The sequence below is a fragment of the Sporosarcina sp. SAFN-010 genome (assembly GCF_059415065.1).
In genome coordinates, this window is the sequence record NZ_JBPFDS010000003.1 from 57,672 (window position 1) to 115,342 (window position 57,671).

At 40.4% G+C, this 57,671-nt stretch carries 58 protein-coding genes and 1 riboswitch (2 of these 59 cut by a window edge); of the genes, 52 read left to right on the forward strand and 6 right to left on the reverse strand.

The features are described 5' to 3' along the window. On the reverse strand, window positions 1–336 hold the beginning of the coding sequence (locus tag ACR65F_RS04870) for a sugar diacid recognition domain-containing protein (protein ID WP_440503478.1). Its footprint begins 870 nt before the window's first position; only the first 336 of its 1,206 coding nucleotides appear in the window; the start codon lies at window positions 334–336; its stop codon lies beyond the left edge, outside the window. A 155-nt stretch (window positions 337–491) separates the two neighbouring features. On the opposite strand from ACR65F_RS04870, the gene ACR65F_RS04875 reads away from it, so the two are divergent. From ACR65F_RS04875 to ACR65F_RS04925, 11 genes are all read left to right on the forward strand, one after another. Continuing rightward, entirely contained in the window at window positions 492–1,469 is a 978-nt protein-coding gene (locus ACR65F_RS04875; protein ID WP_440503688.1) for an ornithine cyclodeaminase family protein, read from the forward strand. 40 nt (window positions 1,470–1,509) lie between these two features. Next, window positions 1,510–2,670, forward strand: a complete 1,161-nt coding sequence (locus tag ACR65F_RS04880) for an NAD(P)/FAD-dependent oxidoreductase (protein ID WP_440503479.1) — start codon at window positions 1,510–1,512, stop codon at window positions 2,668–2,670. Between the two features lie 47 nt (window positions 2,671–2,717). Next, window positions 2,718–4,196 (forward strand): sodium/proline symporter, encoded by a 1,479-nt coding sequence (locus ACR65F_RS04885; RefSeq protein ID WP_440503480.1) that lies wholly within the window; start codon window positions 2,718–2,720, stop codon window positions 4,194–4,196. 249 nt (window positions 4,197–4,445) lie between these two features. After that, the gene (locus tag ACR65F_RS04890; RefSeq protein ID WP_125102228.1) at window positions 4,446–5,132 is read left to right on the forward strand and encodes a CoA transferase subunit A; all 687 of its coding nucleotides are present in this window, start codon (window positions 4,446–4,448) and stop codon (window positions 5,130–5,132) included. Further along, window positions 5,116–5,769, forward strand: a complete 654-nt coding sequence (locus ACR65F_RS04895) for a 3-oxoacid CoA-transferase subunit B (RefSeq protein WP_440503481.1) — start codon at window positions 5,116–5,118, stop codon at window positions 5,767–5,769. Before ACR65F_RS04890 ends, ACR65F_RS04895 begins: the two co-directional genes overlap by 17 nt. A gap of 135 nt (window positions 5,770–5,904) precedes the next feature. Then, on the forward strand, window positions 5,905–6,750 hold the full coding sequence (locus tag ACR65F_RS04900; RefSeq protein WP_440503482.1) for a 3-hydroxyacyl-CoA dehydrogenase NAD-binding domain-containing protein: 846 nt from the start codon (window positions 5,905–5,907) through the stop codon (window positions 6,748–6,750). Window positions 6,751–6,769: 19 nt separating this feature from the next. Continuing rightward, entirely contained in the window at window positions 6,770–7,543 is a 774-nt protein-coding gene (locus ACR65F_RS04905) for an enoyl-CoA hydratase/isomerase family protein (protein WP_440503689.1), read from the forward strand. 14 nt (window positions 7,544–7,557) lie between these two features. Beyond that, window positions 7,558–8,718 carry an acyl-CoA dehydrogenase family protein gene (locus ACR65F_RS04910; RefSeq protein ID WP_440503483.1) on the forward strand — a complete coding sequence of 387 codons (1,161 nt, stop codon included), beginning with the start codon at window positions 7,558–7,560 and terminating at the stop codon, window positions 8,716–8,718. Between the two features lie 3 nt (window positions 8,719–8,721). Next, on the forward strand, window positions 8,722–9,909 hold the full coding sequence (locus ACR65F_RS04915; RefSeq protein WP_039043187.1) for a thiolase family protein: 1,188 nt from the start codon (window positions 8,722–8,724) through the stop codon (window positions 9,907–9,909). 46 nt (window positions 9,910–9,955) lie between these two features. Beyond that, window positions 9,956–10,954: an NAD(P)-dependent oxidoreductase gene (locus ACR65F_RS04920; RefSeq protein ID WP_052245889.1), complete on the forward strand. Its 999-nt coding sequence runs from the start codon at window positions 9,956–9,958 to the stop codon at window positions 10,952–10,954. Window positions 10,955–10,983: 29 nt separating this feature from the next. Then, window positions 10,984–12,078, forward strand: coding sequence for a tartrate dehydrogenase (locus ACR65F_RS04925; protein ID WP_440503484.1), 1,095 nt, complete (start codon window positions 10,984–10,986; stop codon window positions 12,076–12,078). Window positions 12,079–12,194: 116 nt separating this feature from the next. On the opposite strand, the gene dapA is transcribed toward ACR65F_RS04925, so the two are convergent. Next, window positions 12,195–13,079: a 4-hydroxy-tetrahydrodipicolinate synthase gene (dapA, locus tag ACR65F_RS04930; protein WP_440503690.1), complete on the reverse strand. Its 885-nt coding sequence runs from the start codon at window positions 13,077–13,079 to the stop codon at window positions 12,195–12,197. Between the two features lie 119 nt (window positions 13,080–13,198). Beyond that, window positions 13,199–13,376: riboswitch (Lysine riboswitch) on the reverse strand. A 370-nt stretch (window positions 13,377–13,746) separates the two neighbouring features. Here dapA and ACR65F_RS04935 point away from each other — a divergent pair. The 6 genes from ACR65F_RS04935 to ACR65F_RS04960 all read left to right on the forward strand — a co-directional run bounded on the left by ACR65F_RS04935 (window position 13,747) and on the right by ACR65F_RS04960 (window position 17,973). After that, window positions 13,747–14,205 (forward strand): LytTR family DNA-binding domain-containing protein, encoded by a 459-nt coding sequence (locus ACR65F_RS04935; protein WP_125102235.1) that lies wholly within the window; start codon window positions 13,747–13,749, stop codon window positions 14,203–14,205. Further along, complete coding sequence (locus ACR65F_RS04940; protein ID WP_125102236.1) at window positions 14,202–14,612, forward strand: DUF3021 domain-containing protein; 411 nt, start codon at window positions 14,202–14,204, stop codon at window positions 14,610–14,612. Before ACR65F_RS04935 ends, ACR65F_RS04940 begins: the two co-directional genes overlap by 4 nt. Window positions 14,613–15,136: 524 nt before the next feature. Continuing rightward, a complete protein-coding gene (locus tag ACR65F_RS04945; RefSeq protein ID WP_039043190.1) occupies window positions 15,137–15,343 on the forward strand; it encodes a helix-turn-helix transcriptional regulator in 207 nt (68 codons plus the stop codon). Beyond that, window positions 15,340–16,023 carry a DUF3169 family protein gene (locus tag ACR65F_RS04950; protein WP_440503485.1) on the forward strand — a complete coding sequence of 228 codons (684 nt, stop codon included), beginning with the start codon at window positions 15,340–15,342 and terminating at the stop codon, window positions 16,021–16,023. Before ACR65F_RS04945 ends, ACR65F_RS04950 begins: the two co-directional genes overlap by 4 nt. Before the next feature lie 140 nt (window positions 16,024–16,163). After that, complete coding sequence (locus ACR65F_RS04955; protein WP_440503486.1) at window positions 16,164–17,201, forward strand: LLM class flavin-dependent oxidoreductase; 1,038 nt, start codon at window positions 16,164–16,166, stop codon at window positions 17,199–17,201. Window positions 17,202–17,457: 256 nt separating this feature from the next. Next, a complete protein-coding gene (locus tag ACR65F_RS04960) occupies window positions 17,458–17,973 on the forward strand; it encodes a replication initiation and membrane attachment family protein (RefSeq protein WP_440503487.1) in 516 nt (171 codons plus the stop codon). Between the two features lie 251 nt (window positions 17,974–18,224). On the opposite strand, the gene ACR65F_RS04965 is transcribed toward ACR65F_RS04960, so the two are convergent. Next, window positions 18,225–19,109, reverse strand: coding sequence for a TetR/AcrR family transcriptional regulator (locus ACR65F_RS04965; protein WP_440503488.1), 885 nt, complete (start codon window positions 19,107–19,109; stop codon window positions 18,225–18,227). A gap of 276 nt (window positions 19,110–19,385) precedes the next feature. On the opposite strand from ACR65F_RS04965, the gene ACR65F_RS04970 reads away from it, so the two are divergent. From ACR65F_RS04970 to ACR65F_RS04980, 3 genes are all read left to right on the forward strand, one after another. Then, the gene (locus tag ACR65F_RS04970; protein WP_440503489.1) at window positions 19,386–22,535 is read left to right on the forward strand and encodes an efflux RND transporter permease subunit; all 3,150 of its coding nucleotides are present in this window, start codon (window positions 19,386–19,388) and stop codon (window positions 22,533–22,535) included. A 306-nt stretch (window positions 22,536–22,841) separates the two neighbouring features. After that, window positions 22,842–24,650, forward strand: coding sequence for a M3 family oligoendopeptidase (locus ACR65F_RS04975; protein WP_440503490.1), 1,809 nt, complete (start codon window positions 22,842–22,844; stop codon window positions 24,648–24,650). 197 nt (window positions 24,651–24,847) lie between these two features. Then, a complete protein-coding gene (locus tag ACR65F_RS04980; RefSeq protein ID WP_440503491.1) occupies window positions 24,848–25,324 on the forward strand; it encodes a peptide-methionine (S)-S-oxide reductase in 477 nt (158 codons plus the stop codon). Between the two features lie 237 nt (window positions 25,325–25,561). Here ACR65F_RS04980 and ACR65F_RS04985 read toward each other — a convergent pair whose 3' ends face one another. Beyond that, window positions 25,562–26,758 carry an iron-containing alcohol dehydrogenase gene (locus ACR65F_RS04985; RefSeq protein ID WP_440503492.1) on the reverse strand — a complete coding sequence of 399 codons (1,197 nt, stop codon included), beginning with the start codon at window positions 26,756–26,758 and terminating at the stop codon, window positions 25,562–25,564. A 424-nt stretch (window positions 26,759–27,182) separates the two neighbouring features. After that, a complete protein-coding gene (locus tag ACR65F_RS04990) occupies window positions 27,183–27,371 on the reverse strand; it encodes a hypothetical protein (protein ID WP_440503493.1) in 189 nt (62 codons plus the stop codon). Between the two features lie 145 nt (window positions 27,372–27,516). On the opposite strand from ACR65F_RS04990, the gene ACR65F_RS04995 reads away from it, so the two are divergent. Together ACR65F_RS04995 and ACR65F_RS05000 are read left to right on the forward strand one after the other, a co-directional pair. Continuing rightward, the gene (locus tag ACR65F_RS04995; RefSeq protein ID WP_440503494.1) at window positions 27,517–27,714 is read left to right on the forward strand and encodes a PspC domain-containing protein; all 198 of its coding nucleotides are present in this window, start codon (window positions 27,517–27,519) and stop codon (window positions 27,712–27,714) included. A 22-nt stretch (window positions 27,715–27,736) separates the two neighbouring features. Beyond that, window positions 27,737–28,264 (forward strand): DUF6241 domain-containing protein, encoded by a 528-nt coding sequence (locus tag ACR65F_RS05000; RefSeq protein ID WP_440503495.1) that lies wholly within the window; start codon window positions 27,737–27,739, stop codon window positions 28,262–28,264. 272 nt (window positions 28,265–28,536) lie between these two features. On the opposite strand, the gene ACR65F_RS05005 is transcribed toward ACR65F_RS05000, so the two are convergent. Then, window positions 28,537–30,558: a penicillin-binding transpeptidase domain-containing protein gene (locus ACR65F_RS05005; RefSeq protein WP_039043201.1), complete on the reverse strand. Its 2,022-nt coding sequence runs from the start codon at window positions 30,556–30,558 to the stop codon at window positions 28,537–28,539. A 216-nt stretch (window positions 30,559–30,774) separates the two neighbouring features. On the opposite strand from ACR65F_RS05005, the gene ACR65F_RS05010 reads away from it, so the two are divergent. The 30 genes from ACR65F_RS05010 to hemC all read left to right on the forward strand — a co-directional run. Continuing rightward, on the forward strand, window positions 30,775–31,953 hold the full coding sequence (locus ACR65F_RS05010) for a MalY/PatB family protein (RefSeq protein WP_440503496.1): 1,179 nt from the start codon (window positions 30,775–30,777) through the stop codon (window positions 31,951–31,953). Between the two features lie 92 nt (window positions 31,954–32,045). After that, a complete protein-coding gene (locus tag ACR65F_RS05015) occupies window positions 32,046–32,357 on the forward strand; it encodes a hypothetical protein (protein WP_039043203.1) in 312 nt (103 codons plus the stop codon). Between the two features lie 36 nt (window positions 32,358–32,393). After that, window positions 32,394–32,909: a hypothetical protein gene (locus tag ACR65F_RS05020; protein WP_039043204.1), complete on the forward strand. Its 516-nt coding sequence runs from the start codon at window positions 32,394–32,396 to the stop codon at window positions 32,907–32,909. Between the two features lie 20 nt (window positions 32,910–32,929). After that, on the forward strand, window positions 32,930–33,268 hold the full coding sequence (locus ACR65F_RS05025; RefSeq protein WP_039043205.1) for a hypothetical protein: 339 nt from the start codon (window positions 32,930–32,932) through the stop codon (window positions 33,266–33,268). A 99-nt stretch (window positions 33,269–33,367) separates the two neighbouring features. Then, window positions 33,368–33,649 (forward strand): hypothetical protein, encoded by a 282-nt coding sequence (locus tag ACR65F_RS05030; protein ID WP_440503497.1) that lies wholly within the window; start codon window positions 33,368–33,370, stop codon window positions 33,647–33,649. 57 nt (window positions 33,650–33,706) lie between these two features. Continuing rightward, a complete protein-coding gene (locus tag ACR65F_RS05035; protein ID WP_440503498.1) occupies window positions 33,707–33,943 on the forward strand; it encodes a hypothetical protein in 237 nt (78 codons plus the stop codon). A gap of 63 nt (window positions 33,944–34,006) precedes the next feature. After that, window positions 34,007–34,492 (forward strand): GNAT family N-acetyltransferase, encoded by a 486-nt coding sequence (locus ACR65F_RS05040; RefSeq protein ID WP_440503499.1) that lies wholly within the window; start codon window positions 34,007–34,009, stop codon window positions 34,490–34,492. 46 nt (window positions 34,493–34,538) lie between these two features. Beyond that, window positions 34,539–34,703 carry a hypothetical protein gene (locus ACR65F_RS05045; RefSeq protein WP_185736932.1) on the forward strand — a complete coding sequence of 55 codons (165 nt, stop codon included), beginning with the start codon at window positions 34,539–34,541 and terminating at the stop codon, window positions 34,701–34,703. 31 nt (window positions 34,704–34,734) lie between these two features. Next, entirely contained in the window at window positions 34,735–35,265 is a 531-nt protein-coding gene (locus ACR65F_RS05050) for a tubby C-terminal domain-like protein (RefSeq protein ID WP_440503500.1), read from the forward strand. An 850-nt stretch (window positions 35,266–36,115) separates the two neighbouring features. Next, entirely contained in the window at window positions 36,116–36,565 is a 450-nt protein-coding gene (locus ACR65F_RS05055; protein WP_440503501.1) for an SgcJ/EcaC family oxidoreductase, read from the forward strand. A gap of 100 nt (window positions 36,566–36,665) precedes the next feature. Next, window positions 36,666–37,046 carry a hypothetical protein gene (locus tag ACR65F_RS05060; RefSeq protein ID WP_440503502.1) on the forward strand — a complete coding sequence of 127 codons (381 nt, stop codon included), beginning with the start codon at window positions 36,666–36,668 and terminating at the stop codon, window positions 37,044–37,046. A gap of 133 nt (window positions 37,047–37,179) precedes the next feature. Continuing rightward, window positions 37,180–37,866: a copper homeostasis protein CutC gene (locus ACR65F_RS05065; protein ID WP_039043212.1), complete on the forward strand. Its 687-nt coding sequence runs from the start codon at window positions 37,180–37,182 to the stop codon at window positions 37,864–37,866. A 190-nt stretch (window positions 37,867–38,056) separates the two neighbouring features. Next, entirely contained in the window at window positions 38,057–38,779 is a 723-nt protein-coding gene (locus tag ACR65F_RS05070; protein WP_440503503.1) for a cytochrome c biogenesis CcdA family protein, read from the forward strand. A gap of 13 nt (window positions 38,780–38,792) precedes the next feature. Then, complete coding sequence (locus ACR65F_RS05075; protein ID WP_440503504.1) at window positions 38,793–39,290, forward strand: redoxin family protein; 498 nt, start codon at window positions 38,793–38,795, stop codon at window positions 39,288–39,290. A gap of 19 nt (window positions 39,291–39,309) precedes the next feature. After that, complete coding sequence (gene msrB, locus ACR65F_RS05080) at window positions 39,310–40,437, forward strand: peptide-methionine (R)-S-oxide reductase MsrB (RefSeq protein ID WP_440503505.1); 1,128 nt, start codon at window positions 39,310–39,312, stop codon at window positions 40,435–40,437. Window positions 40,438–40,516: 79 nt separating this feature from the next. Further along, a complete protein-coding gene (locus ACR65F_RS05085) occupies window positions 40,517–41,287 on the forward strand; it encodes a response regulator transcription factor (RefSeq protein WP_440503506.1) in 771 nt (256 codons plus the stop codon). Continuing rightward, window positions 41,284–43,017, forward strand: coding sequence for a sensor histidine kinase (locus tag ACR65F_RS05090; RefSeq protein WP_440503507.1), 1,734 nt, complete (start codon window positions 41,284–41,286; stop codon window positions 43,015–43,017). The genes ACR65F_RS05085 and ACR65F_RS05090 overlap by 4 nt, the downstream gene beginning before the upstream one ends. A 66-nt stretch (window positions 43,018–43,083) precedes the next feature. Next, window positions 43,084–43,800, forward strand: coding sequence for a DUF421 domain-containing protein (locus ACR65F_RS05095; protein ID WP_440503508.1), 717 nt, complete (start codon window positions 43,084–43,086; stop codon window positions 43,798–43,800). Between the two features lie 309 nt (window positions 43,801–44,109). Beyond that, entirely contained in the window at window positions 44,110–45,411 is a 1,302-nt protein-coding gene (locus ACR65F_RS05100; RefSeq protein ID WP_440503509.1) for a protoglobin domain-containing protein, read from the forward strand. A gap of 134 nt (window positions 45,412–45,545) precedes the next feature. Next, the gene (locus ACR65F_RS05105) at window positions 45,546–45,998 is read left to right on the forward strand and encodes a GNAT family N-acetyltransferase (RefSeq protein ID WP_039043067.1); all 453 of its coding nucleotides are present in this window, start codon (window positions 45,546–45,548) and stop codon (window positions 45,996–45,998) included. A 21-nt stretch (window positions 45,999–46,019) separates the two neighbouring features. After that, window positions 46,020–46,565, forward strand: coding sequence for a hypothetical protein (locus ACR65F_RS05110; RefSeq protein ID WP_440503510.1), 546 nt, complete (start codon window positions 46,020–46,022; stop codon window positions 46,563–46,565). 49 nt (window positions 46,566–46,614) lie between these two features. Next, window positions 46,615–47,151 carry a hypothetical protein gene (locus tag ACR65F_RS05115; protein ID WP_039043065.1) on the forward strand — a complete coding sequence of 179 codons (537 nt, stop codon included), beginning with the start codon at window positions 46,615–46,617 and terminating at the stop codon, window positions 47,149–47,151. A 75-nt stretch (window positions 47,152–47,226) separates the two neighbouring features. Continuing rightward, a complete protein-coding gene (locus ACR65F_RS05120; RefSeq protein ID WP_440503511.1) occupies window positions 47,227–48,204 on the forward strand; it encodes a tetratricopeptide repeat protein in 978 nt (325 codons plus the stop codon). Window positions 48,205–48,307: 103 nt separating this feature from the next. Further along, window positions 48,308–49,606 carry a trigger factor gene (gene tig / locus ACR65F_RS05125; RefSeq protein WP_440503512.1) on the forward strand — a complete coding sequence of 433 codons (1,299 nt, stop codon included), beginning with the start codon at window positions 48,308–48,310 and terminating at the stop codon, window positions 49,604–49,606. Between the two features lie 374 nt (window positions 49,607–49,980). Continuing rightward, window positions 49,981–51,246 (forward strand): ATP-dependent protease ATP-binding subunit ClpX, encoded by a 1,266-nt coding sequence (gene clpX, locus ACR65F_RS05130; protein WP_039043062.1) that lies wholly within the window; start codon window positions 49,981–49,983, stop codon window positions 51,244–51,246. Window positions 51,247–51,371: 125 nt separating this feature from the next. After that, window positions 51,372–53,684, forward strand: a complete 2,313-nt coding sequence (lon, locus tag ACR65F_RS05135; RefSeq protein ID WP_440503513.1) for an endopeptidase La — start codon at window positions 51,372–51,374, stop codon at window positions 53,682–53,684. 2 nt (window positions 53,685–53,686) lie between these two features. Next, on the forward strand, window positions 53,687–54,268 hold the full coding sequence (gene yihA / locus ACR65F_RS05140) for a ribosome biogenesis GTP-binding protein YihA/YsxC (protein WP_039043060.1): 582 nt from the start codon (window positions 53,687–53,689) through the stop codon (window positions 54,266–54,268). 264 nt (window positions 54,269–54,532) lie between these two features. Further along, window positions 54,533–55,897, forward strand: coding sequence for a glutamyl-tRNA reductase (hemA, locus tag ACR65F_RS05145; RefSeq protein WP_440503514.1), 1,365 nt, complete (start codon window positions 54,533–54,535; stop codon window positions 55,895–55,897). An 88-nt stretch (window positions 55,898–55,985) separates the two neighbouring features. Then, a complete protein-coding gene (locus ACR65F_RS05150) occupies window positions 55,986–56,816 on the forward strand; it encodes a cytochrome C assembly family protein (RefSeq protein ID WP_440503515.1) in 831 nt (276 codons plus the stop codon). Window positions 56,817–56,875: 59 nt separating this feature from the next. Then, on the forward strand, window positions 56,876–57,671 hold the 5' portion of the coding sequence (hemC, locus tag ACR65F_RS05155) for a hydroxymethylbilane synthase (protein ID WP_440503516.1). The gene runs 137 nt beyond the window's last position; 796 of the gene's 933 nt are visible here — the first part of the coding sequence; it begins with the start codon at window positions 56,876–56,878; its stop codon lies off the right edge, out of view.

Here is a 57,671-nt window from a genome sequence, read left to right on the forward strand (position 1 = left end):
TATATGGGATTGGACAAATTGTAGGTACCGTTCAACGATTGCTGGGTCACCAATAAGACCGAGTACACCGACTGTTTCTTGTTGGAATCTTAGAGGAGTAGCAATACCAGGTAAGACGTTGACGAGATTGGCAGTTTGTTCCTTGGTGAAAAACATCATCTTTCCTGACTGTGTCACTTCTGTAGTGACAATGTGATGTGAGCCAAGTCGGTTATTGTCTGTGCTCCCAATTACCAACCCTTCCTTATCCGTAATACTAATCGGGATATTTAATATAGAAGAAAACTGTTCGACGATTGATTGTGCATAGTGCCCAATGTTCTGCAATTCATTCATCCCTTTCCACTAGTTGATTTTCAACTCTTTTACGGTGAACTGGCCAGAATTTGTTTTTGTTCGTACTAAATTGTTGTGCAGTTTGGATGTATTACTTTCAAGATATGAAAGTATATTGGAAGACAGAATAGATTAAGTGATGGGAGGGATTTCAAATATTAGTTTTGAGTGCTAAAAGCCAAATGGAACTAGTGGATATGAAAGAAATTTTACAATGTATCGAGGTTGCTCTAGAAGAATTTTCAGGGTCAGCTACCGATACTCCCATTCGAACGATTTTACCGTTTGGCACTGACAACTCTGGTGTCGTGATGCCGTCAGTAGCAGAAGGTTTACAATCGATGGGACTCAAATATGTGAACGTTGTACCTTCTAATATTAATATTGGAAAAAAGGTCATTAACGGTGTTGTTTTACTTTCTGACATTACAACGGGAGAACCACTCGCATTATTAGAAGGCTCTTACTTAACGCGATTACGGACAGGAGCTTTGTCAGGAGTTGCGACAAAGTACTTATCTCGGAAAGATTCCAAAACACTAGGCATTATCGGTACAGGTGAACAAGCAATGGGACTATGTGAAGCAATCCTAGCAGTGAGGGACATCGATACAATCTATCTTTACAATAGAAGTGAAGCGAAGGCACTATCATTTTCAAAGTTTGTGAGTAGTAGGTTCAATAAGCAAGTTGTCATTTGCCAAAATTCTAATGAAGTTGTTAGAAATTCAGATATTCTTGTTACCGCAACAACTTCTATGGAACCCGTATTTACGGAAGCCTTAAAACCTGGTGTCCATGTAAATGGAGTAGGTTCTTTCAAGCCAACTATGCAAGAGTTACCGACATCAGCCATTTGCGGTGCTGCTAAAGTAGTTGTGGAATCCAAAGAATCGGCTTTAGAAGAAGCGGGAGACTTAGTAATTCCGATCCAGGCTGGAATGTATTCTAAGGATGCGGTCCACGGAGAACTTGGACAAATTATAAGTGGGAAACTAACAGGAAGAGATAATGAACACGAGGTAACTGTATTTAAATCGGTGGGATTGGCCATTGCTGACATCGTCATTGCAAAATACTTTTACGACAAAGCCTGCAAAAATAAAGTTGGAGTAACAGTGGACCTTACATGATATAACGCAAGTTGAACTACTATTTTAGGGGGTACAGGCTATGAAAAAAGCGGATATTATCATTGTCGGTGGTGGAGTCATGGGTTCGAGTACAGCCTTTTCATTGCGCAAGAATGGGTTCGAGGGGAGTATTCTAGTATTTGAAAAAGATCCAACATATGAGTATTCATCTACATCCCGAAGTGCAGGTGGTTTCCGGCAATTATATTCAACTTCTATTAATATCCAACTAAGCCGATTTAGTTTGGAAGTCTATAGAAATTTTGCGGAAGACATGGCCGTAGACGGGGACAAGGCTGAAATTGACTTCAAACAGCGGGGGTATTTATTTTTAGCGACTGATCGGATGTTGCCTGCTTATGAAAAGCAACTCAAATTGCAAAATTCTCTCGGAGTTCCATCTGAAATCCTATCGACCAGCGATTTACTGAACATCATCCCAGAGCTTGAAACAGGTGATTTAGCCGGGGGATTATTCTGTAAAGAAGATGGTTATCTGGATCCGTATTCGGTCATGCAAGCATATCGGAAAAATGCCCAACACTTGGAGGTGGATTATGTAACAGCAGAAGTCTCCTCATTACTTACAGAAGGCGGACGAATGAAGGGGGTTCAATTAGTTGACGGAACCATTTACACTTCACCGGTTGTCATTAATTGTGCAGGTGCTTGGGGTGCAACATTAAGCGAAGAAATCGGATTACCATTGCCCGTTGTCCCGTTGAAACGCCAGATGTATGTCTTTGACTCTACTAAGAGATTGGAGAAAATGTTACCGCTTACAATCGATCCGACTGGCGTCTACTTCCGTCATGAGATGGATCGGGTAGTCGCGGGATTTTCGGATGATGTAAAACCTGGTATCGATTTTAAATGGAAGCGGTCCTCGTTTGATCATTTGTGGCCGATTTTAGCGCACCGAATTCCAAACTTTGAAAGTCTCAAATTGGAATCGGGTTGGGCTGGAATGTACGACCATAATACAGTCGATCAAAATGCCATTATCGGTGAGCATCCACAGATGAAAGGGTATTACGTTGCACTTGGATTCAGTGGACATGGCATGCAACAAGCACCTGGTGTCGGTCTCGGATTGGCTGAACTGATTTGTAAAGGGAAATATGAAACGCTCGATTTGACACCACTTCGTGTAGAACGATTTGCAGAAAACGATTTAGTATTGGAAGATGCAATTGTGTAAATAGAGTTATATGAAATGTACTGAGAAAACCAAAGGAGCTGAGTGAATTGCATACGATTATAATGGTCGAATTCGTCATGTATCTCTTGATAATGCTGATTGTTGGATATCTCGTTAGTCGCAGATCGAAAAGTCATGCAGATTTCCTTTTAGGTGGGAAGCAGTTGCCAGGTTGGGCGTTAGCATTTTCAGAACGTGCTACTGGGGAGTCGGCATGGCTTCTGCTAGGATACACCGGTTTTGTTTTTGCAACAGGATTATCAGGTGTTTGGGTAGCAGTTGGAATCGCTTCAGGCATTATCTTCTCTTGGCTGTTCTTAGCGAAACGATTTATGAAGGAAGTAGAGAAAACCGGTGCGTTGACACTTCCTAGCTTCCTAGCAGCTCGTTTCGGCAAACAAGGTAAGCTCATCCTTTGGCTTTCTACTATTCTTATTTTCAGTTTTATGATGTTTTACTTTGGAGCACAAATTGCAGGTGCTGGAAAAACATTGTTTGCCGTTTTTAATATTCCTACTACAGTAGGCGCCATTTTAAGTATTATCGTTGTCGTTATCCTTGCTTATGTGGGTGGGTTTGTAACAGTCGTTTGGACAGACATGATTCAATCGGTCATGATGCTCATTACTTTAGTTGCCTTACCGATTGTAGCACTCGTTCAAATTTCAGCTGCTGATTTGTCGATCAGTGAGGCTCTCGTTGCTGCAGGACCATCGATGGATTCTTGGACGGGTGGAGCAATTGGGTTCTCATTAGGTTTGTTACTCTTTAACAACTTTGCTTGGTTTTTTGGTTTCCTTGGCGGGCAACCACAATTAAGTGCTCGATTTATGGCCCTTAGAAGTGAAAAAGAAGCAAAACAGGGTAGTATCGTCGCAATCACGTGGACGATCTTAGCTTACAGCGGAGCGTTCATGATCGGGATTACGGCGCTCACATTATACCAAGGTCAAGTATTTGCAGACGTCGAGATGATTTTGCCTTTTATGATTCTTGACTTGATGCCACCATGGATCGCAGGCATTTTACTTGCAGGGATTCTTGCAGCAATCATTTCAACTGCTGATTCACAGTTACTAGTCATTACAAGTTCCGTAAGTGAAGACATCATACACCGTGCTATGAATTTAAAGCTTTCTGAAAAGAAATTAGTAGCCATCTCTCGTCTAACAATAGTCGGAGCAGGAATCGTAGGGTTAGTGATTGCCTTAACGTCGAAATCCCTTGTGTTTCTCGTAGTCAGTTGGGCGTGGGCTGGTGTCGGATGTACTCTGTCGCCAGCAGTCATGTTAACGTTCCTGTGGAAACGGTATTCAGGAATCGGTGTCATCGCGACAATTATCTCAGGATTCGTCAGTACAGTTATTTGGATTTCAACACCACTCGATGCGATTGCGACATCTCGTTTCACAACGTTCTTTATCGCAGCTGCATTTGGAATTGTCTTCAGTTTACTGTTCCCGGATAAAAAAGAAGAAGAACAGGAACCCGCTACAGCAGAAGTATCGGATTCAACACCAGTTTAAGGAAGATGGCTAGGATGTCATTGTTAGGAACAAAAGACGCAGACTTTGTGGTTTGTGTCTTTTGTTTGTACATAGCGTGACTTATGGCTGTGGCGTATCAGAATTAGAACGTATGACAGGTAAGAACTTGGAATATACATGGAGTGAAGGAGAATAACAAACTCGATTGCAGTTAATAGATCGTACCATTAAAGAGGTTTCAAGAGAGTTGAGTGTGAGCTCGTAGTCTAACACGGAAGGAGATCGGACTTGGAAAAATTGTTGGAGAAAGAAGAGTTTATAAAATTTGTGAAAAATGGAGATAAGTTGCTTGTAGGTGGTTTCGGAATGTCAGGAACACCATTGACTTTAATAGATGGAATTGCAGCTTCTTCATTAAAGAATCTTACTGTTGTCAGTAATAACTTAGGCGAGCCTGGCAAGGGATTGGGGATTCTTTTAAAAGAGAAGAAATTGAACAAAGCAATTGGGTCCTACTTTACGACAAATCGCGATGCGGTCCAAGCATGGGTCGATGGTGAACTGGAGATTGAGTTGATCCCACAAGGAACTTTAGCAGAAGCTGTACGATGCGGAGGCGCAGGAATCGGTGGTTTCTATACCAAGACAGCGGTGGGCACCAAATTAGCTGAAGGAAAAGAAGAGAAGGTGATTGATGGTGAACGATTCATATTAGAAAAAGCCATCAAAGGCGACGTTTCGCTCATAAAGGCCCATAAAGCAGATCACTTAGGAAACTTAGTGTACGACCATACAGGCAGAAACTTCAATCCAGTCATGGCGACGGCCAGTAAAATCGTCATTGCGGAAGTGGATGAAATCGTTGAGAACGGTGTCCTGCTACCTTCGGAAATAGTAACCCCTCACGTTTATGTAGACTACATCGTAAAAAGTAATTACGTGAAAAAGGCAGGTGTTTTTGTTGAATCAGTTTAAGCGTATAAAAATTGCGCATCGGATTGTCCAAGAATTGAAACAAGGTCAAGTTGTCAATCTTGGTGTAGGCATTCCTACGCTCATTCCAGATTATTTAGGAGAGAAAAAATTAGTCTTACAATCGGAGAATGGTTTGCTTGGAATGGGTCCTACTCCGCCTGCAGCCGAAGTGAATATGGATTTGATAAGTGCGAGTAAAGCTCCCATCACAATGGAAATTGGCGCTTCACTATTTGATAGTTCAAATTCGTTTGCAATGATTAGAGGCGGCCATATAGATGTTGCAGTCCTAGGAGTATTGCAAGTAGATCAGACAGGTGAAATCGCCAATTGGGCAGTACCAGGTCAAACAATCTTGGGTGTGGGGGGAGCGATGGATTTAGTTGCTGGAGCAAAAGAAATTATTGTAGCGACTTTGCATTCATCCAAAAATGGAGAGCCCAAACTTGTGAAGGAATTGACATTTCCGTCGAGTGGAATACGCAAAGCAGATCTAGTTGTTTCAGAACATGCCGTTTTTAAGTTTGAGGATGGAACGATGCGACTCATTGAAATCTTGTCTGATATTAGCATAGAAGAACTAAAAGAAATAACTGGCGCTGAGTTTGAATACAATTCAGAGACAACGAACGCCTAATAGGGAGACGTTGTTTTTGAAGAAGATTAAAGGTTTATTAGACAAGCATGTAGGCAGAGAAGTTAACCCTTCATCCTAAGAAAACAATACAGAATATATAAACCTGTAACTAGTAATTATTGAGGAGGCTGAGTGATGAAGCAAATTACAATTGTCGGTTCCGGTGTCATGGGGAAAGGGATCGCTTATGCGGGGGCAGTGTCTGGATTTAAAGTGGTTTTGAATGATTTGACCGATGAAATACTCGCTAGAGCGAAAAAGGATATCGAAGAGTTACTAGATTCAAGCTTTCTTGGAGGCTTTTTAAAAGAAGAGAACTACAAAAGTGCAAAAAAGAATCTTGTTTATGAATCCAATTTAGAATTTGCAGCTAAAGAAGCGGATCTAGTTATCGAAGCTGTTCTTGAAAAAATCGAATTGAAAATTGAAGTTTTTCAGAAGCTAGATCATATTTGTAAGCCGGAAACGGTTCTTGCTACAAACACTTCGACTATGAGTCCGACAGAAATTGGTGCCCAAACATCTCGACCAGACAAAGTCGTCGCTATGCATTTTTTTAACCCAGTCCATAAGATGAAGTTGATTGAAGTCGTTAGAGGTCTCGAAACGTCCGATGAAACAGTCGAATTTGTTAAGGGGATTGCTGAGTCACTTAGAAAAGAAGCTATTGAAGTCAATGAGTTTCCTGGTTTCGTAACTTCCAGAATGAACTGCTTAATTGGCAATGAAGCGATGAATCTACTGATGGAAGGTGTTGCTTCCGCTAAAGATATCGATAAGGCGATGAAGTTAGGTCTTAATCATCCAATGGGGCCATTAGAACTTGCTGATCTAGTCGGTTTAGATACTAGACTTCGAAATATGGAATATTTATATGCAACGTTAGGCGAGAAATATCGCCCTTGTCCTCTAATCGTTAACTATGTGAAAGCGGGACGTCTTGGAAAGAAAAGTGGCAAAGGGTTTTACGAGTATACGTAAGGGAGGAAACAAAATCGAAATTTACACTAACGTTGTTGTGGAAAAAGAAGAAGGCGTTATGTACCTCACACTTAACCGTCCAGAAATGAGAAATGCGCTAGACGCAAAAACACTATTGGAAATCGATTCAGCTTTTTCGGATGCTGAACTGGACAAGGAAGTTCGAGTAATTGTTATCCAAGGTGCAGGTGGGAAATCATTTGCAGCTGGAGCGGATATTCAACAACTCCATGACCGGGACTCACTTGAAGCACTTATCCCTGGAATGCAAGGATTGTACTCTAAAATTGAAGGTTGTTCGAAAGTGACGATTGCTGCTGTGACTGGATATGCCCTTGGTGGCGGATGTGAATTGGCGCTCGCTTGTGATATCCGAGTAGCAACGAAACGAGCAAAATTTGGATTACCTGAACTTAATTTAGGGATTATACCTGGTGCAGGTGGTACGCAACGTCTTTCCAGAATCATCGGGAAAGGACGTGCACTTGATATGATCTTGACCGGAAAAATAATTGATGGTGAAGAAGCGGAGCGGATAGGCTTAGTCACTTACTTTACAGATGAAGACGGGCTAAATGAGACCGTGGGAAAAGTTGCTTCCGACGTTATGAAAAAAGGTCCAGTTGCTGTACAACTTGTAAAAGCAGCAGTTCATAAAGGATTCGATATCGATTCTGGAACAGCAATGTGGATTGAGAAACTATCCCAGGCAGTCGCTTTTACAACAGAAGATAAAAAAGAAGGTACGTTAGCATTTTTAGAAAAAAGAACTGCGAATTTCATCAATCGATAAGGGGAGAAATGGCTATGGATTTCAATTTCACGGAGGACATCGATTTTTTAAGATATAACGTTAGGAAGTTCGTCCGGGAACAAGTGGAACCGGTCGCGATGGAAATTGAAGAAAGTGACCTCATTCCAAAGAGAATTGTAGATTTGTCTAAAGAGATGGGGCTTTTCAGCCTTGGAATCCCTGAGGAATATGGTGGACTTGGACTCGATATGGTTGGGAAATGTGCAATCTATGAAGAGCTTGGAAAAACACATAATGGATATACGACTCTGATCGGTGCCCATACAGGAATCGGTACCGTGGGAATTGTGGACCTTGGTACGGAAGAGCAGAAGAAGAAATACTTGCCGAAGATGGCTACGGGCGAATGGATTGGTGCGTTCGGATTGACTGAGCCAAGTGCAGGTTCAAACGCTGCAAACTTGAAAACAAGTGCTGTTAAAAAAGGTGATAAATACATTATTAACGGGTCCAAGCATTATATTACGAATGCTGTAGACGGTCATGTATTTACTGTAATGGCAGTAACTGACAGTTCTAGAGGGGCACGTGGGATCACTTCGTTCATTGTTGAAAAAGACACGCCTGGATTCATCCTCGGATCAGTAGAACAGAAAATGGGTTTAAGAGGTTCTCATTCTGCTGAATTATTTTTCGACAATATGGAAGTACCCGCAGAAAACGTCTTAGGCGAAGAAGGTTCGGGTTATATCAATGCGCTGAAAATACTTGCGAATGGCCGGGCTGGACTAGCCGCTAGAAACTTAGGCTCCTGTGTTAGATTGCTGGAACACTCTCTCGAATATGCGCATGAACGAGAACAATTTGGCCAAAAGATTGTCGACATGCAGGCGGTCCAACATATGCTAGCTGAAATCAGTATGCAAATCGAAGTCCTTCGCTCCATGACGTATCGTGTTGCCTGGATGACTGATCAGAATAAGCGTGTAGTGAGAGAAGCAGCGATTGCTAAACTTTTTGCTTCAGAAGTGTATAACAAAGTTGCAGATCTTGCTCTACAAATCCACGGGGGCATTGGATATATGAAAGACTATCCAATCGAACGCTATTATCGTGATGCTAGAATTACAAAAATCTATGAAGGCACTTCCGAGATTCAAAGAAACATCATTGCCAGTGAACTGAAACGTGATTATGCAAATAAGGGGCTGTAGAAGTTGCGGGATTCTTATATTGTTGAAACGGTAAGAACGGCGGTTGGAAGAATGGGTGGTTCGCTTAAAGACATCACAGTCGATCGATTGGCGGAAAAAGTGATTCGGGAAGTGATGACAAGAACGAATAAAGACATTGAAGTGGATGAAGTTATTTTAGGTCAGGCAAAACAAAGTGCTGATACGTCGAATTTAGCCCGTCTAGCTGCATTAAGAGCAGAACTACCAGTCACCGTTCCGGGATACACAGTCCATCGCCAATGTGGATCAGGTTTACAAGCCATCAATAATGCGGACCAACAGATACGACTGGGGTTATCAGATGTTGTAATTGCTGGTGGTGCAGAAAGTATGAGCACAGCTCCTTATTACATTCGAAATGCCAGGTATGGCTTCGGTGCTGGGAATGGGATGATTCTGGATCCGAACACAGAAAGTCAGCCTTGTTCACAACCTGCCGAAACATATGGGGAATTGACAATGGGCTACACGGCTGAAAATCTAGCGGAACACTATAATATTTCACGAGAAGAACAAGATGAATTCGCGATAAGAAGTCAACTTCTTGCTGAAAAAGCAATTCAGGATGGACGTTTCAAGGACGAAATCGTTTCTTTTGAAGTTAAATCGAGAAAGGCTAGTTTTCAGTTTGAAGTGGACGAACACCCAAGGAAATCGACGAAAGAACAACTGGCAAAACTTCGTGCAGTTTTCAAAGAGGGTGGATCTGTCACTGCAGGAAATGCTAGTGGAAGAAATGATGGTGCATCTGTCGTGCTAATGATGTCAGAGAACAAATTGAAGGAATACGGATTAAAGCCGAAAGCAAAAATCATTGCACAAGCAGTGAGTGGAGTTTCTCCAGACGTAATGGGAATCGGCCCCGTGACCTCTACACAGAAAGCGTTGGAGCAGTGTAGTCTCACCATCGATGATATTGACTTGATTGAACTAAACGAAGCATTCGCTGCCCAGGCTTTATCAGTCATTAAAGGCGCAGGCATGGACATTGAAAAAGTGAATGTAAATGGCGGGGCGATTGCGCTTGGTCATCCAATTGGAGCTACAGGCGCGGTGCTTATGACGAAATTACTCCATGAAATGGCTCGTAGAGGTTCCAAGTATGGATTGGTGACACTTTGCATTGGCGGTGGCCAAGGCATTACAACGATTGTTGAAAACTTACAATGACATAACAGAATGGCGTTAGAAATAACTTTCAGAAAGGCGTTGTCCATTGTCTTTGCATATCGTTCAAATTCTACCTATGTACCATCCCGATGGGGAAGAAAAGTTGAAAGAACTTGCAGAAGTGAAACAATTTAATGAGTTTGACGAGCAAGAAATCATTAAATACTTACAACAGCATGATGTAGATGGGATTATTTTAAGAGCACCTGCAAAAATAACTCCCGAAATTTTAAATCACTGCGAAAACGTGATTGCCATATCAGGCGCAGGAATCGGACTGGACAATATAGATGTAGAATACGCGACAACTAAAGGAATTAAAGTATTACATGCCCCGAAAATGAACAGTACTGCAACTGCAGAACACGCTGTAGCCTTACTGCTATCTGCTATGAAAGATATAAGTATGTTTCATGCGGAAATGCAAAAAGGGAATTTCTCTTTTAGGGATGGAAGATATACAACTGAACTACAGGGGAAAACTCTTGGACTGATAGGGTTCGGATCTATTGCTCAAAAAGTGGCGAAAATAGTGAAGAACGGCTTTGAAATGAATGTAGTCGCCTATGTGCGAACGATTTCAAATGAAAGACAAGAGCTTGCAGATTCCCTAGGAGTTGAAGTGACTACTTCCATGGAGGATGTGTTCAGAAAAAGCGATGCCATTAGCCTCCATATCCCGCTGACAGAACAAACAAAAGAATTGATTGACAATAAATTCTTTAACGTTATGAAGCCGTCTGCAGTTCTGATTAACACTTCACGTGGCGGAGTAATCCATGAAGCGGATTTAGTTGAAGCACTTCATAATCAGACATTCTTGCGGGCGGCAGTTGATGTATTTGCAGTTGAACCACCAGCGGAAAACCATCCGTTTTTTGGAGTAGAAGAAATCACTATGACCCCACATATTGGTGGAATCAGTATTGAAGCAGCAAAAAAGACATCAGTTGTGATCGCTGAGAACTTAATAAAGGCGATTGACGGTGAAGAATTATCTGTAATCGCAAACTCTGAAAAACTTGTTAAGTTAAAAAGAGGTTAAATCTCTGATTTAGAGTACAGGAGGGAATTATGAAGACTTTAAAAATTGCGCTCATACCAGGAGACGGAATAGGTCCTGAAGTCGTTTCAGAAGGTGTGAAAGTATTAAAAACGATTGAGAAATTAGATCCGTCCATTTCTTTTTCATTTACAGAGTTTCCGTGGGGATGCGAGTATTATTTGGAACACGGTAAGATGATGGCGGACGACGGGATAGAGCAACTAAAAGAATTCGACGCTATCTATCTGGGAGCCGTAGGGTATCCGGGTGTCCCTGATCATATTTCATTATGGGATTTGTTGCTTAGAATTCGAAAAGAGTTTGATCAGTATGTGAATCTCCGACCTATTACGTTGTTGAACCCAACACTTACGCCGTTGAAAGGCAAAACAGCTAAAGAAATCGACTTTTTGGTGATCCGTGAAAACAGTGAAGGTGAGTATGCGGGTGTAGGAGACTGGCTTTTTAAAGGGAAAACAGAAGAAGTCGTCTTGCAAACCGGTGTGTTTTCTCGGAAAGGGACGGAACGGATTATTCGGTATGCATATGAAGAAGCAAGAAGGGCCAACCTAACATTGACGAGTATTAGTAAAGCGAACGCACTGAATTATTCTATGGTGTTCTGGGATCAAGTTTTTGACGAAGTTGGAAAAGAATATCCTGACGTACAAACGTATTCTTATCTTGTGGATGCGGCAAGTCTTTACTTTGTAACTGAGCCTGAACGCTTTGAAGTGGTTGTTACATCAAATCTTTTTGGAGATATTTTGACTGACATAGGGGCAGCAATCACTGGTGGAATGGGCTTAGCGACGGGTGCAAACATCAATCCGGAACGGACCTATCCAGCCATGTTTGAACCTGTACACGGATCAGCACCGGATATTTCAGGGAAAGGAATTGCAAATCCGATTGCTGCCATCTGGTCGGTTAGTCAAATGATGGACTACTTTGGAGAAGAAAAATGGGGGGAAGTTATTTTATCTACGATAAAAGAAATCCTGAATGAAAAAGAGGCGCTTACGTCAGACTTAGGCGGCCAAGCATCCACTTCACAATTAGGGAATCGGTTTGTCGAATTACTTTCAGCAAAAGTTAGTGAAGTAGGGGTATCCCTGGAATAATTCACTTACTATATTAGAGTATGAAAAATTATTGAGTGAAAATTGAAAGCAGCTCATTCCGATGTATCAAGGGGAATGAGCTGTTTTTTATATGGAACACAGTAGCATTTCTAATGTTAAATAAGCATTTTGTCTTGCTGATGGAGCACACGATTCAACGAATTCAACTGTACATCTGTCAAAGGCAGCATAGGTAATCGGACGCCGCCCACTGCGATTCCTTCTAAGTTTAAGGCAGCTTTCACAGGTGAAGGATTCGGAGCTGCGAACAGTTCTTTCATAATCGGTAGCATTCGACGGTGCAATGTTGACGCTTCACGAATACGACCGTGATTGAAATGGCTAATCATGGTTTTCATCTCAGGTCCGATGACATGGGCGGATACTGAAACAACTCCTGCCCCCCCGATAGAAAGGACTGGGAGTGTCAGACCATCATCCCCACTATAAAGCGCAAAATCTGCAGAAGTATTTTCAATGATATCCGCCATCGCATCCAAGTTACCGCTAGCTTCTTTGACAGCTACGATATTCGGTATAGTTGCAAGTCGGATAATCGTTTCAGGACACATATTGACAGAACTGCGACCGGGAATGTTATATAACATAATTGGTAGCGCAGTAGATTCTGCAATAACTTTAAAGTGTTGGTACATTCCTTCTTGAGAAGGCTTGTTGTAGTAGGGAACAACGAGCATGATACCGTCGACACCAACCGCTTCAGCTTGCTGAGTCAGCTCGAGGGACTCTCTTGTATTGTTCGATCCTGTACCTGCAATGACGGGTACTCTTCCTGCCACGACCTGTACAGTGAACTCAAACAAATTAACCCTTTCTTTTTGCGTTAATGTCGGGGATTCTCCTGTGGTTCCTGCAACTACCAAACCATCGGATCCGTTTTCGAGTAAATGATTAATAAGATTGCGGGTAGCGATAAAATCAATTTCTCCTTGCTCATCAAATGGGGTAACCATAGCGGTAATCAGTTGTCCAAAATTCATCTGTTCTCCATCTCCTTTGGTTTTTATCCAAAACATAGAGGTGGAAGGCAGTGTATCCTGAAACGCAAAAAGCAACAGCGAAGGTACGCTGTTGCTTGGAAATAATAAATTATTTCTCTGCATCAGATAGCCCTCCATATAGTTTCCTATATGACAGTTCTGCACTTGTTCAGTCCAGAACCAGCTTCGAGATAATGAGCATCTCTCCACTTCGGCAAATTCCCCTTTCTACAATCGTCGTCGAATCTCATCATTCTCAGATTGTGTACTGATGGTTTTTGCGCCTCTATCCTCATTTCGAAAGTTACGAAATAAGTGAATGTTTAATTACATGTATCTTACACTGTATCGAATAAAAATGCAACTATTAGGAAGTTACTACAAGTTGTCAAGATGTTATGCCTGACGCGTCGCGTACTAGCATAATACTTTCACTGAAATGCAAAATCCATGCAATTCACCGATGAAATTCAACATTTGACAGACGAAAACCGACCGCTCACTGGAATTTAGCAACTGTTTTACTCGGTACTCCGTATACTAATCGTATAAGAACCTAACGAATGGAGGAATAATGATGCCGGTTGGTGAAGCTACCAACGACATGCAGAATAATGCTGGTAGAGTTGAAAAAACGAAAAACCTATCGGTGAGAGGAGGTCCAAGAATGAAAGTTTCATTGACTATTGATCGAGCAGCTATAGAGACGACCATAACAATTGAATGTAAAGAAATGGATCCATCCATCCAAGAAATTTTAGATTTCCTTAATGGCCATGAGCTCGACTTTATTGTGGGCAAAGAAGGAGACATGCAGCATATTTTGAAACCTATGGATGTCCACTATTTTCACTCCACACCAGAAGGAGTAGCTGCCGTGACATCTAACGGTTCCTACCTAGTTAAAGAAAAACTGTATGAACTCGAATCCGTGCTACCCTCGAACCGATTCATCAGACTTTCAAAATCAGTCATTGCTAATCTTTACGAATTAAGCCGCTTCGAAGCATCATTCAATGGAACACTAGCAGTATATTTCAAATCAGGAACAAAAGAGTATGTTTCTCGAACCTATGTCAATGGCATTAAACAAGCACTTAAAATGAAAAGGAGGAACAACGAATGAAAACATTCTTATGGCGCAGCACTGTTGGGGTCTTCTTCGGTGGTTTTCTAACAGTAATTATTACTACAGCCATTATTTTAGCAAATGACCTGGAAACATTAAACGCTGCCAAATTTGTCAAGAGTGGGGTAGGGACCATTTTTTGTGGTTGGTTCTTCAGTGTCACCCCCCTCTATTTTGAAAATGGAAATTGGTCGTTACTTCGTCAAACCGTCTATCATTTCATAACCGTGCTGATCCTGTACTTCATTACTGCATTCGGACTGGAATGGTTCAGTTTCACACCAATCAGCTTTTTAACTTTTGTTATGATGTTCTTAGGAATATATGCAGTTATTTGGGGGAGTTTCTATCTGTATTTTAAAAATGTAGCGAAGAAGATGACTGAAGAGTTGGATGGGCTGTAGTTAGACTGCACTTGGCACAAGAGTTTTGAAATATTGGTTATATTGGTTTGAAGAACGAGAGAGGAGAGTGACACTTACCTCTCTTTTGATTCATTAAGAAACTACTTAGACTGCTGAAAAATAATAGTACGAGGATAGATGAGTTTGCAATAGATTAGGTGATTTTAAATGACAAAATTATGCGGCCATCAAATCTGTTTTTTAGGTAAATAAGAGGACTCCATTTTGAAATAAGGTTAATTAAAATGGAGTCTTCGTTCACAAATTTAAGTTCAGGTATGAAAAGCATCTATGGCCATCAGTTCAATGAATTTATATCCATTTAAGATCGTTTAATAATGAGCATGTTTTTAGAAGAAACCAATGCGGTAAGCGGTTCTTAAATCAGACCAAAGCATAACCGAATTCGTCCTTTAAGACGGTTTCGATTTTTTTTGTTATTTGAAAAGTAATCTAGTCAATTTGACAAATATACTTGTCAAATTGAAATGCATACGTTACAATTTTCGTAAGAGGTGAGATTAGTGAGAACACGTTTGAAGGAATTGCGTGCACGAAATGGACTGAATCAGACCGAGCTCGCAAAACGGGCTAAAGTATCTAGGCAGACGATCAGTTTAATTGAGCGGGAAGAATTTATCCCCTCGTTACTTATCGCCGTTAGAATTGCTCGGATTTTTAATGAGGCGATTGAAAGTGTTTTTCTATTCGATGAGGAGGAAATTGAATGAGACTGGTCATTTGGGCATTGCTAGGTGCAGTGGTGGGATTTGTTGTCATGTATATGACGCTTTCATTTCAAATGGATTTTGACTTTTATACAATTGCATTTCAAGTGAATGTGATTTTAACTGCACTCACTATTGTTTTACTACTCTATATAGGGTTAAGCATCCTGCAAATGCTTAAAAAATCGGATGCAAACGTATCGGATGATGAAGAAGATGAGCGTGACATATGGCTGTATAAAAAATTCAGTGATACAAATATGCTTGTTATGGCAACGATAATAATCGGGATTGTAGCAACTTCAATTTCTCTCATTACCGATCAGCCTACTTGGCTGGAGCTAATTTCAACAGTCACAGTCATCATTGCTTTCATTCTATCCATAAGTGTTTCAAGTTTGGTCAATAAATTTTATCCTGATCGCAATCTGCCTTCTGTTTCGGAAAAAGATTATGCTAAAAAGTTGCTAGCGGCTTCTGATGAAGGGGAGCGACATGTGATGCTGGAGGGTCTTTATCGTTCATTCAATTTGTTAAATGGCACACTTATCCTTGCGCTGTTTCTGCTTGCAGTATATTCAATCGGTACAGGGGTTTCGCAGTTGTTCTCCATTTTTGTCATAGCGATTATTCTCCTTGGAGCAAATGCCAAATATTTTTTGTTGATTCGAAAGAAATCGTAACCGGGTTATTCAATAAAATCAGTAACGTATGTCAGATTAATATTCCTCTCATTGCGACCCTGACAAACAACAAATTTGATTCCACACCTCGTCTATAGTAACTTGTATAATAGGTTACTAATAGTAAGCTTGGTTTTAAAATGAGCGATGAGGAGTGGTCGAGAGTGACTTCAATAGCTAAAACATTTAACGGGATCCCATTATCCGTATTAGATCTTGCACCCATCAATGAAGGTGGGAGTCCGAGTGAAACTTTCAATAATAGTGTGGAATTAGCTAGACATGTAGAAAAACTAGGATTCAATCGTTATTGGTTGGCGGAGCATCATAATATGCCAGGTGTCGGCAGTTCAGCGACGTCTGTGCTGATTGGTCATATTGCGGGTGCGACGGAGCGGATGCGCATTGGTTCAGGTGGTGTCATGTTGCCAAACCACGCACCACTTGTGATTGCGGAACAGTTCGGTACGCTCGATGCCCTTTATCCTGGACGTATTGACCTTGGTTTAGGCCGCGCTCCAGGTAGTGACCAAGCGACTGCCTATGCGTTACGACGTACATTGCATAGCAGTGGGGAAGATTTCCCAGAGCAAGTGGCAGAGTTACGTTCGTATTTCGATCCACAACCGAATGCCCGAGTCCGTGCGTTTCCTGGAGAAGGGCAAGATATTCCGATTTGGTTACTTGGTTCTTCAGGTTTTAGTGCACAGCTTGCTGCGCAACAAGGGTTACCGTTTTCGTTTGCAAGTCACTTTGCTCCTGCCTATGTAATGCAAGCGTTGCAGATGTATCATCAGAACTTTAAGCCTTCCAAAAACCTACAAGAACCATATGCGATGCTTGGCGTCAGCATAATAGTTGCAGATACTGATGAAAAAGCACTGTGGCTCGCCACATCATTCCAACAACAGTTCTTAAGTCTTCACCGGGGTATGCCGACTCAGTTCAAACCACCTTTGGATGATCCAGATGCAGTATGGAGTCCAAGTGAAAAGGTTTCAGCAGCGAATATGCTGGATTCTCCTGCCACAATTGTCGGCAGTCCAGAAACTGTGAAACGAGAACTAGAAGCATTCTTAAACCAGACGAAAGCAAATGAGTTCATTTTGAGCTCACCTGTCTTCAATCAGGAGGATCGACTGCGTTCGTTTGAACTGATTGCGGATTTAATGGATTAAATGCTGCCTCGTCGGTAGTGAGAGAACTTTAGAAAAGACCGGATTTGTCTGCTGACAGATTCGGTCTTTTTGACATGTACTGTTTTGAATCTGTTCTTTAACTAGTAATTCGTGTATAATTAATTTTGAAAAGTCGAACTTTTAACTCTTTAACTTAAATAATCGAACACCACAAGTGAATATAATGGATTGACTGGCCAGTAATTACCTCAAAGAGATCGGAATTTAAAAATCTAAATAAGAGGAGAGATGCCGGGTGAATGAACAAGAAGGAACACTGATTGACTACTTTGAAAGAACTGAACCAATTGAGATGTTAGAAGAAATTGGAGGACATTCACCTTATCCCGCAGATGTGAAGTTGATCAATCGTTTAGAAACGTTGCACGGACTCACAAAGCCGGTCATTAATGTATTGTTGCAGTACGTCATTTTGAGTGATAATGGAAAAATTCATCAAACGCGTGTCCTCAGTATGGCAAGCCACCTGGAACTGAACAATATAAAAACCGCACAGCAGGCTTTGGAGTTTTTCAAGGCACAGCATGCTATTAAGAAAAAGTGGGAGGAGGAGAATTTGAGAGAACAAGGTGGGAAGGATCTGAGACTTTTCACTTCTGATGAAACTTACAAAAAATTCACAGAGATCCTACAACATAATGGCCAAACCAATGTTGACGATGGCTTCCAATCTCTAGTGAATCAAGCATATAAGGAATATATCGAGATTGAACAGAATTCTCCTCAAGCTAGCTTAGTAAAGAAACATTAATTATTAGTTTAAACATTTTTTTGAGGGATCTTTGGTATGTAGTTAATACTCGATATCTGCTTTTGCTTTGCATACATTCAAAGTAAGTGAGTAGTCAATTAGGACAAGTCGACATAAAAATAGTTAAAAGCCTTTGATCCCAAAGTGGGAGTCAAAGGCTTTATTTGTTTTAGATATCCATAGAACATAAATGGCTCAATAATTTTTCATATTAGCTTAATAGGAAATGGCAGAACCTCTTTTAGGGTGAATCATAAAAGCTCGATTCCTAATAGGTTTGCAATCTTTTCTCTATAGATATCAAACTCTTTAACTGTTTTTAAATTGGCCAACATTCCTTGGAATACATATTTCTCGATAGAAGGTTTCTGAAGTTCACTGATTAGAAACGCTATCACTCCAGCGAGACCATTCCTTTGATCATCACTAAAATTCATAATCTCAAGTTGTTCTTGCATATCCGCCAGTAAAGCAGAGGCTTTTTCAATATGATTTAACGATTCGCATGAATTATTTGTGAAAAGATCCAGCAAGTTGTTTTTCATGATTGGTTCCTCTCCTTTTTCAAAAGAGGCCACCATATCTTCAATACGGTTCATGATGAAAGTTGGAACAAGCGTCGCATCGATCTGGGAATCTTGAATAAGAATGGATGCTAAGTAATTGCTTCTAATTCCTTCAATCAGCATAATAATATCGCCTGTGTAGCCATTTATTTTATCTCCATATACTTCCTTCAAATTCTTTTCGTACCAAGTCAACATTTCAAATTGAGTTTTCCCCATAACTTCACGAAGTTCTTTGTTGATTGTAAAACTTTGTTCCCGCATATATACCATGAAAAAGTCTTTTTGTTTGGTAAGTTGTTCGAACGGTACGCTTAACAGTTTTGCGAGTTTTTCACGGGGAGGTAACTGTTCAGCATCAATTTCGTGTGTACGTGTTCTCATCTGTTCGAAGTAATATTCGAAGATGGCAATGTGTAACGCCTCTTTAGATGTGAAGTAATTATAAAATGCTCCTTTAGAGATTCCGCAGTCGTTTACAATTTCTTGGATGGATGTGTTCGTGAAGCCGTTTTCTGCAAATAGCTTGATGGCCGACTCAATGATTTCTTTTTGTTTTCGTACCTTCATTAGTCTCACCTTTTCATCGTGCAAATTTTTATGTATTACCATTCAGTTTACCAAGCAGTCACATTTTGTCAACAAGAGGGTGGTCTGGATTTAGAATGGTCGTTTCGCATGACGGATGAGTCATATGAAGTGAATTTAAATGATTTCACAGTTACTTAAGGTTGATAATAGGATGCTATTATTCTTGCATTTGACTGACTGGTCATTTATAGTGTAAAACATCGTGACTACATGGTCAATGATAGAGAGAACTATCAAATACGGGGAGTGTATCACTTGAAGAAAATCACTAATTTCGCACTCAACAACAAATTCGCAGTGTGGATACTAACTATTATGGTTGTTGTTGCTGGATTGTACTCTGGTTTCAATATGAAACAAGAAACAATGCCTACGATAACTTTACCGAACGTAACGGTTTTGACTACCTATCCAGGAGCGGCTCCGGATGACGTAGCTGAAAAAGTTACTGTTCCAATTGAACAACGGATTCAAAACTTGGATGGTGTCGAACTGGTTAGCTCTTCTTCTTTAGCTAACGCATCATCTATTCAAGTTCAATTTGGGTTCAAAACTGATATGGATAAGGCAACCGAGGAAATAAAAGAAGCCTTGTCGAAACTTTCGTTACCTGAGGGTGTAAAGGAGCCACAAGTATCACGTTTAAGTTTAGATGCGCTCCCAGTCATGACATTAAGTGTTAGTGATAACAAACGAACTGCGCAAGAGATGACCACTGTAGTAGAAAATGATGTGCTGCCTGTTCTAGACGGTATTGAGGGCGTGGCAGATGTTCAAATTACTGGACAACAATTGAAAAAAGTAACAATAGAATTTGACGAAGATCAGTTAAAGAAATACGGATTGTCACAGGATACGATCCAGCAGATTATTCAGGGATCGGATATTACATTCCCGTTAGGCTTAACAAATTTTGATGGCAAGGTGAAAAACCTAGTCATTGATGGAAATATTGCCAGTGTAGACGATTTGAAAAAATTGGAGATTCCTTCCATACCTGCCCAAGCAGGTCAGATGGATCAAGCGCAACAAGGGAACCCAGGTACACAAACACAGCAAGGAAATTCACAGGCACAAACACCAATGGAAATTCCTTCTGTCACGTTAGGAGATTTAGCTGAAATCAAAGTCGTGAGTGAGGCTGAATCGATTTCAAGAACGAATGGAGAAGACTCCATCGGTATTCAAATTGTAAAAGCAGCTGACGGCAATACTGTTGAAGTTGTAAATAATGTAAAAGATGAAATTTCTACTATTGAAAAAGACTTGGATCTAAAAGTCATTACTACGTTGGATCAAGGGGAACCGATTGAGGAAGCGGTCAGTACTATGCTTAGTAAAGCGTTGTTTGGGATCGTATTTGCCGTATTGATCATCTTATTGTTCTTGAGAAGTATCAAAACGACGCTCATTTCAATCGTTTCGATTCCATTGTCTTTACTAATGGCAATCTTCCTCTTGCATCAAATGGATATCACGTTAAACCTTTTAACACTAGGTGCCTTGACGGTTGCGATTGGGCGTGTAATCGATGATTCGATCGTCGTTATGGAGAATATCTATCGACGTATGGCTTTACCGGGTGAACAATTACGTGGAAAAGAGTTAATACGTGAAGCGACACGTCAGATGTTTATCCCCATCTTCTCATCTACGATCGTAACGATTGCTGTGTTCTTGCCAATTGGATTAGTTGGTGGAATTGTCGGGGAGATGTTCTTACCATTTGCTCTAGCAATTGCATTTGCACTCGCAGCTTCTTTGATTGTGGCTGTGACTATTGTTCCAATGCTTGCTCATTCATTGTATAAAAAACAACTGAGTCTTGTTGGAACTAAAGAAAATAAAGCAAAAGAAGAAAAGCCAGGAAAGTTAGCCAAGTCATATAGCCGTATTTTGGAATGGACACTGAATCATAAACTGATTACCTTCGGAGGATCTGTAGTGATTCTCGTGTTAAGTTTCTTCTTAGTTCCATTGATAGGCGTCAGCTTCTTGCCTGATGAAGAAGAAAAAATGATCGTGGCTACTTTTAGTCCGGAAGCTGGCCAAACAAGAGAAGATGTAGAAGTAATCGCAATGGATGCGGAGAAATATTTAAATAATCATGAAGGTGTTACGACTTACCAGTATTCACTCGGTGGCGGTAGCCCGATGGATGCCATGATGGGAATGGGTGGAAGTAATTCTGCGCTATTCTTCATCGAGTACGATGAAGATTTTAAAAACTTCGGAGAAGAAACATCGAAAGTCATTGATAAGCTTAATGAAAATTCAGCCCAAGGTGAATGGAAGAGTATGGACTTTGGAGGCATGGGTGGTAATGGCTTACAATTATATGTCTATGGGGATAATAAGGAAGATATCGAGAAAGCAACGGATCAGATCTTACCTATTCTAGAAGACAACAAGAATTTGGAGAAAGTCGAGTCCAGCCTTTCAGAAGCATATGATCAGTACACACTGGTCGCAAATCAGAAAAAATTGAGTAGCCTAGGGTTAACGGCGGCACAAGTGGGTATGAATCTCATGCCTCCTGGTGAAGCACCTGCGCTCACTACGGTAAAACAAGATGGAAAAGAGTTAAATGTGTATATCGAAGTCAAGGAAGACGAATATAAGAATATCGACGAGTTGAAGAACAAAGTCATTCAATCACCGTTAGGCATCCCGGTCAAATTGGGAGATGTGATGGATGTTGAAGAAGGCAAAACACCAGATACAATCCAGCGAAGAGATGGCAAAATGTATGCTTCACTTACTGCTGATGTGAAGAGTAAAGATGTTGCAGCGATTTCAAGTTCAGTAGAAAAGAAAATCAGTGATCTGGATTTACCGAGCGGAGTGAAGGTGGACTTCGGTGGTGTCACAGAGCAAATCAATGAATCGTTCTCACAATTAGGAATCGCTATGCTAGCTGCAGTAGCTATCGTCTACTTTGTACTTGTAGTGACATTCGGTGGGGCACTAGCACCACTCGCTATTTTGTTCTCACTACCATTTACAATCATCGGTAGTTTAGTCGCGCTTTGGATTGCTGGGGAGCCAATAAATGTTTCAGCGATGATTGGTGCATTGATGCTGATTGGTATTGTTGTAACGAACGCGATTGTTTTGATTGACCGCGTGATTCATCAAGAGAAGGAAGGACTTTCTACAAGAGAAGCCCTTTTGGAAGCGGGATCTACTCGTCTCCGTCCAATCTTAATGACAGCTCTTGCTACTATCGGTGCGCTCATACCATTGGCACTTGGTGTAGAAGGTGGCGGTGGAGGACTGATATCTAAAGGTCTCGGTGTTACAGTTATCGGGGGTCTGATCAGTTCTACGCTACTAACACTTGTAATCGTTCCAATTGTTTATGAGACGTTCATGAAAAAGCGTAAGAGAAAAGTGAAAAGATAACTTTTGGATTTAAATACGTTGGTTACATCAATCTCTATCTGCAAACAGGTATCTTGCCCATTGAGGCGAGTTACCTGTTTTGTGTTTTAGTTTAATATTTCTTCATTACTGATACTGAATGTGGAAGTTAGCGTACATAACGGAATCGAGTGATGAAGAAGATAAATAGGACGAGAGGTTCAAAAAAAGAAGTGATACCAATATGATTGTCAATGCTCGTTTTGTATTTGGAATTGAATCGGTTAACAAATCTTTCTAAATTCATTGATAACGTTTAGAATAGATGTATAAGGGGAGTGAATTCAATTGAAATATAATGGCACTTGGGATTTAGAGAGTATATTTAAAGGCGGAACCAATTCGGAAGACGTGCAAACTAAACTTGAATCTGTTAAAGAAGATATTGTACGTTATGCAGATCAGTTGAAAGCATGGAATAGCGATCCAGGTAACGATGCTTCTACTTTGCAAAAAATATTGAAACAACAAGAGGTAATCGGCAAAGGCTTGGGCCAAGTTGGTACATTTATTAATATGTGGCATGACGCCTTTATGGACGATGAACATGCAAGTGTTGTTAAGGGTCAAGTGATGGAACTTTACAGCGAAATTCAGCAAATATCAACGATCTTCACTAAAAAACTAGTAGCAATCTCAGATGATCAATGGAGTAAACTCCTGAAAGATGATGTCTTAAAAGAAATTAGTTTCTCATTAGATGAGATTCGTGAACAAGGCAAACGCCTTTTGTCTGAAGATGAAGAGAAACTGATTGCTAAATTAAATAAAGACGGTATCGCAGCTTGGAGCGATTTGTATAATACAGTAGGCTCCATTATGACTGTTCCCTTTACAGATAAAGACGGCAAAACAACTGACTTATCTATTGGGCAAGCGATGAACAAAATGTATGCTGATCCTGATTCAGATGTGCGGGCTGAGCTTTTTGAAGACTGGGAGAAAGTCTGGTCTAAAAATGGACTTGTTTTTGCAGACATCCTCAACCATTTAGCAGGCTATCGATTAACATTGCAAGATGCTCATGGACGAGAGGGCCATTTAGAAGAACCACTTGAATATAACCGGATGACGGAAGAAACGCTTAGAGCTATGTGGTCAGCTGTTGACGCGCAGAAACAAACGTTTCTTGATTACTTAGCACAAAAGGCGAATTTGTTAGGCATGGATAAGTTGGGCTGGCAAGACGTGGATGCACCCGTTGCAATGGGCGAAACAAAACCAACGCGTTTCACCTATGATGAGGCATGTGATTTTATAATTGAGCATTTCACTTCATTTGGACCAAAACTGACAGACTTTACTAAACATGCGCTTGAAAACCGATGGGTTGAAGCAGAGGATCGTTCGAATAAACGCCCTGGAGGGTATTGCACGAGCTTACCTGAATTTGAAGAGTCCCGTATTTTTATGACATTTACAGGTTCACCGAGTGATACGAGTACATTAGCACATGAATTAGGACATGCTTTTCACAGTCATGTCATGAAAGATTTGCCGGAACTAAATCAAGGATATGCCATGAACGTCGCTGAAACCGCTAGTACATTTGCTGAAACTATTATTGCGGATGCAACTGTAAAAAATGCTACGACTGATGAAGAAAAAGTATCCCTTCTGGCGAATAAATTAGAAGGTGCAACAGCAATGTTTTTAAATATTCGTGCTCGCTTCTTATTTGAGGATTCCTTTTACAAGGAACGTGCAAAAGGAATCGTATCAGAAAAACGCTTGAATGAATTAATGGTAGAAGCACAGAAAGAAGCATTTGGAGATACTTTATCCTCTTATCATCCGCACTTCTGGGCAGCCAAGTTACACTTCTTTATTGATAGTGTACCGTTCTATAATTTCCCGTATACATTTGGTTATTTATTCAGCCTTGGTATTTACGCGGAATACTTGAAACACCCGGAAGGTTTTGAAGAGAAGTATATTGCCTTACTTAGAGATACCGGATCAATGAAAGTTGAAGATTTAGCAAAGAAACATCTAGGTGTAGATGTAACTAAGGAAGATTTCTGGGCAGCGGGGATTGAGCTCGTTGGAAAAGATGTAGATGAATTTGTTGAATTGACAAATAAACTTCAGAAGTAAAAATTAAAAAGGTGCTTATCTCATTTTTGTGAAGTGAGGTAAGTACTTTTAATTAGGATAGATAAGATACATTAGGAGATTAATGTAGCATAAGAAAGTTTGTCGAGATTATAATGTATAGTTGACTTAGGAATTATAGTACTTAATTTTTTATTTGGATGAATTTTGGGGTTTTTTAAACAAAGGAGAGTGTCAATTTGGGAGTAGTCTATATTGCAGGTGGATGTTTATGGGGAGTACAGGCTTATATAAAAACGTTACCGGGTGTTGTGTTTACAGAAGCAGGAAGAGCCAATGGAAACAGTCGTACACTTGTGGGTGACTATGACGGGTACGCTGAATGTGTAAAAACGGAATTTGATTCGACAGTTGTAACAATCAAAGAATTAATGGGCTATTTATTTGAAATTATTGATCCATACAGTTTGAATAAGCAGGGTGAGGACGTTGGTGAGAAGTACAGAACAGGCGTATATAGTGAGGTCTCTGAACACCTTGAAGAAGTGAAAGCATTTCTTAGGGGAAGAAGTGATTTTGATCGTATAGTTGTTGAAGTTTTGCCTCTTACAAACTATGTAAAAAGTGCAGAAGAACATCAAGACAGGTTAGATAGATGTCCAAATGATTATTGTCATATTCCGCAAGAACTATTAAGCAAGTACAGGCGGACCTGAAAGGTAAAAGTGGCTGCCAGTATGGAATGGTTGTACTGTCATTTATACATAAGTTTAAATGTTTCACAATCAAATGTGATTGGTTAAAATCAAAATCACAAGCCTAATTCCTCTTTCGAGATACGGAGGAATTAGGCCTTTTTATCTCTCGGAATCAATGTTATTTTGTTTGGTACATTCGTATTTATGTATTGAAAGTTGTACAATTGAGCAGCTTTTATCGTATAAAAAGAGTTATTATTTTATCAATATATACAGTGTCTCTAAGTCTTTCTTGTTCAAAATCCGAGGGACTGGGTAAAGGGGATTCGCTTCTTTATATGCACGATCCACCATTAATGGAATGTCTGTTGTTTCAATCCCGCTTATTGTTTCAGGAATGTCCATCTTTTTATTCATTTGTCTAAGGGCTTCAATGAATTTCTTACATTTTACTTCTTCAGAATCACTTGAATCGGTGATACCAGCTATATCTGCCAGCTCTGCTAGCGGTTTGTGTACAACTTTACCGTAATACTCGAGTACATGCGGCATAATGACTGCATTTGCGAGCCCATGGGGAACATTATAGAATCCTCCGAGAGTGTGTGCAATGGCGTGGATATAGCCAACGTACGCACGAGTAAAAGCTCTTCCTGCTAGGAAGGAAGCACGCTGCATATTGGCGCGGGCTTTGATATTATTTCCATTTTGATAAGCTTCATAAAGATTCTCGAAAATTAACTGCGTTGCTTCTCGACTCCACTGCTTCGTTTGCGGTGTATTGCTCCTGCCGATATATGCTTCAACTGCATGGGTGAGTGCGTCCATTCCAGTTGCGGACGTAATATGTTTCGGGAGATTAAGAGTTAACAGTGGGTCCATAACCGCAAAGTGCGGTGTTAGAACAGGATCGTTAATGGCATACTTTTCATGAGTTTCGCTGTTAGAGACAACTGAGACAATCGTCGTTTCACTTCCAGTTCCTGCAGTCGTTGGAATTGCAACCAGTGGAGGAATTGCTTTACGTATTTTCAGTTGACCTTTCAATTGTGCGAGTGTTTTCCCTGGTTGAGCTACTCGGGCAGCAACTCCTTTTGCACAATCCATTGGAGAACCTCCACCAAACGCAATAATCCCTTCACACCCGGAAGACTTATATAGTGTTAGAGCATCTTCAATGTTGTCAATCGTTGGATTCGGAACAGTTTTATCATACACGACATATTGAATCCCAAACATAGTTAAACCTTCTAATAGAGGGTCCATTAGTCCAAGCTGTGAAATGCCTGCGTCTGTAACTATGATCACATTTCCAATTGATTGACGTTGTAATAAGCTTGGTAATTCTGCCAAGCTGTTTTTGCCTTCTAACAAAAGAGGGTGCCGCCAAGGAAGAAATTGTGCCACTGTTTTGTAGGCGAATTGATAGGTTCTGCAGTAAAGAGAGTACACGAGAGAACTCCTTTCCATCGACTGTTTTTTTATGAAGCACGTTCCTACATAAAAACAACCAAAGCTGTTGTAGTAACAGCTTTGGTAAAATCACGTTTCCTGTTTCCATCTAAAGTAGTTGTATACGAGCTGGAGAACTAATGTGGCAGTTAACACCCAAATTGCAGCTGTTTTAAAGAGTAGTGAAAACCCCGGTGAATTGAGAAGGACAATAATTAGGATTAGGGCAATTGGTATCATCCAAACTGTTCGAACAAACTATTTGTGATACGACAGACTCCAATAGAACAGCCCATGTTCTTTACCATTTTTCATATATATACCTCCTCGTGAAAGGTAATTTTGTCAAATCCAACGAGCGTGTATGTGTAGTATACTGAAATTTAACAGTAATAACAATTTAAAAAATCTATTTATTCCCAAACTATATGTTCTTTTGTATGTAGAATTCTCGAATGAAAGCTCCTAGAGCTCCTGATATCAAAATAATGACGAATATATTTAAAAACCTTACAAAAGCGTATGGAGAAAAAATTGCTTGGATACTATTTGCAATAACGATTCCTGTGAAGCATATAGAACCGATAACTAACTGTTTTTGAACTTTTTTCATTTGACGGCCTCTTTTCTTCAAAGATTCATTTAAACGGTTTGATGGGTTTTGGTGTGCAGGATAATTCTACTCGATTATATTGAGAATTTTATGTAAAATAGATGGAAGGAATATACTGAAGATAAAATAAGCAGGAGGTGCGGAAGTGAATACAAGACGACTAACGAAGTCATCAACTGATTCTTCACTGCATGGTGTTTGTGGCGGCATCGCAGAATTCTTTGGCATTTCTTCATTTCTCGTAAGACTAATTTTTATTATGACGCCTGCATCATTAATTGTATATATTTTACTGGCTAACATGCTGCCTGACAGTCCACGGAGGTTATCATCTAGGTATTAGATTTTGTATGAGGGGTGATTGGTTGAAGAAAATTGGATTCATCACAATTGGCGTCATTGTGATTGTTGTAAGTCTGGGGTTAGCTCTTAATAGCAATAAGGTTTTTCCTGGTGATCAAACGAATTCTCATTCGAAAAAGATGTCGGAGCCATCGATTCTTCAAATTGATGGAAAGAATAAGCAACCTGTAGAGAAAGAATTTCCGATGAATATGAGTGAATACGATATTCAAGTCGTGATACATGCGATGTCTCATCAAAAGGTGAAAGCTGAAGATAAATGGACGTCTATATTGATGACGCCTGAACGTGTCAGTCGACTGTTGGATGTGGTAAATGCTAAAGACGAGCGTTTTGAAAAGAATGGACCGCTGTATCTGGAAATATTACAGCGATGGGCAAGTGGTGATTTTTCCAAAGTCGATCAGGATCACAATGCGATTTGGCAACTCCAGGGAGGGACTGTAGGTAGAGCGACAGGGATTCTAACGGAACAGCAAGAAGAAGATTTCATTGCCGAACAATTAACTAAAGCTGAAGAAGATAATTAGGCCTGATTAGAAATCATACTCCAGGGGAGGAAAGTGAATTATATATTTCGCATATAAGAATATTCTTATATAGTAGTATGGATTAAGGGGAGGAAAACTTGTTTTTGGATTCAACATTTATTGCTATCATTATTTTCGTTTTGACTTTTGTATGTATCATTTGGAAGTCGAAAAATCGATCAATGGCTCCTTATTCATTAAAAAATAAAAGCGGGGCTGTTCTGATACGTCATGTTAACTACCTTTCAGTACAGCCCTGCTTTAATGTTGACTTATTTTTTGTTGTTCGCCTTATACACTTCTGAAGCAAACTCAGCGACATATCCACTTCCACCGTTATCTTCTACATTTTCAATCATCATCGCAAGAATAAATGCTGGATTGTTTGTATTGTAACTTATAAAGAAGCCGTTTTCTTGTCCTCGGCCCTCTGTAGAAGTCTTCAACTCTGCAGTCCCTGTTTTCCCTGAAATCGGGATGTCCGGAATATTGACTGCTTGGGCAAAGCCATCCACTACAACACTTCGAAGATCTCGTTTCAGCTCATCTGCGGTTTCCTTGTTTAGAATTCCGTCTTTCCACACCTGCTGGGTTTTATCATCTAACAATAACGTCGGCTTATACATAATGCCATTCGTTAAAATCGGTTCATATATCGTTGCAAGATGTAAAATATTCGCTAACATTTGACCTTGGCCGAAAGAGGTATCAGCAAGTTGACCTTCTGAAGCAATCGTTCCATCATTCGAAATCTGAGAAGGGGAGATGTTGAGCATGAATGGAATCTCTTCACCAAATCCGAATTTTGTTAAACCAGATATGAAATCTTCCTTGCCAATTGCTAGCGCCTGTTGCGCAAAGTAAATGTTATCAGAATAGATGAGCGCATTTTTTAAGTTCAGAGGATTCGGTGCTTCCGGATGTAGTCGTGAAACCCGATAAGCTCCCCAAGAAGAATCCTTTTGCCACGTTTTCCCCGTGATCGATAGTCCCTTTTCTGGTTTCAATGTTCCTTTTTCCATGCCAATTGCCGCAGTAATGGGTTTTAAGGACGAACCAGGTGCGTAAGCCGCTGCAAACCGGTTAAACAGAGGTTTCAGTGGGTCTTCAGATAGTTTTTTATAGCGCTCTCCGCTAATTCCCAACATGAATTCTGTAGGTTCGAAACTAGGGGAGCTGACGAGTGCTAGTGTTTCGCCTGTCTGTGGATCCACCGCAGCACTTGCGCCTGGTTCACCTTTCATGGACGTGAAAACCTTTTTCTGTAACTCTGCGTCAATCGTCAATGAAATATTCTCTCCATTTTCAGCTTCAGTCTCTACTATTTTTTGCAAGGTTGCGCCTGACTCGGGACCTTTAATATAAATCCCGACGCCGTCTTTTCCTCTCAACCGATCTTCCAAAATACGTTCAAGACCTTGTCTACCGATTAAATCCGTTTCTTTATAGCCTTCATCTTTGTGCTTTTCCAATAATTCAGCGGTGATTTTCCCGATATATCCTGTTAAATGGGCAGCAGATTCACCATACGGATATTCTCGCATTTCTGTCTCTTGATAGGTGACCCCAGGGATGGTAATGAGTTTATCCAACAATGCTTGATTGTTTTTGGAAACAGGAGCAATCGGTACAAAATAGTCGGGTTGTACCCAACTTTGGTTGACCTGCTTATCGATAAACTCGACAGTTGTATTCAGAAGTTTAGCCAGCTCGCTTTTTTTTGTTTCATCTGTAAACTTACCTGGAACGATTCCTGCTTCATAGCCAGTCCCATTCACGGCAAGAGGATTTCCATTCCGGTCAAATATTTTTCCGCGTTTTGCTGGCATCGTTGAGATTTGAATCTTATCTTTTTCCGTTAATTTCGGAAGAATGAAAGACGGATCCCACCCTGCATACCAGTTTTCTGTATCATCATGAGTTTCGTAGTGCCACGTCAATTCCTTTTCGAATTCAATAGGACCGGCTATGGTATCCATTGATATTTGAATTGGGAAGGCAGCTGGCTTTTCCTCGTCCCATTCCTTCTCTTCCTTAGGTTTTTTGTAAGTGATTTTCAGGTTTTTGATCCCTAAATCCTCTGCCAATTTCTTTTGTCGATCCACAAATTCATCAGCTTCGAACATTTTTTTCGTATCCGTATTTAAAAACTCATTGTACATCTCGGAGAATTTACTTTCATTCCAATTACTGACGTAAGCCTGCATTCGATCACCAGGCGTTTCTTTCTCTTTGCATCCTGTCAGGAGGATTGAAACGAATAGTATCGAAATGGCACACAATATTTTTTTCAAAAAATGACCTCCTCAATCTATCTGCATTAGTCGGTTTGTCTATTCACTCATTATATCCATCGTACTAGAACTTACCCAAAAATTAAATAACAAATTGAAATGTTATATCTATAACAGAGGTACATAAGCTGATTTTTGTACACCTCGTCTAGTTAAAGATACGATGATAAGGTAAATAGAATCGGAATCGCAATGAATAGAGGGGGAGAATGACACATGAAATACAATTTTGATACAGTTGTTGATCGCATGAAATCATCGAGCGTTAAATGGGATGGGGCAGAAGCATTGTTCGGTGAAAAAGACTTATTGCCCCTTTGGGTAGCTGACATGGATTTCAAAGTACCAGACGAAGTGTCAAAAGCTGTCGCAGATAAGGCATCTCATGGAATATTCGGCTATACAATCAGGGAAGAGAGCTATTACCAGTCAATCATTGATTGGATGAAATCTCGCCATAGCTGGACAATTGAAAAAGAATGGATTTGCCACAGTCCAGGTGTCGTTACTGCATTGAGCTTAGCGGTGCAAGCCTTTACCAAACCGGGTGATAAAGTTATTGTGCAACCACCTGTCTACTATCCTTTCATGAAAGTGACAGAAACGAATGATCGCGAAGTCGTATATAACCCACTCATCAATAGGAATGGATCCTATGAAATGGATTTCGAGGATCTCATTTCGAAAATCGATGAGTCAGTGAAACTATTAATGCTATGTAATCCGCATAACCCAGGTGGCTTCGTTTGGAATAAAGAAGACTTGCAACATCTCGGGGATATCTGTATGGAACATGGGATTTTAGTCATTTCGGATGAAATCCATTCGGATCTAGTGTTTAAAAAAGGAAGTCACATCCCGTTTGCCTCGCTTTCAGAGCAATTCGCACAAAACAGTATTACGTGCACGGCACCAAGTAAAACCTTTAACCTAGCAGGATTACAAACATCCAATATCATTATTCCAAATGAAGGACTACGTGAGAAATTCACAACGGAAACCGAGCGGAATTCTATCGGCATGCCAAACTCGTTTGGACCTGTCGCAACAGAAGCTGCATATACACATGGCGGTCCATGGCTTGAAGACGTGTTGGAATACGTTGAAGGGAACTTGAAATTTGTAACAGATTATTTTGCAGACAACATTCCTGCATTGAAAGTTCTTCCGTTAGAAGCAACGTACCTAGCATGGATTGACTGTACAGAGCTTGGAATGACTCCTGAAGAGTTGGAAACATTCTTCCTATCGAAAGCTCACGTGGCGTTGAACCAGGGAAAAGCATTCGGTCCTGGAGGGGAAGGGTTTGTACGTATGAACCTCGCATGCTCTCGTTCTATCGTCGAAAAAGCTTCGAAACAGATCAAAGATGCAGTGAGATCCTTGTCCGTATGAATTGATAAGAATAGTTAAAAAATTGAATTGCTATACAGAACCTCTTTGGATAGAATTGTCTAAAGAGGTTCTTTTTTGTTAGGAGTGAAGAGATGGCTAGAAATGTAACGACGAGATGGATCCTGTTATGCTATACGGTTGCTGTGATTTCACTTTTGTATATTGGCCTGAGCGGTTTGATATCGAGTAGTATAGGGGGCTCGCTTCCGAACACGTTGTTCGTTCTAAGCATATGTTTTCTTGGTGTTGGTGCTTGGGGGATAGGGCTAGGAATACGAAAATATACAAAGAATCTTGATCAGGTTGCTGAAAATCTGATGAAAAAAAGATTAGTTCTCTTAACAGCATTCGGTTGGTTAATTGTTTTAGGGAGTATTTCATTCTTCCCAATTGTATTTAATTGAATCAGAATCGGCAAGCTTTTAAAGGGTGTGGGATATTTGATCATTCTTCAATTTACATTCTTCATTGTTGTGCTCGTGATAGCCTATTTTGTGATTGTTAAAAAAATGAAGACGGATTTCTTAACTAGATATTTATTATTTATTCTTATCAGTTCCTTTTTCTTCTTCAAAATTTTTCAAGAACAGTCAGCGCTGTGGGTAACGCTAATTTGTACAGTTGGTCTTGTTTTAAATGCAAAGTTACCTACTTTGAAAAAGGTCGTTCTAATTTTAGTAGCAGGAATTGTAGTTAGTCTCTATCGTGTCCCTTTTTCATCAGACGAATTTGATGACTATCTAAAAGCTACATATGGAATTGAATGTTTAGGGACTGAATGTGTGGAAGTGGTGAAAATAGTTAGTGAGGATACTATGGAATTACAAACGAAACAGTACTCCATACAAGGCTACTCATATAACTGGTACTCTGTTTTTTCTAAAGGTGAAATCGAGCTGAACGATAAATCCATCAAAGCAGTCAATGTTTTGGGATTTTGGTTTCCTCTGAGGTAATCAACTTAAGGAGCTCTTATATGAAAAGAATCTTGTTAGCAATATGTGTCATCGCTTTATTTGGAATCGCATATACGTACCAATCTCCTATTCTTGAAACAAACGAGGCAATCTACCTAGCGAAAAAACATCTAGTCACTCCACCGAAGGAATGGCAAGCATCATTTCCAAAAATAAAAGGTCAAGTTGTTCCTTGGAAAGTGAATCGTGTTGAGTTAGTGAAGCGTCGAGGTTTCTGGAGTGAACTTATGAACAAGCGAAAATGGGAAATCACAATGGAATACGAAGCACAGCAAGCTACTGTTGTTTTAAATGCATATACTGGAGAATTCATAGAAATCTATGGTCCTCTCAATTAATATGACAGAGAGATGTGCTACTGCAATTCGAAAAAATAAAAAACATAAGCATACAAGAAATAGACTTAGGCTAATTCAATCGAATGAAGGTGGAGAATAATGAATGCGTTTTTTCAAAAGGTGGATCATAAGCCTGACTCCAAAATCCTGAAGTTTATCAGGGTGTTCATGGTAATCGGAATGACATTCTTTTTGTTCATGGCGATTTTCAATCATCTCGATTTGTACTACGTAATGTGGGTTTTTCTATTCGTAGCAGTTCTGTCGCTAGTTGATATAGTTGTAAGTCTTATCAATAAAGCGGACAAAAAAGTAGTACTACTCGAAATTGGTTATGCCCTTATTTGGATATTCATTTTACTTTTGTACGTGCTTATTTAAATGCAGATTGTATGCTCTTAAAGAAGTGCGGGAATTTGAAATTTAAGGAGAATAATAATGGCGTTATTTGGTTTTATTGTAGTAGCAACAATTTTAGGAGCGATTTTACTGATTTTCGCCGGTCCGGTGTTTGGGGGAGTTCTCGCGTTTGGAATCGTTGTAGGATGTCTATTCTGGGGGCTGTACATGTTAATTGACATCCATAAAACAATCCATGCATCCTCTCCGAAAAAAGATAAAGTACAAAAAGCTTATGAACAGTATTTAAGCGAACGTCGTGAACGTTTGGAATAAATCTCTACTATCATGTTGGTAATTGTAATTGATGGAAGTACTTTTAAAATAGGGGTGGTTTACATGAAGAGTACGATCCGGAATATGAAGGCAGAAGACGCTCAACTAATACAAGAGGTCGCGAAAATTAGCTGGAATGCAACCTACGAAGGTATCATTCCATATGATGTTCAAGAACGATTTTTATCCAGCGCCTATAATGATGAGATGATGACGCGTCGCTTAGACCACTCGTTGATGCTTATTGGAGAACAGGATGGAATCCTTGTAGGCTTTGCAAATTTTTCTCCAGTGAATGATGTTGGTGAATCCGAATTAGCTGCGATTTATCTACATCCAGAGTATCAAGGAAGTGGAATTGGAACGGCTTTGTTACAAGAAGGAATTGTCCAACTTAAAAATGTTGAAAAGATTTACATAACTGTTGAACAAGATAACTTGATCGGAAAGTCGTTCTACGATGCAAAAGGATTCAAGATGATTGAACAGTTTGAAGAAGACTTCGATGGACATATTCTGCAATCTGTTCGAATGGTTTTGACCCTGTAAATGGGGGAGATATGCTTGAGAAATTAGACAGGAGGTAGACGGCTTCATGCAACAAAAGAAATATTTCATCCTTCTACCTCCGTTTGTGATTTTTGGACTCATTTTGCTCTTCACGCTTCCAAAGCAACATCTTACATATGTTTTTGTCGCTCCGATTATTTTTTGGATAGTGTATTATAGCTGGATAGTTGTTGAGAAGAAAAGAACATAATCGTATTGAGATAAATAGGAAGTGAACTCTTGTGGAATTTTTTACAGTCTTACCTATCAGGAAAAATACAGAGAAAATGATAGTAATTAATGACACGGATCATACCAAGATTGGTTATGTTCAGCGAAAGTATAAAAGCGCTTTTGATGAAGTCCTAAATCATTTGCCGTTATCTTTCCGCAGTACTACAAATATTATTGGTTCAACAGATGAATACTTTTTAAAAATAAAAGAGCAATCCTTTAAGTCGAATTTATTTAAATTAAAGTGGGATGTGTACATTACTTCCGGTAGTGGAGAAGAAGTATTTCTATTAGAAGATCGAACAAAAGTAAGCACGAATCCACGTATGCTTTATCATAAAAGCGATAAAGGTTACGTGTTTAAGAGAGACTCCTTCAATCGGACCTGCTACGTCTATCTAAAAGATAGCAGTTCTATTTGTGCACAGATCACTATAGAAAAATTAGTTCCAACTCATTTAAAGATTGTCGTTGAAAATAATAATATCTCAGTTATTGAGATTTTGGGGATATATTACATAATGACTTTAGTGTATTAGGATAGATCCATCACCAAGTTAACCTTGACGTTATTTCTTTTCGATTAACAGAAGCTACAATTAGTTGGAATACAGCAAGTGAAGATGTCCAACAAACAATAGAAAACATTCAGGAATTTGGATTCTCTAAAAACGAAATTAGAGTCTTTTCCAACCAAGTCGCTACTTTAGATTTTTACGAGAATGAAGAAAATGGTGGAGATATTTGGACAGATCCACAAATAACTGCTGCTCTTGTGAATGATGAGGAACGGATTGAACTCGAAATGAAGGATTTTGGAGAAGTTCGATTCCCCGCTTGCAAAGGGAACTATATATTAGAAGTTGAATTCTCCGGTTCAGCAGGTAGTGCGCAATATGTCGGGAATGTCCTAATTGAGTAAGACTATACAAAGCGTCACTCTAAAATAGTTTATCATTTTTAAAACTTAGTAGAGTAATAATGAGGGGGTATAATGGTGAGTGTTTTAAGAAACAAAAAATTCTTAAGAGTCTTGTGGATACTGACAATATCTTTACTTGTAATATTCTTTCTAATCATTTCATCTAGCTATTTCAATACAAAAGAAATCAATATTTTTACCGCACAATGTTATGAGAAGAATGGTGAAGTTAAATTAGAAATTCACAATAACGTAACAAGCAACTATTCTTTAGAATGTGAAAAATAAAACAGTCATAATATCATGCTTTTGTTTAATAACAATTTGGTGAACTAATTAAATGAGAACTAGCATGAAATTTTCTTCATAGAAAAGGTTAGCAGTTTAAAAGCGAAAATATCAATTTCTGTGAGAATTTAAGAATTTATCGAGAGTGGAAACATCATATTTTTAGGGGGGCAGCGACCATGAACAATTCGTTCCGAAATGAAATCGAAAATCTTTATCAAAAACTAATAGCTGCTTGGAATAATCGTGATGCACAAGCAATGGCGGATCTATTTGCAGAGCAAGGGGTTCAAATTGGATTTGATGGTAGTAAAGTCATTGGACAAAAAGAAATATTATCGCATCTGGAGCCTATATTTAAAAATCATCCTACTGCACCTTTTATAACTAAGGTTAAAGATATTAGGTTATTAGGAACTGACGTCGCAATTTTACACGCTATTGCGGGTATGATTCCACCAGGAAAGACGGATATTGAGCCTAAGCTAAATGCCCTTCAAACTCTAGTTGCTGTTAAAACGAATGATGATTGTCGAGTTGAGCTTTTTCAAAATACCCCTGCTCAGTTCCATGGTAGACCTGAGTTAGTTGAAGTGATGACGGATGAATTACAGCAGCTCCTCAGGTAACTAAACATAGATTTCACTGCGAAGACTAGTGCAATTATTAATTATAATTTCACCTATTGATAGCAACCAAGGTAGATAACCAATAATGGGGGAGTGTTATATGATTAATAAGAATTGGATTCCGATTGGACTTATTATAATTGCCATTACCATGTTAATGGCAACTGATTTCTTTCCTAAGTTAAACGATTTGATATATATTCCTAAACCAGTAGTCATTGTATTCTTACTGCTAATTTTGTTTCTTGGCTTCAATACAACACCTCTTCTAAAGAATGATACATTAAGATCCCATTTCCTTTGGGGTGTTACAACTGTGTTTTTTCTAATGGGGCTAATCATTGTGTTCAGCCTTTTGGGAGGCAATTCACAAGTTGGTCTGTCCTTATCCAGTCCTGCTCTATGGATCGTTCTGGCGATTAGCGTGTTTGAGTTATACTGTGAATATAAGAAAATGAAAGCTGCTCAACCTACTCCTTGAATCACGATCTCTATATGATTTGAACACTTTGTAGTTTAGCGTATACTGTTAACCAAACGAGTAACCCTCATTCTGTTCCTTTATTTCGGGAAATGGGCGGTTACTTTTTGACTTTGCAAGGAGGTATTCGACTATGAAACTAGAAATTATCGCAACAAGCCTACAAGATGCTCTTTTAGCTGAACGTGCAGGAGCAGACCGATTGGAATTATGTTCAGCACTAACTGAAGGTGGATTGACACCAAGTTTAGGGTTGATTGAAGCGGTTGTTGAGGGAGTTTCGATTCCAGTCCACGTCATTGTCCGTCCTCATAGTAGAACGTTTAACTATTCGGAGGAAGATATCCAAGTGATGCTTGCGGATATTCGGCACATTCAACAGACAAAAGCTGCAGGGATTGTCATCGGTATATTGGATGAAACACAACGGGTCGATACCGTTAATTTGAAGCGTTTTTTAGTTGCTGCTGGTAACTTGAATGTCACATTTCATAGAGCGTTCGATGAAATTGAAGATCAGCTTAAAGCGGTTGATATGATAGGTGACTTCCCTCAAATTCAACGAATCCTAACATCAGGCGGCCAAGCACCTGCTCCTCAATCGGTAGAGAAAATCAGGCAATTGGTGGAGAAGACCAAAAATACCTCAGTAACGATTTTAGCGGGGAACGGTATGACACCTGAAGGATTAGCTGGATTTATTGAAGCAACAGGGATTACAGAAGTCCATTTTGGATCCGCAGTCAGAGAACACCAAAGTTTTCAGTATCCCATCAACCAAGAAGTGATAACAAACATCAAATCGATCATTAGTCAATAAACTATCTTCTCTTGGATAAACACCACCTCAAAACTAAAAAGACTGTCCCAAAAGATGATTTTCATCTTTTGGGACAGTCTTTTTGTGGTTCACCGTATCAATTCTAAGAAACTCCAAACGTCAGTCTATAGGGTTTCTTTCCGCACCCCTCTACAATAGAACTACACACTACGACGGGAGGGAACTTATTATGATTGGCGAACAAGTATTACTCAGCAGTGTCTTTGCGGCAGGGATTCTGTCCTTTTTCTCTCCCTGTATCTTGCCGCTATTGCCTGTGTACGTATCCATCCTCTCCTCAGGAGACCCAGCATCCACTCGCCAAAATCGCCTCATTACGATAGGGAAATTCAGTATCCATCCAAGACTAATTGTTAAAACAATGGTCTTTGTCTTTGGTTTATCAACCAGCTTTGTGCTTCTAGGATTTGGAGCAGGCGCATTAGGCGCACTCATTAACACAACAACTTTCATCACCATCTGTGGAATTGTCGTTGTGTTACTCGGACTTCATCAAATCGGGTTGTTCCATATTCCGTTCTTGGAACGAGAAAACAAAGTGAACTTGAAACGAAGTGGAAAACGTGACTTTCTAGGAACGTATCTCCTCGGATTTACGTTTAGCTTCGGTTGGACGCCTTGTATTGGTCCGATTTTAGGTGCCGTACTTGGACTTTCGGCGAACGAAGGGCAAGCAGCACACGGTGCGTTTCTTATGCTCATCTATGCACTCGGTATGCTGATTCCATTTCTCATCCTTTCGATTTTCTCGGACTTCTTACTACAACGCATGAAAAAGCTTAATCGCCACTTAGGGAAAGTCAAAGTTGCCGGAGGTATCATCATCGTTGTGATGGGACTCTTCCTTATGACGAACAACTTGAATTTCTTTACAACACTTATTCCACAATGAAGGAGGATTTGGCATGTTGAAAAAATTACTTGTTCTACTCACTGTTGTCATTGTCCTTGGTGCTTGCTCATCTGGTGAGAAATCCGGAGAAGCAGAAGACTCGCTATACAATCTGGAAGACTTGGATGGTAGCACCGTCAACTTGGCAGATTACGAAGGAAAAAACGTCTACGTGAAATTTTGGGCGTCTTGGTGTCCAATCTGTCTCGCGGGACTTGAAGAAGTGAATGCACTTGCTGCAGAAGACACGGATTTTGAAGTATTGACCGTCGTTGCACCAGGATACAACAACGAAAAGAAAAAAGATGCGTTTGTGAAATGGTATAAAGGCGTTGAAAACGTTCAAGACTTACCTGTCCTAATGGATGAAGGTGGAGATCTCGTAAAAGAGTTCGAAGTACGCGGCTATCCAACATCTGCGTTCATCAATAAAAAAAGGGAACTCGTTAAAACACAAGCCGGACAGTTATCGAATAATCAGATCAAAGAGATGATGGATCAACTAAACTAAAACAAAGGGGAGACGCATCGTGAAATTGAACTATCTTTTTGGACTGCTTGTACTAGCGTTAGTTCTAGGTGGCTGTTCACTTGGAAATGCCTCCAAGGAAGAACCCGACAATTCGACAGGCTCACTGACCGCAGCAGCCTCTTCGAAATATCCTGAAAATCCGAACGATAATTTGACTTTCGATGAAAATAACTTGAAAGACATTTACTTAGCGGGTGGTTGTTTCTGGGGCGTTGAAGCTTATATGGAACGTGTTTACGGTGTCTATGATGTTACTTCAGGCTATGCGAACGGAACCACTGAAAATCCAATCTATGAAGACGTTGTCGCTGGTAAAACAGGTCATGCGGAAACCGTTCATGTGCAATACGACCCAGAGCGCACTGATTTGAATACAATCCTGGATCATTTCTTTACGATTATTGATCCGACATCGTTGAACAAACAAGGCAATGACCGAGGTACGCAATACCGCTCGGGTGTCTTCTATACAGATTCAGCAGAGAAAGCTGTAATCGAGAAAGTCGTCACTGACCAACAAACGCGTTTTAACGATGAAATCGTAACCGAGGTCGAGCCGCTAACAAGCTACACATTGGCAGAAGAGTATCATCAAGATTACTTGGAGAAAAATCCAAACGGCTACTGCCACGTGGAATTCGATTCGTTGGAAGACCAAGAGATTCCTTCTTTGATAGACCCGGCAGACTATCCGAAGCCAAGTGACAAAGAGTTGAAAGCGAAACTGACTGAAGCACAATACAAAGTAACGCAAGGTAGCGACACGGAAGCGGCATTTTCAAACAAGTACTGGGATACATTCAAAGACGGGATCTATATTGACGTTGCAACGGGAGAACCGTTGTTTTCATCAAAAGACAAATATGATTCACAATGCGGATGGCCAAGTTTCACGCAACCGATTATTCCTGAAGTCGTAACGGAGCATAAAGATAAGAGTTTTAACATGGTGCGGATCGAAGTGAGAAGTCGTGCTGGGGATAGTCACCTTGGTCACGTGTTTGATGATGGGCCGAAAGATAAAGGTGGTTTGCGCTATTGTATCAATAGTGCCGCAATCGATTTTGTGCCTCTAGATGAAATGGAAGACGCAGGCTATGGCTATCTGACAAGCCTTGTGAAGTAGGGTAGACTGGAAATACGACTACGAAAGGTAGCTGTTGCTGCCTTTCGTTTTTTACCTTTACATATGAAAGGAGACGCCTATGTATACGTTACTTGTAGTAGACGATGAACCCATTCTAATCCGTGGTATTCGCTCGTTTGTCGATTTTGACGCCTTGTCGATTACTGAAGTTCTGGAGGCGGCTAATGGGGAAGAAGCGCTTGAACTGTTCAAAACGCACCGACCGGACATTATCCTCGCAGACATCAACATGCCGAAAATGAATGGATTGGATTTCGCGTCCGCCGCGAAAGCGTTGAAGCCGAATGTGAAAATTGCAATGATTACGGGATACGATTATTTCGACTATGCAGTGGCGGCACTCAAAACAGGCGTCGACGATTATGTACTAAAGCCCGTTTCTAAAAATGACATCCAAGAACTGTTGCAAAAACTGATTGGTAAAGTCCAAGAAGCTCATCGTCAACAAGAAGTGACAAAACTGGTAGATGGACTCATTCAGTCAAAAGATAGCGGAGAAGAAACGACAGGATACAAATATCAAATCCAACAGGAAATCAATTCGAATTTCGACAATATCGAGTTTTCGCTCGCAACTCTCGCATCAAAGCTTGCACTCAGTCCATCCTATGTCAGTACGTTGTTCAAACAATTATTCGGCACAACGTTTCAACAGTATATGATCGCAGTTCGACTCGATCGGGCAAAGTTGCTTCTGCTAAGCACGGACATGAAAATGTATGAAATTGCGGCTTCCGTCGGATTTGAAGACCCAAATTATTTTAGCGCTGCTTTTAAGAAACGGTTTTCGTTGTCTCCCAATCAGTTTAAGGAGAAGTCTAGAGAATGAAGAGTCGAGCGAATACATACAAAAAATTACGTGTACAAATTGCCCTACATTATATACTAGCAAGCGGTTTGACATTGTTGCTGATGGCGGGGATTCTTTACGCAAGCATTTCTTCGATTCTCCTGAGCGAGTCTGCGAAGAGTACTAAGTCCTCTGTGAATCAAAGCGGCATGTATCTCGATTTGTATATTGATCGGCTGAATGCAGTGTCGAGTTTACTCGCAGAAAATCCTCAACTCGTCAGATACTTATCGGATTCCGTTAGAGCACCAGAAGTCAAAAGTGACCTATTGAAAACGATCGATACAACGCTCGATTCCGATGAATTCATCAAATCAATTATCATAGTGAGTAAAGATGGGCAGATTTTGTCCAACGAAGCGGGTTTGACGATGAGTAAATCGACAAATATGATGCAGGAAACGTGGTATCGATCGGCGATTATGAATGGTGGTCAAGCGTTCTTAACTTCTGCCCGCATGCAAGATTTTACGATGGATAAAGACAAATGGGTTATCTCAATCAGTCGGGAAATCAATGATACAGCTGGGGGAAACCGAGGCGTGCTGCTCATTGACCTCGATTATGAGGTGATTGAAGACTATTTGGCAGACTTGGATCTCGGAAAAGCGGGTTTTTCGTTCATCCTCAACGAAAATCAAGAAGTCGTCTATCATGAAGACCCGTCCTATTTCCAAAATGACGATAAAAAAAGCGAATTGCAGGCGATTGTAGATGACCAAGCGGGCTATGATTCCAAAGAAAATACGTTGACGTATACTCATTCGTTGAAAAATGCAGATTGGATGCTCGTCAGTATCTCGTCTCAAGATAGTCTTCTTGCCATCAAGCAACAGCTGCTTGAAATCTTCTTTTGGGTCGGCATTGCTTTGCTTTTGATAGCAGCAACAAGCGTGTATGTCTTTGCAGGGCGGATCACGGCACCATTTCAGAAGCTTGAACAAGCGATGCAGGATATTGAAACGGGTTTGAAGGAAATTCCGGTCGATGCAAAAGGATGTTACGAGGCGCAAAGTCTGACGCATCATTTCAATACGATGACGCACAAAAACGATAAACTGATGGAGGAGATTAAGGAGAAAGAAAAGCATCTTCGGACGTCTGAAATCAGTGCGTTGCATAGTCAGATTAACCCTCATTTTCTATACAACACGCTCGATACCATCGTATGGATGGCGGAGTTTGGTGACCATGAAAAAGTGATTGGCCTGACGAAAGCGCTGGCGTCATTTTTCAGATTGTCACTGAGTGGCGGGAGCGAGTTGACGACGGTAGAGAACGAATTACAACACGTCGAACGGTATTTGTTCATCCAAAAAGAACGGTACGGGGATAAGTTGAAGTATGACATCCACTGTGACGAGACGGTAAGGGATATTGAAATGCCGAAACTAATTGTTCAGCCTATCGTAGAGAACGCTCTCTATCATGGCATACGTGGACTTTCTCGCCAGGGTGTGATCAATATTTCTGCCACTTCAGAGGGAGATGAGTTGTTTCTGACTGTCCGTGATAATGGAGATGGATTTCACGTAGTTGACATGAATGTTGAAAAAACTAAGAAAACAACGAAACTTGGCGGAGTCGGCATTCGTAATGTAGATGAGCGTATTAAACTCTATTATGGTAAAAAGTATGGAGTACATGTCCATTCTTCGGAAACCGAAGGGACTACAGTTCGTATTCACCTTGCATCTTCCCTTAGATAATAATAAAACGTATTGGTTCTATAGATCAGGCGCATACTTCTTTTTATACGGAGGTGCGATTGCACTATGGAACATACCGATTTCTTTAAAGTCGATTTCTGGGAAATGATCTTGCGCACGACACTTGCTTTTCTGGTGCTCCTCTTATTGGCTCGTTTCATGGGGAAAAAACAAATTTCCCAACTGACATTCTTCCATTACGTAACTGGAATCACGATAGGATCTATTGCAGCTGATATCGCAGGAGAATCGGAGACGCCATTTATGAACGGGCTACTTGCGATGATTTGGTGGGCTATTTTGACGATTGTAATGAATTATATTGCGATGAAATCCAAAAAAGCACGTATCCTGTTAGATGATAAACCGATTATAATTATCCGAAATGGAAAGATTGAGGAAGGTTCGTTACGGAAAGCACGTCTCGATCTCAATGACGTCAATATGCTTTTACGTGAACAAAGCATTTTTTCGATAAAAGACGTGTACTATGCCATTTTTGAAGTCAACGGTAATTTAAGTGTCATGAAACGGACTGGCCTAGAAAATGCAACAAAAGCTGATGTAAAAGCATCTACAAGAGATCCAAAATACATTCCTACTGAAATTATTTCAGATGGAGAACTCATTTTGGAAAATTTAGCGGAGCTTAACTTAACGGAGCAATGGGTGTATGATCAGCTTAAAAAGAAAGGAATCAATCGAGTCGATCAAGTCTTTTATGCGGAGATTCAAGGGAATGGGGACTTGCATATTGACGAGAGGACAGCAAAAGATAATTAATGAGAGAGGAACCTATACCATGTATCTGGTCAGATAAATGGTATAGGTTCCTCTCTATTTGCTGTTGAAAAATAGATGCTTCTCGTAATGTTAAATTTGTGTAAATTGGCCTATAAATTAAAGGGTTTTACTAGAGCGATAGAGAAATAATAAAAATAGATGGGAAAATACAGCAATAAAGTGGTCTTTTATCGCTAGAAGTGTCCTATACTTTTAATGCTTAGTCAAAAAAGCATATCTGTCAGCCTGTTTTATAAACTTGGTTACGACAGCTTGCCTCTGTCGCTGAGTAATATGGAGGAGAACGTTATGATGTTTTTTAGTGCGAACAATGCAAAAATGATGCCAAAGGTGATTGAAATTTCAAGAACTATGAATGTGGAAATTCGAGTGGAAGACAAGGAAATCATTAAGAAATTAAAAATGATACATATTACAGAAGAGGATTTGAAATTGATCAAGGCGATTCAGCCAATGATTTTAACGCACGGAGACGAGTTGGTCGATAATTTTTACGGTACGATTTTACAGGTGAGTGAATTAAAAGAAATGATCGAGCGACATACGACAAAAGAATGGTTAAGAGAGACATTGAAGAAGCATGTTATCGAAATGTTTGATGGGGTTATCAATGATGCGTTCATCCAAAAACAACTTCGAATTGCGAAAGCTCATTACTCAATTGGATTACCTCCTTCATCCTACATGGGAGCGTTCCAAAACCTTCAGAACACCTTATTGGGTATCGTCTGCAGAGAGATGGATAATACACAAGAAATCCATTTACTACTTTCGGCAATTAACAAGATGATAAGCTTTGAGCAACAGCTTGTTTTAGAAGCATATGACGATGAAACTAAAATGAAATTAAATGAACAATTTCAAAGTGGGAAAGCTGACCTTAAAAACACCATGCTGGAAGTTAGTGAAGGATTGGTAGCTTTGGCAGAACAGACTCAAGCATATGCTGAAATGTTGAGTACGACCATTCGTCAGGTGAATGTAACTACAACAGATAGCAATGAGCAAGCCGAGTTTGCCAAGACATCTGTTAGTGAAGGTCAAGTTCGTCTTACGAATTTATTGGAGAAAATTGAAGCGATTGAAACATATACAAAGAGTATGATGGAAAGTATTGAGCAACTAGGAGAGGCTTCAGATGAAATTGCATCTGTTATTGGTATAGTTCAAAAGATTGCTGACCAAACGAACTTACTATCCCTGAACTCTGCAATCGAAGCGGCACGTGCGGGTGAACATGGTAAAGGATTTGCGATCGTATCCCAAGAGGTGCGAAAACTTGCTGAACAAACGAAGCATTCAGTTACTGAAATTCAAAAACTCATTTCAAATTCAAATCAATATAAAGGACAAGTTCTTGATGATTTGAACGCTGTAAATCATGCAGTACGTGAAGGTGCAACTGCATCTGAGCTAACGAATGCATCGTTTCATGATGTCGTGAATGCTATTGAAAGAAGTGGGTCCCTTGTGTTGACTGTGCAACAACAAATGGACGAAGTAATTAATGGCGTTATGGAGATAAAAACATCAACAACTGAAGTTGCATCGTCCGCTGAGGCATTGAATAAAGCTGCGGTACTTGCATAACTTGGATAGATGACTACTTAATCTAACTAGGCTTATGGTTCAACATTATTCTAAAAAGAAGGAATTTTCCCCGTTTTGTAGAATGACAATAAAGTAGAACGTGTATCTAATTTAATAGTAGAGGAGCGAGTGATATGACATACGTAGTGGAAACAGTTCAAGACTTGACGAAACTTAATATCGAATCACTTATTTCTGAAAGCGAAGAAGAAGGATATCGTTTTTTAACACGACTTGCAGAAGATTATAAAGACGGCATTAATACATTTTCCGATCCAGGGGAAGCTTTGTATTGTGTGAAAGATGAGCAAGGGAAAGTAGTAGCCATTGGAGGCGTCAATCGCTTTCCGGTTCCTGGAGGAGATTCCGAGACTGGGCGACTACAGCGTTTTTACGTGGAAGCGAATGAACGCAGAAACGGTGCGGGATCGTTGTTACTGAAAGAAATTGTTGAGCATGCACGAAGCGAGTTTCATGAGTTGACTGTTAAAACAGAGTCGTCTAAAGCTGATGCTTTTTATCGTCATAATGGTTTTGAATTTGATGATTCCGCTTCGGAAACAACACATCGTATGGCATTTAATTAATAAGGAGTTAGATTATTAAATATGGAATATTCTATCCATCACTATATAAAGCAACTCAGTGATTCAGACAAGACGAAACAGTATGAAGCATTCCTAACTATTCAAGAAAAAATTGAGGAACCTGTTGATTGGGCATATGAAGTTTGGGATCTTTTTGCTGAATGGCTGCATGATAAGGATCCTCATAATCGTGCCCGTGGAGCACAGTTCCTAGCAGGGCTTGCTAAAAGTGATCCGGATAATCGTATTTTAGATAATTTCTCATCTCTCTGTGCTGTTGCAGAGGATGAGAAATTTGTTACTGCTAGACATGCATTACAGTCTTTTTGGAAAATAGCGCTTGGAGGTGACAAGCAGAAAAAAATGGTTGATGATTACTTATCGGATCGCTTTTATAATGCTTCAAATGGCGTGCATCCTACGATGATTCGAAGTGATATTATTAAAGGATTACGAAAATTGTTTGACGTCACTCAGGATAAAGATATTGAGAAGTTAGGAATCCAATTAATAGAAACTGAAGAGGATCCAAAACAGAAGGGGAAATTGAAAAAATGTTGGAGATAATTTTACAAGGATGTGAATAATCATTCATACAGAACGTAGACATGTCCCGATGGTCATTGGAATTGCGTTATTTCTAATTGCGCCATTCTTTATTTTTTTGCTACCTAATTTTTTGGCGAACTCCATATACTTCAAATCTGGAAGTTGGTTTGTATTTGTAACTGGGGGTGTCTATTTCGTATATACGGTAGCTTTCGTCTTTTTGATAGCAGCATTATTTGTTCTTTATTTTATGTATATGAGTAAAAAATCCGTACTTATAAGTCTATGTTTAACTATTTTAGCGGGCGCTAGTTTTTACATAGCTTCACTGAATTATACGATGTTATCAGACGACGGTATTACATATCGGCCGCTACTATCTTTTAAGACGCATTCTTATTCTTGGGATGAAGTGGATGAAGCGGTTTTTAGGTCAGTACCCTCAGCTGATGGGAAATCAGAGTTCGACTTCCAGTTTGAGGATGACGTAAAGTTAACACTCACTATGAATCGATTGTTTATGAAGTTTCTTGCGCCGATTGAAAATCGGCTCGGTTACGAAGGAGTAGAGGTGGAAAAAATACTCATCCCGAAAAAAGAATGAACACGCTATCCGCCCGTCTGGAATGCGTACAGGTGAAATGCTGTGCTATAGTATCAGTGAAAGCAGGTGACGGACGTGAAACGCAAGCGTGAAAGACTGCATAAAAAAGGCAACATGATTGTCTTTCCTGGGACGGTCGAGCGATTGCTTGACCAAGCCGAAGATGCTGTGCAAGCAGAAGACTTTGAAGAAGCTATTCGTTTATCTGAGCAACTTCTTGAGATAGCGCCCGACTTGCCAGATGTTCCAGGTATTCTTGCTGTAGCGCTCTATGAAACAAAAGAATTTGAGCAAGCAAAGCCATACGCAGCCCAATGGTTGCAAAGCGACATGAACGAATACTTTGAAGCAATGGAGCTGTATCTTGCAATTTGTATGCAACTTCAAGATTATGAGGAAGTGGAAGATACCATTGGAGCGCTTCTTGATGAAGGTGTCGTTCCAAGCGAATTAAAACAGAAGTTCCTTTATCTCCGTGAACTGAATGTAAGGTTATCCAATAGGTTCGCGGACGATTTTATAGCGCAACCGAAAGAAATGATATCGTTTGAGTCGTTTTTACAGTTGGACCGTTTTCATCAACAAGAATTGCTCGCGCATCTTGAAAGTAACCAGGCAAAGGAATCTCAGACTTTGCTCTGTCAAATAGTGGGGCACGATTCCCTTCCACCTGTGTTGAGGACTGTAGCATTAGTATTGCTACGGAATTCGGGCTGTGAAACACCACTTGTTATCAGGAAGTTCGGGCGTGGAATAAGCGTGATTCCGGCTCAGCTGCCACTACCTGGAGAAGATGAGGTAACAAAAAAAATCGTTACACTTCTCCGACGAGCTTTGGATAAAGATCCTTCTAGGCTATCGCTAATTGAAGAAGCGGTGCGGAAATTCGCTCTAATTAGTTATCCTCTTAACTGGGGTGCTCCTGCAGAAGTGGTGGCGGTAGCATATGAAAACTATTCTACGTTTCTATTTGAAGGGGCTACCCTTCCTCAAACTGCTTTGCATAAGCTGATCTTTGAGGTCGATCAAGACTCCAGTGAAGCTGTTGAATGAAATTTCTTGAAAGATAAAGAGACTATGATATACTGAGATGGTTGTCAATGGCGTATAAACGGTACAAAATATATTCGTCACTATGATTCGGAGGTATGTAGAAATGTCAGTTAAATGGGAAAAGCAAGAAGGTAACAAAGGAAAGTTAACGTTTGAAGTTTCAGCAGAGGACTTCAAAGCAGGAATGGACAAAGCATTCAAAAAGGTAGTTACGCAAGTAAACGCACCTGGATTCCGTAAAGGGAAAATGCCACGCAAGATGTTCAACCAAATGTACGGGGAAGAAGCACTTTACAACGATGCGATTGATATCGTTCTTCCAGTAGCATACGATGCAGCTGTACGTGCAGAAGGTCTTGAGCCGATTGCATCACCAGAAATCGACATCGAAAAGCTTGAAAAGGGCGAGCCAGTTGTATTCACAGCAATCGTTCCACTTAAGCCAGAAGTAAAATTAGGCGAGTATAAAGGCCTTGAAGCAACACGCCAAGAGACAAAAGTTAAAGATGAAGAAATCGACATGGAACTTCAAACACGTCGTGAATCAATGGCTGAGATGGTCGTTAAAGAAAGCGGCGCAATCGAAGAAGGCGACACAGCAAACATCAACTTCGACGGCTACTCTGAAGGAGAAGCATTCGAAGGTGGAAAAGCTGAGAACTATGACCTTGCAATTGGATCAGGTTCATTCATCCCAGGTTTTGAAGAGCAACTAATCGGCTTGAAAACTGGTGACGAAAAAGACGTTGAATTGACTTTCCCTGAAGAATACCATGCAGCTGAACTTGCAGGTAAGCCAGCAGTATTTAAAGTGAAAATCAACGAAGTCAAATCAAAAGAAGTTCCTGAGTTGAACGACGAACTTGCTAAAGAAATGGACGAAGACGTTGAAACTGTGGACGAGCTTCGCAAGAAAATGAAAGAAAACCTAGAAACTGAAAAGAGCTCAGCATCTGAAACAGCACTTCGCGACGACCTCGTAGAAGCAGCTGCTCGCAACGCTGAATTCGAAGTACCTGAAGAAATGGTTGAATCTGAAACTAACCGTATGGTAGATGAGTTCGGACAACGTCTTTCAATGCAAGGTATGAACCTTGACTTGTACTACCAGTTCTCTGGACAAGACGAAGCATCACTTCGTAAGCAAATGCACGACGACGCTGTAAGCCGTGTACGTGTATCACTTACTCTTGAAGCAATCGGTAAAGAAGAGAACATCGAAGTTACTGAAGAAGAAATCAACGAAGAACTCAACAAAATGTCTGGACAATTCAACATGGACATCGAACAAATCAAAACTGCTCTTGGCGGTACTGAAATGCTCGAAAACGACCTTCGTTTCAACAAAACGGTTCAACTTTTAGTTGATAACGCAAAAATCACAGAAGCAGCTGCAGAATAATCCAAAGCCGCTCTGGGCAAGGCACGGAACCCCGTGCCTTGTTTTTGTATATTGAGGATAGTGTAAGGTTGTCTAATTATAGATTAGTGTTAAATTCTATAACTAAGGATATGCTAATGATAGAAGCGCAAGGTGGCGACTCCGAAGGGATCTTTCATGGAAACAACCTAAGTTCGCGGCGTCCTGCCGCAACGGTTGCATGACCTACATCCTGTAGGCCCGCGTCCGTCTGAAGTGGAGAACAACACCGTTGTTTACTCACACTTGTCTAAGCACTAAGCGCGGGTAAAACCCGTGTACATACATCAAAAGAACGAAATAGTTGATAAACCAGTTGGAATCTTGTAAGATTTCACTGAATAGGGGTGAGCAATTTGTTCAAATTTAACGACGAAAAAGACAATTTGAGCTGTTCGTTCTGTGGCAAGACGCAGGACCAAGTCCGCAAACTTGTTGCAGGACAAGGGGTTTATATATGTGATGAATGTGTTGAACTTTGCGCGGAAATCGTTGAAGAAGAAGTTGGACTCGAAGAAGGTTTCGAATTCAAAGAGGTTCCAAAACCAAAAGAAATCCAATCCATTCTAGACGACTATATTATTGGACAGGATCGTGCAAAGAAATCACTTTCAGTAGCGGTCTATAACCATTACAAGCGTGTAAACACAGGAAGTAAAGTGGATGACGTAGAACTCGCAAAATCGAACATCGTCCTCATTGGACCAACTGGTAGTGGTAAAACACTTCTCGCGCAAACGCTTGCACGTATTTTGGACGTTCCATTTGCGATTGCAGATGCGACTTCTTTAACCGAGGCAGGTTATGTCGGGGAAGATGTTGAAAATATCCTTCTTAAGCTTATTCAAGCCGCAGACTTTGATGTGGAACGTGCTGAAAAAGGGATTATTTACATCGATGAAATCGATAAAGTGGCACGTAAATCAGAAAACGCTTCGATTACACGTGATGTCTCAGGGGAAGGCGTCCAACAAGCCCTTCTTAAAATTCTTGAAGGTACGGTAGCAAGTGTACCTCCACAAGGTGGACGTAAACATCCTCATCAAGAATTTATTCAAATCGATACAACGAATATTTTATTCATTGTCGGTGGAGCATTCGATGGGATTGACGAGATTATCAAACGTCGTGTCGGTCAAAAAGTAATTGGTTTTGGATCAGACCCGAACGCTGCAGAAGAGGATCGTTCTTTACTATCAAGAATGATTCCAGAAGACCTTCAGCAATTCGGTCTAATTCCTGAATTCATTGGCCGCTTACCTGTCATTGCGACATTGGAACAGCTAAGTGAAGATACGCTTTATCAGATTTTGACACTTCCGAAAAATGCAATTGTTAAACAATATCAGAAGATGCTTGGTCTAGACGATGTTGAATTGCAATTTGAGGACGAAGCCCTTATCGAAATTGCAAAAGAGTCCATTGAGCGAAAGACTGGTGCTCGTGGTTTGCGTTCGATTATTGAAAATATCATGCTTGATGTGATGTATGAACTTCCTTCGTTAGAAGAAGTTAAAAAATGTGTCATTACAAAAGATTCGGTCTTGGGTGAAGGGTCCCCAATTCTTTATCTTGAAGATGGTACAGAAATCAAACTTGATTCAGAAAAACATACTGCATAATTGAAGGAGAAAGCTGACTTTGAGAAAGCGCATTTGTGCTGAATGAGTCAGCTTTTTCCCTCATTTTTCTAATTGTATTCAATACATAGTTAATGGGTTAAAATGATGATGGAGGTGTTTGTTCGATGGTGTTACGACATAATATACCGCTTCTTCCGCTTAGAGGCATTTTGATTTATCCGACGATGACATTACATATTGATGTAGGTAGAGAACGTTCCGTTTTCGCAATCGAACATGCGATTGCAAATAACAATTTAATTTTCCTGGCTACTCAAACCGATATAAAAGATGAAGATCCGCAACCAGAGGATTTGTATCATCTAGGTACGCTAGCTCTCGTGAAATCGATGACGCAATTACCAAATGGTACCTATCGAGTATTAATTGAAAGTATTGAACGCGCAGAATGGACAGATTATGAAGAAGCGGATTTATATCCCGTCGTTACAGTGAATGGGTTCCCGGATTTAACGGAAGTGGATGCAGAGTCTGAAGCGCTTATGCGAACCTTGCTTACCTACTTTGAGAAATATACGAAAATTTCGAAACGGATAACAGAAGATGCCTACCATTCCGTTGCTGAAATTACTGAACCTGGTCGCCTCGCAGATACCATCGCTTCACATCTGCCCCTAAAAATCAAAGTAAAACAAGAAATATTAGAAATGCGTAACATTAATAATCGTCTTGAATGGCTCATTAGCCGTCTATATAACGAGCAAGAAGTTATGGGCCTCGAACAGAAAATCATCGAGCGCGTCCGTGAGGCGATGGAACGTACTCAAAAAGAATTCTACTTACGTGAACAGATGAAAGCTATTCAAACCGAGCTTGGGGATAAGGACGGGAAAGGACTCGAAGTGGAAGCGTTGCGTGAACGCATTACCGAATCCGGAATGCCTGAAGACGTGATGCACACCGCAGAGCGAGAATTGGATCGTTATGAAAAGATTCCTTCTGCAGCAGCTGAAAGTGGTATAATTCGTTCCTACATTGATTGGCTCGTTTCACTACCATGGCAGGATGCATCAAAAGATCAATTGGACCTAGACCGCTCTGAGAAGATATTAGAGCGAGATCACGAAGGATTGGATTCGGTTAAAGAACGAATTCTTGAGTTCTTATCTGTGCGTCAGTTGACTCGGTCACTTCGCGGTCCGATTCTTTGTATCGAAGGTCCTCCAGGAGTCGGGAAGACCTCTCTTGCAAAATCGATAGCTGAATCATTGGACAGAAAGTTCGTTCGCATTTCGCTGGGGGGAGTTCGCGATGAATCCGAAATTCGAGGTCACAGGAGAACGTACGTAGGTGCAATGCCCGGTCGCATCATTCAAGGAATGAAAAAAGCTGGCACTGTTAATCCGGTTTTTTTACTGGATGAAATCGATAAAATGTCTAATGATTTTAGAGGTGACCCTTCCTCTGCAATGTTGGAAGTTTTAGATCCTGAGCAAAATAGCACGTTTAGTGATCACTACATAGAAGAGCCGTATGATCTTTCCAATGTGTTGTTCATCGCAACTGCAAATGATTTGAGTGCAATTCCAGGACCGTTGCGAGATCGTATGGAGATTATTTCGATTGCTGGCTATACAGAGCTTGAAAAACAAGCGATTGCATCCAATCATCTGATTCCGAAACAACTGAAAGAACACGGGCTGACTAAGCAACAAGTGAAATTCCAACAACCGGCTATCCTGGATATCGTTCGTTATTACACGAGAGAGGCAGGAGTACGTTCTCTGGAGCGTGAACTTGCACGCGTTTGTCGGAAGTCTGCTCGTTTAATTGCTAGTGGAAAAAAGAAGAGCGTGACGATTAGTTCGAAAACGCTTGAGAACTTCCTAGGGAAAAAGAAATTTAGCCACGGACAAGCGGAAACAACGAACCAAATTGGGGTTGCAACGGGTCTTGCATACACTGCTGTTGGCGGGGATACCTTGCAAATTGAAGTATCTCTCTCTCCAGGTAAGGGTAAGCTAATTTTAACGGGAAAACTTGGCGATGTCATGAAAGAATCCGCACAAACAGCGCTTTCTTATGTCCGTTCAAGAGCAGAAAGTCTGGGTATCGATTCCTCGTTTTACGAAACGAAGGATATTCATATTCACGTGCCGCAGGGGGCTGTTCCGAAAGATGGTCCTTCAGCTGGTGTAACGATTGCCACAGCGTTAGTTTCTGCTTTGACTAACCGTCCTATCCATCGCGAAGTGGGAATGACTGGCGAAATTACACTTAGAGGTCGGGTGTTGCCGATTGGTGGTCTGAAAGAAAAGACATTGAGTGCACACCGGGCTGGATTACGTGTTATTATTTTACCGAAGGAAAACGAACGTGATATCGAAGACGTCCCTGAAGAGATTCGTCAAGAGTTATCATTTAAATTGGTTGACGACGCCGAAGAAGTATTGGCGATCGCATTGGAGGAACAGTAATTATGAAAGTGCATAACGTTGAAATGGTAATGAGTGCTGTAAGACCGGAACAATATCCGGATGACGGCTTTCCTGAATTTGCCCTTGCAGGACGTTCAAATGTTGGAAAGTCATCATTTATCAATAAGATGTTAGGACGCAAAAATATTGCAAGAACATCTTCAAAACCTGGGAAAACGCAAACGTTGAATTTTTATAAAATTGAAGAGCAGCTGTTCTTTGTTGACGTTCCTGGATATGGATACGCACGGGTCTCAAAAACAGAAAAAGAAAAATGGGGCGGAATGATCGAGCAATATTTAACAGGCCGCGAACCTTTAGTTGCTGCGATTCAAATCGTCGACATTCGCCATGCACCGTCTGCAGACGATATTAACATGTACAATTTCTTTGTCCATTACAATATCCCCGCAATCGTTATTGCGACGAAAGCGGATAAGATTCCTAAAGGAAAATGGGACAAACATAAAAAAATCGTCCGTGAGACGTTGAACATGCTCGGTGACGATCCTCTGTTTGTCTTTTCATCTGAAAAAGGAATTGGCGTAGATGCAGTTTGGGCTGAAATTGAAAGCAGAATGTAACAGATTATATAGGTAACCTGTATAGTAGAAGCAGAGGATCTAGTTATTTCTCTGCTTCTTGTTGTGTCGTTTGGAAAATTGTCATGAGTGGCGATGCACGCAAAACACACCAGTGGATTATCCTGTGCATTTACATTATAATAATTATAAAGAGAGGCGCTAATGCCTACTCGTTCATAGGTTGTTCATAAATGAATGCTTCATGCTTTACAGGTTATGTTATACTTATGAGCAGGAAATAGACGCGAAAGGTGTGAGCACCTAGTGAAATTACTCGTTATTGGGGTCAATCACAGGACAGCGCCGGTAGAAATCAGAGAAAAGCTTTCGTTTAACGAATCTGATTTGCCGCACGCTATGGAAACTCTACAATCAACTAAAAGTATTTTAGAAAATATTATCTTCTCGACGTGTAATCGGACTGAAATCTACACGGTCGTTGACCAACTCCATACCGGGCGTTTTTATGTGAAAAACTTTTTAGCGGAATGGTTTGATCTTCCGTTGGAATCGTTTACTAATCACTTGATTATTAAAGAAGAAGACGAGGCGATTGAACACCTTATGTCTGTCACTTCAGGAATCGACTCGATGGTTTTAGGTGAAACCCAAATCCTAGGTCAAGTGAGAACGAGCTTTTTAAAGGCTCAAGAAATCGGTACAACAGGTACGATTTTCAATGAGTTGTTTAAACAAGCCATTACTGTCGCTAAACGTGCGCATGCTGAGACAGCCATTGGTGAAAATGCAGTCTCTGTTTCGTATGCTGCTGTAGAATTAGGTAAGAAGATATTCGGTTCTTTGAAACACAAGCACATCGCGATTTTAGGTGCAGGTGAAATGGGAGAATTGACGATTAAAAACTTACAAGGTAGCGGTGTCGGTAAAATCACTGTGCTTAATCGGACGTTTTCGAAAGCGGAAGAATTGGCAGCGCAATTCGAAGGAAACGCGAAGTCACTAAAAGAGTTGCAATGCACACTTTTAGATGTGGATATTTTAATAAGTAGTACAGGGGCAAAAGATTATGTCATCGACTATGAACTCATGCAGTTTGTGGAAAGATTACGTAAAGGTCGGCCACTTTTTCTAGTTGACATCGCAGTCCCACGCGATATGGATCCACGTATTGGAGATTTACCGAATATGTTCTTATATGACATTGACGATATGCAGGGCATTGTTGAAGCGAACTTAGCTCAACGTAAAGAGGCTGCTGAGGAAATTCGTTTAATCATTCATAGCGAAGTAGAAATGTTTAAAGAATGGGTTGCAACGCTTGGTGTAGTTCCTGTGATTACTGCATTGCGTAAAAAAGCACTCACTATTCAAGCGGAGACGATGGCAAGTATTGAAAACAAAATGCCTGACCTAACAGACCGTGAGAAAAAAGTGTTGAGCAAACATACAAAATCGATTATTAACCAATTGTTAAAAGAACCGATTTTACAGGCAAAAGAATTTGCTACGGATTCCAATTCGACAGAAAAACTAGAGCTGTTTCAATCGATCTTCGGTATTGAAGAAGAAGTTGAACGAGAAAAAAATCTTCAGGCACAACAGCAAAAAGCGGAACAGGGAGCCGGAGCTTCCCAAACGGCCGGTTTGCAACCTGATTTGACATATTGAATGCGTTCCAACAAGTCATTTCCCATCCCGCTTTTCTTAACGGTCGATGCGGAAGTGGCTTTTTTGACAGAAAGGCAGAGGTTAGCCTATGGTTGAGTTGACGATGGCACGGCTTCAGGAAGCTATGCTCATTCTGTACGCCGTCAGCCTGATTTTTTATTTTGTGGACTTTTTAAACAAAGATACACGAGCACAACGAAGCGCATTTTGGCTGACTGTGATTGTTTTTGCTATGCAAACTGGTTTTTTGTTACAAGCGATTATCGTGACGAAGCAAATACCCGTCTTGTCCCTTTATGAAGGGGTCTATTTCTTTGCGTGGATACTCATTATGTTGTCTCTTGGAATTCAACTTAAATATCGTTCCAGCTATGCTGGGTTCTTATTGAATATCATTGCGTTTTGCTTTATGACCATTCATATTTTTGCGCCTACACAAGTGGACAATTCTGGGGTGGGAGAATCTCTTGTTTCGGAACTGTTGTTCATCCATATTACATTCGCGATTCTTTCTTACGCAGCTTTTACGATGGCATTTGTATTCGCAATCCTGTATTTGCTCGTTTATAATCTGTTGAAGAAGAAGAAGTTTACTTCGCAATTCAATCGGTTGCCCTCGTTACAACATGCAATGACGGGCATGAAGGCGGCAATCTATACTGGAATCCCTTTACTTCTAGTAAGTTTAATTTTGGGCATCCAATGGGCGTATACAGCACTGTCAGATTGGACACTATTCGATATTAAGATCATCGGTTCTTTCTTGTTAATAATAGTTTACAGCGCATTGCTGTTTTTCAATAGAAATGGGAAGATTAAAGCTACCGATTTTGCATGGGCAACTATTTTTGCCTTTGTTTTAATTATCATTAATTTCTTTTTGGGCAGTAAACTATCGCAATTCCATTTTTGGTTATAAGGTAGAATAGTGCGGTATCCATCTAATACGTATCATTCAATTAGGGAAGGAAGATTATATTGAGAAAAATTATTGTCGGTTCACGGAGAAGTAAGCTTGCGTTAACACAAACGAATTGGTTCATCGATCAATTGAAAGCAGTGGGTGTTCCATTTGACTTTGAAGTGAAAGAAATCGTAACAAAAGGAGATCGTATTATTGACGTTCAGCTGTCTAAAGTAGGCGGTAAGGGTCTATTCGTAAAAGAAATCCAGCAAGCATTGTTCGACAAAGAAATCGACTTTGCCGTACATAGTATGAAAGATATGCCTTCTGTTTTACCAGAAGGTTTGATAGTTGGCTGTATTCCGACACGTGTCGATCCACGTGATGCGTTCATCTCTAATAACAATGTTGCGTTCAATGACCTGCCTGCAGGGGCAGTAGTGGGTACATCTAGTTTGCGCAGAAGCTCACAGTTATTATTGCTTCGACCTGATCTTGAAATTAAATGGATTCGCGGTAACATCGATACACGTTTAAAGAAAATGCAAGATGGTGAATACGATGCGATTATCCTCGCCGCATCCGGCCTTAAGCGAATGGGCTGGAGTGAAGACATTGTTACGGAATACATGAGCCTTGAAGATTGTATCCCAGCGGTTGGTCAAGGTGCATTATCAATTGAATGCCGTTCAGATGACGCAGAACTACTTGCCGAACTCGCTAAAATGAACGACGAACAAACGTTTAAAGAAGTGGAAGCGGAGCGTACATTCTTACGTGAGATGGATGGCTCATGTCAAGTTCCTATTGGCGGCTTTGCACAACAGAAGGCTGACGGAATTGAATTGACAGGGTTCATCGCAGCGCCAG

Excerpts from the sequence above, each read along its gene's own strand:
- ACR65F_RS04880 (WP_440503479.1), top strand. The coding sequence starts at position 1,510 with ATGAAAAAAGCGGATATTATCATTGTCGGTGGTGGAGTCATGGGTTCG.
- ACR65F_RS04900 (WP_440503482.1), top strand. The coding sequence starts at position 5,905 with ATGAAGCAAATTACAATTGTCGGTTCCGGTGTCATGGGGAAAGGGATC.
- ACR65F_RS04910 (WP_440503483.1), top strand. The coding sequence starts at position 7,558 with ATGGATTTCAATTTCACGGAGGACATCGATTTTTTAAGATATAACGTT.
- ACR65F_RS04925 (WP_440503484.1), top strand. The coding sequence starts at position 10,984 with ATGAAGACTTTAAAAATTGCGCTCATACCAGGAGACGGAATAGGTCCT.
- dapA (WP_440503690.1), bottom strand. The coding sequence starts at position 13,079 with ATGAATTTTGGACAACTGATTACCGCTATGGTTACCCCATTTGATGAG.
- ACR65F_RS04935 (WP_125102235.1), top strand. The coding sequence starts at position 13,747 with ATGAAAGTTTCATTGACTATTGATCGAGCAGCTATAGAGACGACCATA.
- ACR65F_RS04940 (WP_125102236.1), top strand. The coding sequence starts at position 14,202 with ATGAAAACATTCTTATGGCGCAGCACTGTTGGGGTCTTCTTCGGTGGT.
- ACR65F_RS04950 (WP_440503485.1), top strand. The coding sequence starts at position 15,340 with ATGAGACTGGTCATTTGGGCATTGCTAGGTGCAGTGGTGGGATTTGTT.
- ACR65F_RS04955 (WP_440503486.1), top strand. The coding sequence starts at position 16,164 with ATGAGCGATGAGGAGTGGTCGAGAGTGACTTCAATAGCTAAAACATTT.
- ACR65F_RS04965 (WP_440503488.1), bottom strand. The coding sequence starts at position 19,109 with ATGAAGGTACGAAAACAAAAAGAAATCATTGAGTCGGCCATCAAGCTA.
- ACR65F_RS04990 (WP_440503493.1), bottom strand. The coding sequence starts at position 27,371 with ATGAAAAAAGTTCAAAAACAGTTAGTTATCGGTTCTATATGCTTCACA.
- ACR65F_RS05010 (WP_440503496.1), top strand. The coding sequence starts at position 30,775 with ATGAAATACAATTTTGATACAGTTGTTGATCGCATGAAATCATCGAGC.
- ACR65F_RS05015 (WP_039043203.1), top strand. The coding sequence starts at position 32,046 with ATGGCTAGAAATGTAACGACGAGATGGATCCTGTTATGCTATACGGTT.
- ACR65F_RS05025 (WP_039043205.1), top strand. The coding sequence starts at position 32,930 with ATGAAAAGAATCTTGTTAGCAATATGTGTCATCGCTTTATTTGGAATC.
- ACR65F_RS05030 (WP_440503497.1), top strand. The coding sequence starts at position 33,368 with ATGAATGCGTTTTTTCAAAAGGTGGATCATAAGCCTGACTCCAAAATC.
- ACR65F_RS05035 (WP_440503498.1), top strand. The coding sequence starts at position 33,707 with ATGGCGTTATTTGGTTTTATTGTAGTAGCAACAATTTTAGGAGCGATT.
- ACR65F_RS05040 (WP_440503499.1), top strand. The coding sequence starts at position 34,007 with ATGAAGAGTACGATCCGGAATATGAAGGCAGAAGACGCTCAACTAATA.
- ACR65F_RS05045 (WP_185736932.1), top strand. The coding sequence starts at position 34,539 with ATGCAACAAAAGAAATATTTCATCCTTCTACCTCCGTTTGTGATTTTT.
- ACR65F_RS05055 (WP_440503501.1), top strand. The coding sequence starts at position 36,116 with ATGAACAATTCGTTCCGAAATGAAATCGAAAATCTTTATCAAAAACTA.
- ACR65F_RS05060 (WP_440503502.1), top strand. The coding sequence starts at position 36,666 with ATGATTAATAAGAATTGGATTCCGATTGGACTTATTATAATTGCCATT.
- ACR65F_RS05065 (WP_039043212.1), top strand. The coding sequence starts at position 37,180 with ATGAAACTAGAAATTATCGCAACAAGCCTACAAGATGCTCTTTTAGCT.
- ACR65F_RS05070 (WP_440503503.1), top strand. The coding sequence starts at position 38,057 with ATGATTGGCGAACAAGTATTACTCAGCAGTGTCTTTGCGGCAGGGATT.
- ACR65F_RS05075 (WP_440503504.1), top strand. The coding sequence starts at position 38,793 with ATGTTGAAAAAATTACTTGTTCTACTCACTGTTGTCATTGTCCTTGGT.
- ACR65F_RS05085 (WP_440503506.1), top strand. The coding sequence starts at position 40,517 with ATGTATACGTTACTTGTAGTAGACGATGAACCCATTCTAATCCGTGGT.
- ACR65F_RS05090 (WP_440503507.1), top strand. The coding sequence starts at position 41,284 with ATGAAGAGTCGAGCGAATACATACAAAAAATTACGTGTACAAATTGCC.
- ACR65F_RS05095 (WP_440503508.1), top strand. The coding sequence starts at position 43,084 with ATGGAACATACCGATTTCTTTAAAGTCGATTTCTGGGAAATGATCTTG.
- ACR65F_RS05100 (WP_440503509.1), top strand. The coding sequence starts at position 44,110 with ATGATGTTTTTTAGTGCGAACAATGCAAAAATGATGCCAAAGGTGATT.
- ACR65F_RS05105 (WP_039043067.1), top strand. The coding sequence starts at position 45,546 with ATGACATACGTAGTGGAAACAGTTCAAGACTTGACGAAACTTAATATC.
- ACR65F_RS05110 (WP_440503510.1), top strand. The coding sequence starts at position 46,020 with ATGGAATATTCTATCCATCACTATATAAAGCAACTCAGTGATTCAGAC.
- ACR65F_RS05115 (WP_039043065.1), top strand. The coding sequence starts at position 46,615 with ATGGTCATTGGAATTGCGTTATTTCTAATTGCGCCATTCTTTATTTTT.
- tig (WP_440503512.1), top strand. The coding sequence starts at position 48,308 with ATGTCAGTTAAATGGGAAAAGCAAGAAGGTAACAAAGGAAAGTTAACG.
- lon (WP_440503513.1), top strand. The coding sequence starts at position 51,372 with ATGGTGTTACGACATAATATACCGCTTCTTCCGCTTAGAGGCATTTTG.
- yihA (WP_039043060.1), top strand. The coding sequence starts at position 53,687 with ATGAAAGTGCATAACGTTGAAATGGTAATGAGTGCTGTAAGACCGGAA.
- ACR65F_RS05150 (WP_440503515.1), top strand. The coding sequence starts at position 55,986 with ATGGTTGAGTTGACGATGGCACGGCTTCAGGAAGCTATGCTCATTCTG.